At 38.2% G+C, this 57671-nt stretch carries 45 protein-coding genes and 3 tRNA genes (1 of these 48 running past the window's edge); 29 read left to right on the forward strand and 19 right to left on the reverse strand.

The genetic code is table 11. From position 1 onward, the window contains the following. Positions 1-1532: 1532 nt before the first annotated feature. The 16 genes from secE (at position 1533) to tuf (ending at position 21414) form a co-directional block, all read left to right on the forward strand. On the forward strand, positions 1533-1913 hold the full coding sequence (gene secE / locus Q0794_RS12435; protein WP_025565264.1) for a preprotein translocase subunit SecE: 381 nt from the start codon (positions 1533-1535) through the stop codon (positions 1911-1913). Positions 1914-1922: 9 nt separating this feature from the next. Continuing rightward, positions 1923-2471, forward strand: a complete 549-nt coding sequence (gene nusG / locus Q0794_RS12440; RefSeq protein ID WP_025565263.1) for a transcription termination/antitermination protein NusG — start codon at positions 1923-1925, stop codon at positions 2469-2471. A 291-nt stretch (positions 2472-2762) separates the two neighbouring features. Further along, positions 2763-3191: a 50S ribosomal protein L11 gene (rplK, locus tag Q0794_RS12445; RefSeq protein WP_113818378.1), complete on the forward strand. Its 429-nt coding sequence runs from the start codon at positions 2763-2765 to the stop codon at positions 3189-3191. A gap of 4 nt (positions 3192-3195) precedes the next feature. Continuing rightward, positions 3196-3900 (forward strand): 50S ribosomal protein L1, encoded by a 705-nt coding sequence (gene rplA / locus Q0794_RS12450; protein ID WP_025565260.1) that lies wholly within the window; start codon positions 3196-3198, stop codon positions 3898-3900. A gap of 268 nt (positions 3901-4168) precedes the next feature. Then, positions 4169-4672 (forward strand): 50S ribosomal protein L10, encoded by a 504-nt coding sequence (rplJ, locus tag Q0794_RS12455; RefSeq protein ID WP_298942350.1) that lies wholly within the window; start codon positions 4169-4171, stop codon positions 4670-4672. Between the two features lie 43 nt (positions 4673-4715). Next, positions 4716-5081 carry a 50S ribosomal protein L7/L12 gene (rplL, locus tag Q0794_RS12460; RefSeq protein ID WP_025565258.1) on the forward strand — a complete coding sequence of 122 codons (366 nt, stop codon included), beginning with the start codon at positions 4716-4718 and terminating at the stop codon, positions 5079-5081. Positions 5082-5397: 316 nt separating this feature from the next. Further along, positions 5398-9432 (forward strand): DNA-directed RNA polymerase subunit beta, encoded by a 4035-nt coding sequence (gene rpoB, locus Q0794_RS12465; RefSeq protein ID WP_298942353.1) that lies wholly within the window; start codon positions 5398-5400, stop codon positions 9430-9432. A gap of 75 nt (positions 9433-9507) precedes the next feature. After that, complete coding sequence (gene rpoC, locus Q0794_RS12470; RefSeq protein ID WP_298942355.1) at positions 9508-13728, forward strand: DNA-directed RNA polymerase subunit beta'; 4221 nt, start codon at positions 9508-9510, stop codon at positions 13726-13728. Positions 13729-15314: 1586 nt separating this feature from the next. After that, positions 15315-15707, forward strand: a complete 393-nt coding sequence (locus tag Q0794_RS12475) for a RidA family protein (protein ID WP_025565713.1) — start codon at positions 15315-15317, stop codon at positions 15705-15707. 26 nt (positions 15708-15733) lie between these two features. After that, positions 15734-16138, forward strand: coding sequence for a sulfurtransferase complex subunit TusD (gene tusD, locus Q0794_RS12480; protein ID WP_298942359.1), 405 nt, complete (start codon positions 15734-15736; stop codon positions 16136-16138). Between the two features lie 25 nt (positions 16139-16163). Next, the gene (gene tusC / locus Q0794_RS12485) at positions 16164-16523 is read left to right on the forward strand and encodes a sulfurtransferase complex subunit TusC (RefSeq protein ID WP_298942361.1); all 360 of its coding nucleotides are present in this window, start codon (positions 16164-16166) and stop codon (positions 16521-16523) included. Beyond that, the gene (gene tusB / locus Q0794_RS12490) at positions 16524-16814 is read left to right on the forward strand and encodes a sulfurtransferase complex subunit TusB (RefSeq protein ID WP_298942363.1); all 291 of its coding nucleotides are present in this window, start codon (positions 16524-16526) and stop codon (positions 16812-16814) included. It abuts the gene before it with no gap. A 238-nt stretch (positions 16815-17052) separates the two neighbouring features. Continuing rightward, positions 17053-17427, forward strand: a complete 375-nt coding sequence (gene rpsL, locus Q0794_RS12495; protein ID WP_025565709.1) for a 30S ribosomal protein S12 — start codon at positions 17053-17055, stop codon at positions 17425-17427. 84 nt (positions 17428-17511) lie between these two features. Next, the gene (rpsG, locus tag Q0794_RS12500; RefSeq protein WP_160063835.1) at positions 17512-17982 is read left to right on the forward strand and encodes a 30S ribosomal protein S7; all 471 of its coding nucleotides are present in this window, start codon (positions 17512-17514) and stop codon (positions 17980-17982) included. Positions 17983-18059: 77 nt separating this feature from the next. Further along, positions 18060-20156, forward strand: a complete 2097-nt coding sequence (fusA, locus tag Q0794_RS12505; protein ID WP_298942368.1) for an elongation factor G — start codon at positions 18060-18062, stop codon at positions 20154-20156. Between the two features lie 73 nt (positions 20157-20229). Further along, on the forward strand, positions 20230-21414 hold the full coding sequence (gene tuf / locus Q0794_RS12510) for an elongation factor Tu (protein ID WP_298942370.1): 1185 nt from the start codon (positions 20230-20232) through the stop codon (positions 21412-21414). A gap of 1578 nt (positions 21415-22992) precedes the next feature. Here tuf and Q0794_RS12515 read toward each other — a convergent pair. The 9 genes from Q0794_RS12515 to Q0794_RS12555 all read right to left on the reverse strand — a co-directional run bounded on the left by Q0794_RS12515 (position 22993) and on the right by Q0794_RS12555 (position 32860). Continuing rightward, positions 22993-23616 (reverse strand): flagellar protein MotX, encoded by a 624-nt coding sequence (locus Q0794_RS12515; RefSeq protein ID WP_298942372.1) that lies wholly within the window; start codon positions 23614-23616, stop codon positions 22993-22995. A gap of 163 nt (positions 23617-23779) precedes the next feature. Beyond that, positions 23780-24544, reverse strand: coding sequence for a phosphoadenylyl-sulfate reductase (locus Q0794_RS12520; protein WP_298942374.1), 765 nt, complete (start codon positions 24542-24544; stop codon positions 23780-23782). Continuing rightward, positions 24537-26228, reverse strand: coding sequence for an assimilatory sulfite reductase (NADPH) hemoprotein subunit (gene cysI, locus Q0794_RS12525; RefSeq protein WP_298942376.1), 1692 nt, complete (start codon positions 26226-26228; stop codon positions 24537-24539). The genes Q0794_RS12520 and cysI overlap by 8 nt, the downstream gene beginning before the upstream one ends. Next, complete coding sequence (locus Q0794_RS12530) at positions 26228-28024, reverse strand: assimilatory sulfite reductase (NADPH) flavoprotein subunit (protein ID WP_298942378.1); 1797 nt, start codon at positions 28022-28024, stop codon at positions 26228-26230. The genes cysI and Q0794_RS12530 overlap by 1 nt, the downstream gene beginning before the upstream one ends. Before the next feature lie 309 nt (positions 28025-28333). Further along, complete coding sequence (locus Q0794_RS12535) at positions 28334-28960, reverse strand: glutathione S-transferase family protein (protein WP_298942380.1); 627 nt, start codon at positions 28958-28960, stop codon at positions 28334-28336. A 300-nt stretch (positions 28961-29260) separates the two neighbouring features. Further along, positions 29261-29872 (reverse strand): TIGR04219 family outer membrane beta-barrel protein, encoded by a 612-nt coding sequence (locus Q0794_RS12540; protein WP_298942382.1) that lies wholly within the window; start codon positions 29870-29872, stop codon positions 29261-29263. Positions 29873-29902: 30 nt separating this feature from the next. Further along, positions 29903-30358 (reverse strand): copper chaperone PCu(A)C, encoded by a 456-nt coding sequence (locus Q0794_RS12545; protein ID WP_298942384.1) that lies wholly within the window; start codon positions 30356-30358, stop codon positions 29903-29905. A 284-nt stretch (positions 30359-30642) separates the two neighbouring features. Continuing rightward, on the reverse strand, positions 30643-31143 hold the full coding sequence (gene ilvN, locus Q0794_RS12550) for an acetolactate synthase small subunit (RefSeq protein ID WP_298942386.1): 501 nt from the start codon (positions 31141-31143) through the stop codon (positions 30643-30645). Beyond that, positions 31136-32860 (reverse strand): acetolactate synthase 3 large subunit, encoded by a 1725-nt coding sequence (locus Q0794_RS12555; RefSeq protein WP_298942388.1) that lies wholly within the window; start codon positions 32858-32860, stop codon positions 31136-31138. The genes ilvN and Q0794_RS12555 overlap by 8 nt, the downstream gene beginning before the upstream one ends. A 515-nt stretch (positions 32861-33375) precedes the next feature. On the opposite strand from Q0794_RS12555, the gene prfB reads away from it, so the two are divergent. Together prfB and lysS are read left to right on the forward strand one after the other, a co-directional pair. After that, positions 33376-34474 (forward strand): peptide chain release factor 2 gene (gene prfB / locus Q0794_RS12560; RefSeq protein WP_298942390.1). Its coding sequence is split into 2 segments (ribosomal slippage): positions 33376-33450 and positions 33452-34474, totalling 1098 coding nucleotides; the frame shifts between segments, so codons are not numbered across the junction. Positions 34475-34568: 94 nt separating this feature from the next. Then, positions 34569-36086 carry a lysine--tRNA ligase gene (lysS, locus tag Q0794_RS12565; RefSeq protein ID WP_298942392.1) on the forward strand — a complete coding sequence of 506 codons (1518 nt, stop codon included), beginning with the start codon at positions 34569-34571 and terminating at the stop codon, positions 36084-36086. 549 nt (positions 36087-36635) lie between these two features. Here the strand turns inward: lysS and Q0794_RS12570 are convergent. Next, entirely contained in the window at positions 36636-37010 is a 375-nt protein-coding gene (locus Q0794_RS12570; RefSeq protein WP_298942394.1) for a hypothetical protein, read from the reverse strand. An 84-nt stretch (positions 37011-37094) separates the two neighbouring features. Here Q0794_RS12570 and Q0794_RS12575 point away from each other — a divergent pair, with 84 nt between their 5' ends. After that, complete coding sequence (locus Q0794_RS12575; protein WP_298942396.1) at positions 37095-37844, forward strand: hypothetical protein; 750 nt, start codon at positions 37095-37097, stop codon at positions 37842-37844. A 345-nt stretch (positions 37845-38189) separates the two neighbouring features. Here the strand turns inward: Q0794_RS12575 and Q0794_RS12580 are convergent, their stop codons facing one another. After that, positions 38190-38654: a GAF domain-containing protein gene (locus Q0794_RS12580; RefSeq protein WP_298942398.1), complete on the reverse strand. Its 465-nt coding sequence runs from the start codon at positions 38652-38654 to the stop codon at positions 38190-38192. Between the two features lie 215 nt (positions 38655-38869). On the opposite strand from Q0794_RS12580, the gene Q0794_RS12585 reads away from it, so the two are divergent. From Q0794_RS12585 to Q0794_RS12595, 3 genes are all read left to right on the forward strand, one after another. Further along, on the forward strand, positions 38870-39157 hold the full coding sequence (locus Q0794_RS12585) for an EF-hand domain-containing protein (RefSeq protein ID WP_298942400.1): 288 nt from the start codon (positions 38870-38872) through the stop codon (positions 39155-39157). A 633-nt stretch (positions 39158-39790) separates the two neighbouring features. Then, positions 39791-41275 carry an ATP-binding protein gene (locus Q0794_RS12590; RefSeq protein ID WP_298942401.1) on the forward strand — a complete coding sequence of 495 codons (1485 nt, stop codon included), beginning with the start codon at positions 39791-39793 and terminating at the stop codon, positions 41273-41275. Positions 41276-41545: 270 nt separating this feature from the next. Then, positions 41546-42214 carry a response regulator gene (locus Q0794_RS12595; RefSeq protein ID WP_298942405.1) on the forward strand — a complete coding sequence of 223 codons (669 nt, stop codon included), beginning with the start codon at positions 41546-41548 and terminating at the stop codon, positions 42212-42214. A gap of 488 nt (positions 42215-42702) precedes the next feature. On the opposite strand, the gene rplI is transcribed toward Q0794_RS12595, so the two are convergent. Genes rplI through rpsF form a run of 4 tightly spaced genes read right to left on the reverse strand, consistent with a single transcriptional unit; the run spans position 42703 to position 44130 of the window. Beyond that, on the reverse strand, positions 42703-43155 hold the full coding sequence (rplI, locus tag Q0794_RS12600) for a 50S ribosomal protein L9 (protein WP_298942406.1): 453 nt from the start codon (positions 43153-43155) through the stop codon (positions 42703-42705). A 16-nt stretch (positions 43156-43171) separates the two neighbouring features. After that, positions 43172-43399 carry a 30S ribosomal protein S18 gene (rpsR, locus tag Q0794_RS12605; RefSeq protein ID WP_160063801.1) on the reverse strand — a complete coding sequence of 76 codons (228 nt, stop codon included), beginning with the start codon at positions 43397-43399 and terminating at the stop codon, positions 43172-43174. Between the two features lie 9 nt (positions 43400-43408). Then, a complete protein-coding gene (gene priB / locus Q0794_RS12610; RefSeq protein ID WP_025563296.1) occupies positions 43409-43714 on the reverse strand; it encodes a primosomal replication protein N in 306 nt (101 codons plus the stop codon). An 8-nt stretch (positions 43715-43722) separates the two neighbouring features. Beyond that, positions 43723-44130: a 30S ribosomal protein S6 gene (rpsF, locus tag Q0794_RS12615; RefSeq protein WP_025563297.1), complete on the reverse strand. Its 408-nt coding sequence runs from the start codon at positions 44128-44130 to the stop codon at positions 43723-43725. A 553-nt stretch (positions 44131-44683) separates the two neighbouring features. Here rpsF and Q0794_RS12620 point away from each other — a divergent pair. Then, positions 44684-45949, forward strand: a complete 1266-nt coding sequence (locus tag Q0794_RS12620; protein ID WP_298942417.1) for a DUF481 domain-containing protein — start codon at positions 44684-44686, stop codon at positions 45947-45949. A 186-nt stretch (positions 45950-46135) separates the two neighbouring features. Here Q0794_RS12620 and rlmB read toward each other — a convergent pair whose 3' ends face one another. Together rlmB and rnr are read right to left on the reverse strand one after the other, a co-directional pair. After that, positions 46136-46876: a 23S rRNA (guanosine(2251)-2'-O)-methyltransferase RlmB gene (gene rlmB / locus Q0794_RS12625; RefSeq protein ID WP_025563299.1), complete on the reverse strand. Its 741-nt coding sequence runs from the start codon at positions 46874-46876 to the stop codon at positions 46136-46138. A gap of 126 nt (positions 46877-47002) precedes the next feature. Continuing rightward, the gene (gene rnr / locus Q0794_RS12630) at positions 47003-49531 is read right to left on the reverse strand and encodes a ribonuclease R (protein WP_298942421.1); all 2529 of its coding nucleotides are present in this window, start codon (positions 49529-49531) and stop codon (positions 47003-47005) included. 208 nt (positions 49532-49739) lie between these two features. Between rnr and Q0794_RS12635 the strand changes: the two genes are divergently transcribed. The 5 genes from Q0794_RS12635 to Q0794_RS12655 all read left to right on the forward strand — a co-directional run bounded on the left by Q0794_RS12635 (position 49740) and on the right by Q0794_RS12655 (position 55342). After that, positions 49740-49816: transfer RNA gene (locus Q0794_RS12635), tRNA-Arg, on the forward strand. Positions 49817-49886: 70 nt separating this feature from the next. Then, positions 49887-49962, forward strand: a tRNA-His gene (locus Q0794_RS12640). Positions 49963-50010: 48 nt separating this feature from the next. Further along, positions 50011-50087: transfer RNA gene (locus Q0794_RS12645), tRNA-Pro, on the forward strand. 2967 nt (positions 50088-53054) lie between these two features. Continuing rightward, on the forward strand, positions 53055-53987 hold the full coding sequence (locus Q0794_RS12650; RefSeq protein WP_298942424.1) for a porin: 933 nt from the start codon (positions 53055-53057) through the stop codon (positions 53985-53987). Between the two features lie 446 nt (positions 53988-54433). Then, positions 54434-55342, forward strand: coding sequence for an aldo/keto reductase (locus Q0794_RS12655; protein ID WP_298942426.1), 909 nt, complete (start codon positions 54434-54436; stop codon positions 55340-55342). A gap of 271 nt (positions 55343-55613) precedes the next feature. On the opposite strand, the gene Q0794_RS12660 is transcribed toward Q0794_RS12655, so the two are convergent. Continuing rightward, positions 55614-56243, reverse strand: coding sequence for a LysE family transporter (locus Q0794_RS12660; RefSeq protein WP_298942428.1), 630 nt, complete (start codon positions 56241-56243; stop codon positions 55614-55616). A gap of 83 nt (positions 56244-56326) precedes the next feature. Here Q0794_RS12660 and mobB point away from each other — a divergent pair, with 83 nt between their 5' ends. Next, entirely contained in the window at positions 56327-56872 is a 546-nt protein-coding gene (mobB, locus tag Q0794_RS12665; protein WP_298942430.1) for a molybdopterin-guanine dinucleotide biosynthesis protein B, read from the forward strand. A gap of 264 nt (positions 56873-57136) precedes the next feature. Here mobB and Q0794_RS12670 read toward each other — a convergent pair whose 3' ends face one another. Further along, positions 57137-57671, reverse strand: partial view of a tRNA-uridine aminocarboxypropyltransferase gene (locus Q0794_RS12670; RefSeq protein ID WP_298942432.1) — the 3' portion only. 197 nt of this gene lie beyond the right edge of the window; 535 of the gene's 732 nt are visible here — the last part of the coding sequence; the start codon falls outside the window, past its right edge; it ends in the stop codon at positions 57137-57139.

The following is a 57671-nucleotide window of genomic DNA, read 5'->3' on the forward strand; positions in this document are numbered from 1 at the left end:
AAATACCAAAATACCAAAATACCAAAATACCAAAATACCAAAATACCAAAATACCAAAATACCAAAATACCAAAATACCAAAATATCAAAATATCAAAATATCAAATAACCACGAAGCGCTATGCTATACGAAGGATACGAAGTAAAAGCTATAATCCATTACTTATTTTAATCGCTTTTGCGCTAACCTTCTTCACCCTTCGTACCTTCGTGGTAAACCGTTTTTGACTTTGGGGCGCTGGCTTTAGCCTGCAGGATTTTGTGTGTTGATTTTGGTTTGGGTATTAGGGAATGAATAATACGAAGCTTATTAGTAACGTTAAACACAAAAAAGATCTGCAAGCTGAAGCATGCGCCCCGAAGTGTCGAAGTATATAACAAAGGACTCGCAGAGCTCATCCGCTCATAAAACTAGGCTGTCGCCTAATTCGCCATACGCATCTAGCTCAACACTTTATTGTCTTTGTATATTGATAATGTGCTTTTGATTCTGGGGCGGTGGCTTTAGCCTGCAGGGTTTTGTGTGTCGATTTTGGTTTTGATATTAAGGAATGAATAATACGAAGCTTATTAGTAACGTTAAACACAAAAAAGATCTGCAAGCTGAAGCATGCGCCCCGAAGTAACGAAGTATATAACAAAGGACTCGCAGAGCTCATCCGCTCATAATACTAGGCTGTCGCCTAATTCGGCATGCGCCCGAGTTCAAAACCTTCTGACTTTGTATATTGGTAATGTGTCTTTAACTTGGGGCGCTGGCTTTAGCCTGCAGGATTTTGTGTGTCAATTTTGGTTTTGATATTAGGGAATGAATAATACGAAACTTATTGGTAATGTTAAACACAAAAAAGATCTGCAAGCTGAAGCATGCGCCCCGAAGTAACGAAGTATATAACAAAGGACTCGCAGAGCTCATTCGCTCATAACTCTAGGCTATCGCCTAATTCGCCATACGCATCTAGCTCAACACTTTATTGTCTTTGTATATTGATAATGTGCCTTTGACTTTGGGGCGCTGGCTTTAGCCTGCAGGGTTTTGTGTGTCGATTTTGGTTTTGATATTAAGGAATGAATAATACGAAGCTTATTAGTAACGTTAAACACAAAAAGATCTGCAAGCTGAAGCATGCGCCCCGAAGTAACGAAGTATATAACAAAGGACTCTCAGAGCTCTTCTACTCATAATACTAGACGTACTTAATTCGCTATGCGCCTTTAGTATAAAAAATATATAGACTAAAAATTTATTAAAAACCTTACTCTTTTACGTGCTATTTATAGAGTGATAGGGAGGTTGTGATGGCTTTGTTTGTGTTTAATCAATAAGAATCACTCTTTTTGTAGATAATCAGGTTACAAAAGACAGAAAAATCCTTATACTTACGTCCTTTATTTTAGGGTGACGATTTTGCTTAATGTAAAAGAAATCTTTCACCTATTAAACAATCGCTTATAATTAGGGGATTGTTTTACCACTTAGCAACTGATGCTAAGCAAGGTACTATTAATTTTAACAGTGGATACAATGCGTTATGACTACAGTAAATTCTGAAAACAGCAAAAGCTCTTTTGATGGGCTGAAATGGACTATCACCGTTTTATTATTAGCAACAGTGATTGTTGGTAATTATTTATATGGTGAAGAAACACATGTTGTATTACGTGTGGCAATACTTTTAGTTTTAGCTGCTTTAGCAGTTGTTTCTGCTGCATTTACTGAAAAAGGCAAAACATTTATTGGCTTTGCTAAAGATGCACGTCTTGAAGTACGTAAAGTTGTTTGGCCAACTCGCCAAGAAACAGTGCAAACTACACTAATCATCTTAGCAGTATCAACCATTGTTGGTTTAGTGCTATGGGGTCTTGATGGCATATTTGTTCGTGTCGTTTCGTTTATCACTACCTCTATTTAAGGGTTTATTATGACTGAAGAAGTTCAAAAAAAGAGATGGTATGTAGTTCAAGCCTTTTCTGGGTATGAAGGCCGTGTTCAAAAGACATTATTAGAGCACATCCGTTTAAATGAAATGGAAGAGCACTTTGGCGAAATCTTAGTACCTACTGAAGAAGTAGTTGAAATGCGTGCTGGCCAAAAACGTAAGAGTGAACGTAAGTTCTTCCCTGGTTACGTGTTAGTTGAAATGGCTATGAATGATGATAGCTGGCATTTAGTGAAAAGTATTGACCGTGTTATGGGCTTTATTGGTGGCACTAAAGAACGTCCAGCGCCTATCTCTCAAAGAGAAGTAGACAACATTCTTAACCGTTTACAAGAGTCGCATGATACACCGCGTCCTCGTACATTGTTTGAAGCGGGTGAAATGGTTCGTGTTACTGACGGCCCATTTGCAGACTTCTCTGGTACTGTTGAAGAAGTTGACTATGATAAGAGCCGCTTAAAAGTATCGGTTTCTATCTTTGGTCGTGCAACGCCAGTTGAACTTGAATTCTCTCAAGTTGAAAAAGACTAGTTAACTCAAGCGACTTCGCTTGGTTAGACTGATAAAAAAAGCCAATAAGGTCCGCCTTATTGGCTTTTTTGTTTTTAACAGGCGAATAAATTTATATTTGACTAAAAAAACAACAAAAGGTCTTGTGAAGCAGGTGAGGTTACAGTTATAATTCGCGGCCCAATTTATATGTTATTTCATTTTTTAAGTAATATAGACATTTGGCCCTAGTAGGCTGCAATAATGCAGTCACTTACGTATTAACTGGGAAGCTGTTTTTTCAGCGTTATACCCAAATAAAGGTAATATATCATGGCTAAGAAAGTAACCGCATATATCAAGCTGCAAGTTTCAGCTGGTATGGCAAACCCGTCACCACCAGTTGGTCCTGCACTTGGTCAACACGGTGTTAACATCATGGAATTCTGTAAAGCATTCAATGCAAAAACAGAAGCTCAAGAAAAAGGCGCTCCAGTACCTGTAGTAATTACAGTATATGCTGATCGTTCTTTTACGTTCGAAACTAAGACTCCACCTGCATCTTACTTACTTAAGAAAGCTGCTGGTATCAAATCTGGTTCTGCTGTACCTAATAAAGACAAAGTAGGTAAAGTAACAGTTGCTCAACTTGAAGAAATCGCTAAAGCGAAAGAAGTTGATTTAACGGGTGCCGATCTTGAAGCGATGGTACGTTGTATTGCGGGTTCTGCTCGTTCTATGGGTCTGGAAGTAGAGGGTTAATACAATGGCTAAATTATCTAAACGCATGACAGCTATACGCGCTGAAGTTGACGCAACTAAAGAATACGATATCAATGAAGCAGTAGCACTTTTACAAAAGTTCGCAACAGCTAAATTCAGCGAAAGCATTGATGTTGCAGTTAACCTAGGTGTTGATCCTCGTCGTAGTGATCAAAACGTACGTGGCGCAACTGTTTTACCACACGGTACTGGACGTGAAGTTCGTGTTGCTGTATTCACACAAGGCGCTAACGCTGAAGCTGCTCTAGCTGCTGGTGCGGATATCGTTGGTATGGACGATCTTGCTGCTAAAGTTAAAGCTGGCGAAATGGACTTTGACGTTGTAATTGCATCACCAGACGCTATGCGTGTTGTTGGTCAATTAGGTCAAATCTTAGGTCCACGTGGTCTTATGCCTAACCCGAAAGTTGGTACTGTTACACCTAACGTTGCTGAAGCAGTTAAAAATGCTAAAGCGGGTCAGGTTCGTTACCGTAACGACAAGAATGGTATTATCCATTCTACAATCGGTAAAGCGACATTTACTGCTGAACAAATTAAAGAAAACCTAGAAGCTTTGATTATTGCGCTTAAAAAAGCAAAACCATCAGGTGCTAAAGGTCAATTCATCAAGAAAGTTTCTCTATCTACAACTATGGGTGCAGGTCTGAAAGTTGACCAAGCAACTCTAGTAACAGTAGTAGCGTAATTTTTTGTAGTCATTTGATGATTAATCATTAAGTGACTATACAAGGTTGCATATTGTTTGTATAATATGCGACCTTACTTTGGAGGGCCTTAGGTCCCTTCTTAGACCGTAGGTGTTAAATTTTTGATTTAACTTAATTTCCTGCGTAGATGGTACCGGACCCCAGAAAGATTATTCTACTGGATCCGAAACCAAAAAATAGTGCCTCATCATTAGGTGGGGGTGTTTATCTAGGGTAAAACCTAGTGGAATCCAGGAGTAAAACCAAATGGCATTAAGACTCGAAGACAAACAAGCTATTGTTGCTGAAGTCAACGAAGCTGCTAAAGGCGCTCTGTCTGCTGTAACTGCCGATTCACGCGGTGTAACAGTAGGTGCAATGACTGAACTTCGTGCAAAAGCACGTGCAAACGGTGTATTTTTACGAGTTATTCGTAACACACTAGCACGTCGTGCAGTTGAAGGTACTGACTTTGCATGTCTGGCAGATACGTTTACAGGTCCTACTATCCTTGCTTTTTCAAACGAACATCCAGGTGCAGCAGCACGTCTTTTAAAAGACTTTGCTAAAGCTAATGAAGCGTTTGAAATTAAAGGGCTAGCATTTGAGGGTGAATTCATTGAAGCCGCTCAAATCGACCGTTTAGCGACATTACCAACATACGACGAAGCAATTGCGAAACTGATGGCTACTATCAAAGAAGCTGCAGCGGGCAAACTTGTACGTACTCTGGCTGCTATTCGCGACCAGAAAGAAGAATCTGCAGCGTAATTGCTGTAATACCATTTTATAATCTATATATAGGAATTGACTCATGTCTCTTACTAAAGACCAAATCATTGATGCTGTTGCAGAACTATCTGTAATGGAAGTTGTTGAACTAATCGAAGCAATGGAAGAAAAATTCGGCGTATCTGCTGCTGTTGCTGCTGCTGGTCCTGCTGCTGCAGGCGAAGCTGCTGCTGAGCAAACTGAATTTAACCTAGTACTTACTGCTTTCGGTGAGAACAAAGTTAAAGCAATCAAAGCTGTACGTGCTATCACAGGTTTAGGCCTGAAAGAAGCTAAAGAAGCTGTTGAATCTTGTCCTGCTGTTCTTAAAGAAGGCATTTCTAAAGACGAAGCTGAAGCTTTCCAAAAAGAGCTTGCTGAAATCGGTGCAACTGCTGAACTTAAATAAGTTAGTTTTTCTAACTTAATAGCTATGCAAATAGCTTTGGCTGGTGATTTTTTAATCACCGGCCTTTTTGCGCTATAGGATACCGTGATTTTTCATTATTTTTTACGGTCATCGGACGCTTAAGATGATGTTATTGCTATATTGCTTCAAACGATAAAGTCAGCGAAATAAGCTGCGCCTCAAGAGTAGGTTCAAACTGAAGTCATACCGCAATTAAATATCGTTAACACCAAAATAATGTGCCGCCGTTGTCATACATCAGATTCAAACCAAGTAGACAACTATGACCAATTTTATCAGCGAGCAAAGGAACCACATGGGTTACTCTTATACTGAGAAAAAACGTATTCGTAAGGATTTTGGGAAACGTCCACAAGTGATGGAAAAACCATACTTGTTGGAAATTCAACTAGATTCATTCAAACGATTCATTGAAGTCGATTTAACTGGCGAAGTAGGTTTAGAAGCTGCTTTTAACAGTATCTTCCCTATCGCTAGTTATTCAGGTACCTCGGAACTACAATATGTAAGTTACCGTTTAGGCGAACCTGTTTTTGATGTGAAAGAATGCCAAATCCGCGGAGTAACTTACTCTGCATCTTTACGTGTTAAATTACGTCTTGTTATCTATGATCGTGATGCGCCAGCAGGCACGGTTAAAGATATCCGTGAACAAGAAGTTTACATGGGTGAAATGCCACTCATGACAGAAAACGGTACCTTTGTTATCAATGGTACAGAGCGTGTTATTGTTTCTCAATTACATCGTTCTCCTGGTGTTTTCTTTGACCATGATAAAGGTAAGACACACAGTTCGGGTAAAGTGTTATATAACGCACGTGTTATCCCTTACCGTGGTTCTTGGTTAGATTTTGAATTTGACCCTAAAGACAACTTATTTGTACGTATTGACCGTCGTCGTAAATTACCAGCGACTATCATGCTACGTGCTCTTGAGTACACGACTGAACAAATCCTAGACATCTTCTTTGATACAACTGAGTTTGTAGTTAAAGATGGTGTGATCACAATGGCATTGATTGCAGACCGTTTACGCGGTGAACAATTCAACTTTGACATCGTGAGTAAAGGTACAACTTATGTTGAATCTGGCAAGCGTATTACTGCTCGTCATATCCGTCAACTTGAGAAAGATGGCGTTAAGCATCTTGAAGTACCGTTTGAATATTTAGAAGGTAAAGTATCAGCTAAAGATTACATCAGCAGCGAAACTGGTGAAATCATTGTTAATGCAAATGATATCTTTACACTTGAATTATTAGCTGAGCTTGCACAGTCAGGTATTAAAAAATTCGAAGCAATCTACAGCAATGAACTAGATTGTGGTTCATTTATATCAGACACATTACGTGTGGATTCTTCAACTAACCGTTTAGAAGCGTTAGTAGAAATCTACCGTATGATGCGTCCTGGTGAGCCACCAACTAAAGATGCTGCTGAAGGTCTATTCCAAAACCTATTCTTCGCTGAAGAACGTTATGACTTATCTAAAGTAGGTCGTATGAAGTTCAACCGTCGTGTTGGTATCGATGGCGATGAAGGTCCTGGTATTCTATCTAACGAAGATATCTTAAGTGTAATGAAAACACTGATCGATATCCGTAACGGTAATGGCGAAGTTGATGATATCGATCACCTTGGTAACCGTCGTATTCGTTGTGTAGGTGAAATGGCTGAAAACCAATTCCGTGTTGGTTTAGTACGTGTTGAACGTGCTGTTAAAGAGCGTCTATCTTTAGGCGACCTTGATGCAACTATGCCGCAAGATTTGATCAATGCAAAACCTATCTCAGCTGCTGTTAAAGAGTTCTTTGGTTCTTCACAACTGTCTCAGTTCATGGACCAAAATAACCCGTTATCAGAAGTAACGCACAAACGTCGTATCTCTGCATTAGGTCCTGGTGGTCTAACTCGTGAGCGTGCTGGCTTTGAAGTACGTGACGTTCACGCAACTCACTACGGTCGTTTATGTCCAATCGAAACACCTGAGGGACCAAACATCGGTCTTATTAACTCGTTAGCAACGTTCTCACGTACTAACAGTTACGGTTTCTTGGAAACACCTTACCGTAAAGTAATCGATGGTAAACCTTCTGATCAAGTTGAATATTTGTCAGCTATCGAAGAGGGTACATTCGTTATCGCACAGGCATCTGCTAATACTGATGAAAACGGTATGCTTAACGAAGAGATGATTCCTTGTCGTCATAAAGGTGAAACTACCTTTATGGGTGCTGATGATATCGATTACATGGATGTGTCACCACAACAGATCATTTCTGTTGCTGCGTCACTTATCCCGTTCTTAGAACATGATGATGCTAACCGTGCCTTAATGGGTGCGAACATGCAACGTCAAGCGGTTCCTACTTTACGTGCTGATAAGCCATTAGTAGGTACTGGTATTGAACGTCGTCTTGCTATTGACTCTGGTGTTACTATTATCGCGAAACGCGGTGGTGTAATCGATTACGTTGATGCATCTCGTATCGTTGTTAAAGTTGCTGATGATGAGCTACTTGCTGGTGAAGCGGGTATCGATATCTACAACTTAACTAAATACACGCGTTCAAATCAGAATACTTGTATTAACCAAAAACCAACGTGTAAACCTGGCGAGCCAATTGTTCGCGGTGACGTATTAGCCGATGGTCCATCGACTGATATGGGTGACTTAGCACTTGGTCAAAACATGAAGATTGCCTTCATGCCTTGGAATGGTTACAACTTTGAGGATTCAATCCTTATTTCTGAGCGTGTATCTCAAGAAGATCGTTTCACTACGATCCACATCCAAGAGTTCTCATGTATTGCACGTGAAACTAAATTGGGTACTGAAGAGATCACTGCCGATATCCCTAACGTTGGTGAATCTGCGTTAAGCAAACTAGATGAGTCTGGTATTGTTTACGTTGGTGCTGAAGTTAAACCAGGTGATATCTTAGTAGGTAAAGTAACGCCAAAAGGCGAAACACAACTTACGCCAGAAGAAAAACTATTACGCGCTATCTTCGGTGAAAAAGCGTCTGATGTTAAAGACAGCTCTTTACGCGTAGCTAACTCAACTTACGCAACAGTGATTGACGTTCAAGTCTTTACTCGTGACGGCGTTGAGAAAGATAAGCGTGCATTAGAAATCGAAGAAATGCAGTTGAAAGCAGCTAAGAAAGACTTAACTGAAAAGTTCAAAATCTTAGAAGAAGCTATCCATGAAAAAGCGTTGAAACTATTAGTTTCTGCTGGTCAAGAAGAAGCGCGTCTATTACAGATGCCTAAAGCTCAGTGGTTTGACATCGTATTAAATGATGATGAAAAACAAACTTACTTAGACCAAATCAATGCGCAGTACGACGAAGTTAAAGCAGACTACGATAAAGAGTTTGATATTAAACGTCGTAAGATTACACAAGGTGATGATTTAGCACCTGGCGTACAAAAAATTGTTAAGGTTTACCTTGCAGTACGTCGTCGTCTACAGCCTGGTGATAAAATGGCCGGCCGTCATGGTAACAAAGGTGTTATTTCAAACATCGTACCTGTAGAAGATATGCCTCACGATGAGTTTGGTGTTCCAGTTGATATCGTACTTAACCCGCTGGGTGTACCATCACGTATGAACATCGGTCAGATCCTTGAGACACATCTAGGTCTAGCGTGTAAAGGTGTTGGTGAGAAACTAGAGCGTATGATCAAAGATCAACGTGAAGTAGAAATCAGCAAAGTACGTGAATTCGTACAAAAACTTTACTCGTTCGGTGATGCACCTTGTCATGTTGACTTAAATGACTTTGATGACGAAGCTGTATTACGTCTTGCTAAAAACCTTTATAAAGGTTTACCAGTAGCAACACCTGCGTTTGATGGTGCTCACGAAAGTGAAATCCGCGAATTATTACGTTTAGCTGATTTACCAGAATCTGGTCAATTACAGTTAACCGATGGTCGTACTGGTATTGACTTCGAACGTAAGACAACTGTTGGTTACATGTATATGTTAAAACTAAATCACTTAGTTGATGACAAAATGCATGCGCGTTCAACGGGTTCTTACAGCTTGGTTACTCAGCAACCACTTGGTGGTAAAGCTCAGTTCGGTGGCCAGCGTTTTGGTGAGATGGAAGTATGGGCACTAGAAGCTTACGGTGCTGCTTACACGCTTCAAGAAATGCTAACGGTTAAGTCGGATGATGTTAATGGTCGTACTAAGATGTATAAAAACATCGTAGACGGTGACCATAGAATGGAACCAGGCATGCCTGAATCATTCAACGTATTGTTGAAAGAGATCCGTTCATTAAGCATCAATATCGAGCTAGATGAATCGAACTAAAATTCGTTTTAGTTGAAAAATATGTGGCGTCTTGATTGTTGAGACGCCTAGTTTTAACTCCTATGGGAGAGTAGCGTGAAAGACTTACTCAAGTTTTTAAAGCAACAAAATAAAACCAAAGAATTCGATGGTATTAAAATCGGTTTAGCATCACCAGAAATGATCCGTTCATGGTCTTTTGGTGAAGTTAAAAAACCTGAAACCATTAACTACCGTACTTTTAAGCCTGAACGTGAAGGTTTATTCTGTGCACGTATCTTTGGTCCAATCAAAGATTACGAATGTTTATGTGGTAAATACAAACGCCTTAAGCATCGTGGTGTTATTTGTGAAAAATGTGGTGTTGAGGTAACTCAAGCTAAAGTTCGTCGTGACCGTATGGGACACATCGAATTAGCATCACCTGTTGCACACATTTGGTTCCTTAAATCACTTCCGTCACGTATTGGCTTAATGCTAGATATGACGTTACGTGATATCGAACGTATCCTATATTTTGAATCATTCGTGGTTGTAGAACCAGGTATGACTGATCTTGAGCGTGGCCAAATCCTTCTTGAAGAAGAGTACTTGGACAACCTAGAGCAATGGGGCGATGAGTTTGACGCAATGATGGGCGCTGAAGCCGTTTTTGCACTACTTAAGCAACTTGATTTAGAGCACGAAATCAAAGGCATGCGTGAAGAGTTAGAAACAACTAATTCTGAAACTCGCCGTAAAAAATTAACTAAGCGTCTGAAACTTGTGGAATCTTTCCACCAGTCTTCAAACAAACCAGAGTGGATGATCTTAACAGTACTTCCAGTACTTCCACCTGATTTACGTCCACTAGTACCACTAGATGGCGGACGTTTTGCAACCTCTGACCTAAATGACTTATACCGTCGTGTTATTAACCGTAATAACCGTCTAAAACGTCTTTTAGAACTAGCTGCGCCAGATATCATCGTACGTAACGAAAAACGTATGTTACAAGAATCTGTTGATGCGTTATTAGATAATGGTCGTCGTGGCCGAGCTATTACTGGTTCGAACAAACGTCCTCTAAAATCGCTTGCAGATATGATCAAAGGTAAGCAAGGTCGTTTCCGTCAAAACTTACTAGGTAAACGTGTAGATTACTCTGGTCGTTCTGTAATCACAGTAGGTCCAACGTTACGTTTACATCAATGTGGTCTTCCGAAGAAGATGGCATTAGAGCTATTCAAACCATTCGTATACGGTAAGTTAGAAGCATTAGGTCTTGCGACTACTATTAAAGCGGCTAAGAAATTAGTTGACCGTGAAGGTGGTGAAGTTTGGGACATCCTAGAAGGTGTTATCCGTGAACATCCAGTGCTACTTAACCGTGCACCAACACTTCACAGACTAGGTATCCAAGCATTTGAGCCTGTATTAATCGAAGGTAAAGCGATACAGCTTCACCCGTTAGTATGTGCTGCATACAACGCCGATTTCGATGGTGACCAAATGGCGGTACACGTACCGTTAACAATTGAAGCACAGCTTGAAGCTCGTACTTTGATGATGTCTACGAACAATATTCTATCGCCTGCAAATGGTGAGCCGATTATCGTACCGTCTCAAGATGTTGTACTAGGTCTTTATTACATGACTCGTACTCGCATTAATGGTCGTGGCGAAGGCATGTACTTCCAAAGTGCAAAAGAGGCTGAAAAAGCATACCGTGCTGGTGTTGTTGATCTACAAGCGATTGTTAAAGTACGTATGACGCAAGTTCATATTGCTGAAGACAAATCTCGTACCTCTACTACTGGTTTAGTTGAAACAACAATTGGTCGTGCGATTCTGTCTTTAATCATGCCTGAAGGTCTTCCTTTCGAGCATGTTGATTTGAACATGGGCAAAAAAGCTATCTCTAACGTGTTGAATGCTTGTTACCGTTTACTAGGTATTAAAGACACTGTTATTTTTGCTGACCAATTAATGTATACCGGTTTTGAATACGCTACATTGTCAGGTGCCTCTGTTGGTATCGACGATATGGTTATTCCTGATGCTAAGAAAGTATTAGTTGAAGAAGCTGAAGCTGAAGTACTAGAAATCCAAGAGCAATTCCAAGCTGGTCTTGTTACTGCGGGTGAGCGTTACAATAAAGTTATCGATATTTGGGCAAGTGCGAATGAGCAAGTGGCTAAAGCGATGATGGAAAATCTGTCTAAAGAGACAGTCATTAACGCTAAAGGCGAAGAAGAAGTTCAAGATTCGTTTAACAGTGTTTACATGATGGCCGATTCGGGTGCACGTGGTAGTGCCGCTCAGATTCGTCAGCTTGCAGGTATGCGTGGTCTGATGGCTAAACCAGATGGTTCAATCATCGAAACACCTATCGTAGCTAACTTCCGTGAAGGTCTAAACGTACTTCAGTACTTTATCTCGACGCATGGTGCACGTAAAGGTCTAGCCGATACCGCACTTAAAACAGCAAACTCGGGTTACCTAACTCGTCGTCTTGTTGATATCGCTCAAGATTTAGTTATTACTGAAGAAGATTGTGGTAGTACTGAAGGTCTATTAGTTACACCATTGATTCAAGGTGGCGACGTTGTTGAACCACTTCGTGAACGTGTTCTAGGTCGTGTTGTTGCTCGTGACATCATTAAACCAGGTACAGATAACGAAGTCTTAATCGCACGTAACGTATTACTTGATGAAAAATACTGTGACTTAATCGAAGAAGCTTCAGTTGACCAAGTATGGGTTCGCTCTGTTATTACTTGTAATACTGACTTTGGTGCTTGTGCACAATGTTACGGTCGTGATTTGGCTCGTGGACACATGGTTGGTCAAGGCGAAGCAGTTGGTGTTATGGCCGCTCAGTCTATCGGTGAACCTGGTACACAGTTAACGATGCGTACGTTCCACATCGGTGGTGCAGCATCGCGTTCTGCATCTGAAAACAGTATCCAAGTTAAAAATACGGGTAAAGTTAAATTACATAACGCTAAGTTTGTAATTAACTCTGATCAAAAAGTAGTTGTTATCTCTCGTTCAACAGAGTTAACCGTTATCGATGAATTAGGCCGTACGAAAGAGAATCACCGTCTACCTTATGGTGCTGTTCTTGATAAGCAAGATGGCGCGACTATTACAGCCGGCGAAATCATTGCTAACTGGGACCCGCATACACATCCAATCATTACGGAAGTGGAAGGTAAGATAGAGTTCATGGACTTCATTGAAGGCGTGACTATTAACAAGCAAACTGATGAACTAACTGGTTTATCAAGCATTGTTATTATCGACCCTGCACAACGTCCAAGTGCTGGTAAAGAAATGCGTCCGATGGCTAAACTAGTTGATGCTAAAGGTAATGATGTCTTCATTCCTGGTACACAAGTTATTGCGCAATATGCACTTGCTGCAAACGCAATCGTAAGCCTAGAAGATGGTGCTCAAGTACGAGTTGGTGATGCGGTAGCCCGTATTCCACAAGAAAGCTCGAAAACTCGTGATATCACGGGTGGTCTACCTCGCGTAGCCGACTTATTTGAAGCGCGTACACCTAAAGACGCTGCGATCCTTGCAGAAGTGTCAGGTACATTAGCATTCGGTAAAGAGACTAAAGGTAAACGTCGTCTTCTTATTACACAAGCTAATGGCGATGTGCATGAAGAGATGATTCAAAAATGGCGTCACCTAAACATCTTCGAAGGTGAGAAGATTGAAAAAGGTGAGGTTATTTCTGACGGTCCTGAGTCTCCTCATGACATCCTTCGTCTACGTGGTATTAGCCCAGTGGCTAACTACATCACAAACGAAGTACAAGAAGTATACCGTTTACAAGGCGTAAAAATTAATGATAAGCACATCGAAGTTATCGTTAACCAAATGCTACGTAAATGTATCATTACTGATGCCGGCGATACGTCGTTCTTAGTGGGTGAGCAAGCTGAAGTTGTGCGTGTTATTATTGAAAACCGTAAACTTGAAGCTGAAGGCAAAAATGTTGCTAAGTTTGAATACCAGTTATTAGGTATTACTAAAGCATCACTAGCAACTGAATCGTTTATTTCGGCTGCATCTTTCCAAGAAACAACACGTGTTCTTACGGAAGCTGCTGTTGCAGGTAAATGTGACCAATTACATGGCTTGAAAGAGAATGTAATCGTTGGTCGCTTGATTCCAGCTGGTACTGGTTTTGCACATCACCGTACTCGTGCTGCAGCTAAAGCGAAAGAGCTTGAACCTGTTAGTGCTGAGCCAATCATCGACGTAGAAGCAGCTGAGCAAAACTTAGCTGACTTACTAAACGCCGTTGATTTTGGTGAGTAAGTAGTGAATATAAGCAATTAATTTTGCTTTAGAAAAAAAGGTGCTTCGGCACCTTTTTTTATGTCTAAAATTTGAGTTTTTTGGTGTTTTTACTTTGCGATTTGCCACGAAGGTACGAAGGGTGAAAAGGTTAAATTAGAGGCGATTAATAACAGATAGTGAATATAGTGCTTTTAAATTCATTTATTGTCTTTTCTTCGTGTAGCGCAGCGCTTCGTGGTTAATTTATGCTTTCAAATCAAAATCGGTTCACTACGAAGGTAAGGAGGGTGAAGAAGGTTAAGATCAAAGAGGGTTAAATCAAAAGTGATCAATGGCGATAGTGAATATAGTGTTTTTTGATTAATTTATTGTCTTTTCTTCGTGCTCTTCGTGTAGCGCAGCGCTTCGTGGTTATTTTGGTGTTTTGAAGTAAAAGGTCGATAATCTGAACTATGAAGTTAAATTGTGTCGGTTGTCGCTTTTGTTATTCAAGTCCTGTTTTCAGCTTGCAGATCTTTTTTGTGTTTATTTTAGATGGCGTACTCAATTCATAATTCTTCATTAGTGATACAAAGATACAAAAACACAAAGGTACAAAGATATAAGCAATAAACACTTACACCAGAGCCCCAAAATCAAAAGCTATTTACCACGAAGGCACGAAGGCACGAAGGCACGAAGGGTGAAGAAGGTTAGAGTAAAAGCGGTTAATAACAGGTAATGGATTATAGCTTTTCTTCGTGTAGCGGAGCGCTTCGTGGTTATTTGGGTATTTTCAAGTAAAAGGAGAATAATCGGAACTATAAAATTAAATTGTGTTGGTTGTCGCTTTTGTTATCCGGGGCGCATGCTTTAGCTTGCAGATCTTTTTTGTGTTGATTTTTAGGCGGTGTACTTAATTCATCATTATTCATTAGTGATACAAAAACACAAAAACACAAAGGTACAAAGATATAAACAATAAACCCTTACACCAGCGGCCCAAAGTCAAAAGCTATTTACCAGGAAGGTACGAAGGGTGAAAAGGAGAGAGTGAAAGTGCTTAATAAAAAATAGTGAATAAAGGGCTTTTTGATTAGCTTTTGCTCTTTTCTTCGTGCTCTTCGTGTAGCGGAGCGCTTCGTGGTTATTTTGGTATTTTCAAGTAAAAGGAGGATAATCGGAACTATAAAGTTAAATTGTGTCGGTTGTCGCTTTTGTTATTCGGGGCGCATGCTTTAGCTTGCAGAATTTTTTTGTGTTGATTTTTAGGCAGTGTACTTAATTCATCATTATTCATTAGTGATACAAAGATACAAACAATAAACCTTAACACCAAAATCCCTGCAGGCTAAAGCCAGCGCCCCGAGGTCAAAGGCACACTATCAATCTTCAAAGCTAAACTCACAAACAACCCCTGCAGGTTAAAGCCAGCGCCCCGAGGTTAAAGGCACACTATCAATCTTCAAAGCTAAACTCACAAACAGCCCCTGCAGGCTAAAGCCAGGCGCCGAAGTTCAAGAGGCTAGAGTCGATTTCTAAGTTTTTTGTTATTTCACATTGTTTTTATTTTGCTTCTACTTCAATATACAGACTCAAAATTAACTGATTAGGATAAGCCTTAAATGACAACTAAAAAAATTATTAGTACAGAACAATCGCCATCAGCAATTGGTCCATATTCTCAAGCTAATCAATTCGGTGATATGATTTTTACTTCTGGTCAAATTCCATTAAACCCAAAAACAATGGAAATTGTTGAGGGTGGCGTTGCAGAACAAACTGAGCAAGTAATGAAAAATCTATTTGCTGTACTAGAAGCGGCTGGGGCGACGGGTGAAACTGTCGTTAAAACAACTTGTTTCATTAAAGACATGAATGACTTTGTTGCTTTCAATGAAGTGTACGGTAAGTATTTTGCTACTTTAGCACCTGCTCGTTCATGTGTTGAAGTTGCTCGTTTACCAAAAGATGTATTAGTTGAAGTTGAAGCTGTTGCATTTGTAGCGTCTAAATAAGTTTAATTTAGACTATAAGGTTTACAATGTCTGACCATCAAGTAACAAAATTTACTCTGTTAGTGACTGGCAACCCAGCTAGTCACCAAAGTGCCTCTAACGCATACCAATTTTGCTCTGCCGCATTAAAAGCTGGGCATAAAGTGAGTGGCGTGTTTTTTTATCTTGATGGTGTATTAACGGCAAGTAACCTCATTAGCCCTGCAACCGATGAAGTTAATTTACCGGATTTATGGGCTAATTTAGCTAAAGAATATCAATTCCCACTAGAAGTTTGTGTATCTGCTTCTTTACGTCGTGGCATTGTTAATCAACAGGAAGCTGAGCAATTAGCACTTTCCAATTACAATCTTAAATCACCTTTTGTATTAAGTGGGTTAGGGCAGTTAGCTGAACTGTCAGCTAGTTGTGACCGTTTAGTGCAGTTTTAGGCTGGTGATACTTTAGGATATGAATATGGAAAAGAAAATCGGTATTGTTAACAGGCGCGCACCACATGGTACAACTCATGCTCGTGAAGCGTTAGATCTTAGTTTAGCTCTCTCTGCGTTTAATGAGTCTCTAAGTCTTTTTTTCATGGGTGACGGTGTTTATCAATTATTGGCCAAGCATCAAGCTGATGTGATTTTGCAAAAAGATTTTCAACCTATGCTACAAATGCTTGAGCTTTATGATGTTGAACAAATTTATGTTTGCCAGCGTTCACTCTCTGTAAGAAATATTTCAGTAGAACAATTAGTTATTAAAACGACGCTGCTAAGTACTGATGAAATAAATTTACACCTTGCTAAGCAAGACCAATTAATGAGTTTTTAAATGATATTACATACGGTTAATAGCTCGCCATTAAGTACTTTTTCGTTACATGATTGTTTAAAGCAATTAGATGATAACGATATTTTATTGTTAATCAGTGATGGTGTCATTGCTGCAAGTGCGACTATTGAACAACAACCAACGTTATTAAAACTCCATGAAAGCCAACGTTTGTTTGTCCTACGAGATGATTTAGTTGCGCGTGGTTTAGATGTGAAGGTAGGTGAAATTATCGATTACCCTGCTTTTGTGGATTTAACAATTCAATGTAAAAGCCAATTAGCCTGGTAATATTTACTTATTAGTGACCATAAAAATTATTTTTAATTTAATCCCCTTTATTTGTATTACCCTCGCTGACTTTACCGTTTCAATATAACTAATTAAATATCTGCTTTTTGGACTTCTCATTTTGTGACTAAAAACACAATTGCCTATTTATTGACTCGCCTTTCTATTAAGCGTAAACTCTTGCGACCCTAATCTTTAGGGCTTGATTTTTCACACACACATTAGGAGCTATTTAACAATGGCAACAATTTCACAATTGGTACGCAAACCGCGTAAGGACAAAGTTCAAAAAACTAACGTTCCTGCGCTAGAAGCGTGTCCTCAAAAACGTGGTGTATGTACTCGTGTATATACTACTACACCAAAAAAACCTAACTCGGCAATGCGTAAAGTTGCTCGTGTACGTCTAACTAACGGTTTCGAAGTAACTTCGTACATCGGTGGTGAAGGCCATAACTTGCAAGAGCATAGTGTAATCTTGATCCGCGGCGGTCGTGTAAAAGATTTACCGGGTGTTCGTTACCATACAATTCGTGGTGCACTTGATACTTCAGGTGTTGCAGCACGTCGTAACGGTCGTTCTAAGTACGGTGCTAAAAAGCCTAAATCTTAATACTTTCCGTAAGTAAGGCCAAACAAACACTATTTAATTTTAATATGTTTTGGGTAAAATCCTGAAGCGCACGGAGATAATAAGATGCCAAGAAGACGCGTCGTAGCTACTCGTAAAGTACTACCAGATCCTAAGTTCGGATCAGAAGTTCTAACAAAATTCGTTAACGTAGTAATGGTTGACGGAAAAAAATCTATCGCAGAAAAAATAGTTTATGGTGCATTAGCATCAGCAGCTGAAAAAAGCGGTAAAGACCCAATGGAACTTTTTGAAGTTTCATTAGAAAACATCCGCCCAAGCGTCGAAGTTAAATCTCGCCGTGTTGGTGGTTCAACATACCAAGTTCCTGTAGAAGTTCGCCCTTCTCGTCGTAATGCTCTTGCAATGCGTTGGTTAGTTGAAGCTTCTCGTAAGCGTGGTGAAAAATCAATGGCATTACGTCTAGCTGGTGAGCTAGTTGATGCAGCAGATAACAAAGGTTCAGCGGTTAAGAAACGTGAAGACGTTCACCGTATGGCTGATGCAAACAAAGCGTTTGCTCACTACCGTTGGTAGAAAAATATTAGCACAGGCTTTCGCCTGTGCTTTTTCGTTTCTATTTGCACAAAGCTTTATTTAAGAAGGACATTGCATTGTCACGTACAACTCCTATTGAGCGCTACCGTAATATCGGTATTGTAGCTCATGTCGATGCAGGTAAAACTACTACTACAGAGCGTGTGTTGTTCTACACTGGCGTATCTCACCGAATTGGTGAAGTACATGATGGTGCAGCAACAATGGACTGGATGGAGCAGGAGCAGGAACGTGGTATTACTATCACATCCGCCGCGACTACTACTTTCTGGCAGGGCATGCAAAACCAGTATGAGCAACACCGCATTAATATCATCGATACGCCTGGACATGTAGACTTCACTATTGAAGTTGAACGTTCTTTACGTGTGTTAGATGGTGCTGTAGTTGTATTTTGTGGCTCGTCAGGTGTAGAACCTCAATCAGAAACTGTATGGCGTCAAGCTAACAAATACCACGTTCCGCGTATTGTGTTTGTTAACAAGATGGACCGTACTGGTGCTGACTTTGAATCTGTACTTGAGCAAATTCGAACTCGCTTAGGCGCGACTTGTGTTCCTATTCATCTGAATATTGGAACAGAAGAGCACTTTCGCGGAGTTATCGACCTCATTAAAATGAAAGCGATTGATTGGAACGATGCAGATCAAGGAATGACATTTCAATATGATGACATTCCCGCTGAGCTATTAGAACACGCGCAAGTTTTGCACGAAGAACTAGTAGAAGCAGCTGCAGAAGCAAATGATGAACTGATGGATAAGTACCTTGAAGAAGGTGAGCTTTCAGAAGAAGAAATCAAAGCAGGTTTACGTATTCGTACGTTAAATAATGAAATCGTACTAGCAACTTGTGGCAGCGCCTTTAAAAATAAAGGTGTGCAAGCAGTGTTAGATGCGGTCATTGACTATCTACCTTCTCCTGTAGAAGTTGAGGCTATTAAAGCTATCAACGGACACAACGATCAAGAAATAGAATGTCCTGCGACTGATGATGCACCATTTGCTGCACTTGCATTTAAAGTGGCAACCGACCCATTCGTGGGAACGTTAACCTTTATGCGAGTTTACTCAGGCGTAGTTAAGTCTGGTGAGCAAGTTTATATTCCTATTAAAGGTAAAAAAGAGCGTTTAGGACGCATCGTACAGATGCATGCTAACGAACGTAAGGAAGTCAAAGAAGTTCGCGCCGGTGATATTGCCGCTGTGATCGGTCTTAAAGACGTCACTACGGGGGATACGCTTTGTGTTGCTGGACAGAATATTATTCTTGAGCGTATGGATTTCCCTGAACCGGTTATTCAAATTGCGGTTGAGCCAAAAACTAAGGCCGACCAAGTTAAATTAACGCTAGCACTAGAAAAACTATCTGCTGAAGACCCTTCTTTTCGTGTTGAAACAAATGAAGAGTCTGGACAAATACTGATCTCTGGTATGGGTGAACTTCACCTAGACATTATAGTCGATCGTATGCGTCGTGAGTTTTCTGTTAACTGTAACGTGGGTAACCCACAAGTTGCATACCGTGAGACCATCCGTAAAACGGTTGAGATCGAAGGTAAATTTATTCGTCAGGGTGAAGGACCTAGCCATTATGGCCATGTCCAGCTAAGATTAGAACCGTTGGAAAGTGGTTCTGGTTTTGAATTTGTGAATGAAATGGCTGCGAATGTTTTCCCTAAAGAATACATTCCAGCGGTGAGCAAAGGCTGTGAAGAACAAATGAACCAAGGTGTGTTGGCTGGTTATCCAATGCTTGACGTACGAGTCACTTTATTAAATGGTTCTTACCATGAGGTTGACTCTAGCGAAATGGCATTTAAAATTGCTGGTATGATGGGTTTTAGAGATGGGGCATTAAAAGCTGATGCAACAATTCTTGAGCCTGTGATGAAAGTGGAAGTAACTACTCCTGAAGATTGGATGGGGACTGTTGTTGGCGATCTTAATAGTCGTCGTGGTATTATAGATGGAATGGACGATGGCCCTGGTGGCGTTAAGATCGTACATGCTAAAGTACCGCTGTCTGAAATGTTCGGTTATGCAACCGCAGTTCGTTCGGCAACGCAAGGTCGAGCATCTTATTCTATGGAGTTTTTAGAATATGCCGATGCGCCTAAAAAAATTGCTAACGCAATTATTGAAGCGAAATAAAAAATAAATTAAACTACACCTTTCCATGTGATGGCATGTGGAGAGGTATTTACTGATAAAGAAGGTACACACTGTGTCTAAAGAAAAATTTGAACGTAATAAACCACATGTAAACGTAGGTACAATTGGCCACGTTGACCATGGTAAAACTACTTTAACAGCTGCAATCTCTGCTGTATTAACTAAGAAATTCGGCGGCGACGTTCGTGATTTCTCTGCAATCGATAATGCTCCAGAAGAGCGTGAACGTGGTATTACAATCAATACTTCTCACATCGAATACGATACAGAAACTCGTCACTACGCACACGTAGACTGTCCTGGACATGCCGATTATGTTAAAAACATGATCACTGGTGCTGCTCAAATGGATGGTGGTATCTTAGTTGTTGCTGCAACAGATGGTCCTATGCCACAAACTCGTGAGCATATCCTACTTTCTCGTCAAGTTGGTGTTCCACACTTAGTTGTTTTCTTAAACAAATGTGACATGGTTGATGATGAAGAGCTACTAGAATTAGTAGAAATGGAAGTTCGTGAACTTCTTTCTGAATATGATTTCCCAGGTGATGACCTACCAGTTATCCTTGGTTCAGCGCTTAAAGCACTTGAAGGCGAAGCTGAATGGGAAGATAAAATCCTTGAACTTGCTGATGCACTAGATACTTATATCCCTCTTCCAGAGCGTGACATCGACAAACCATTCATCCTACCAATTGAAGATGTATTCTCAATTGCTGGTCGTGGTACTGTTGTTACTGGTCGTGTTGAGCGCGGTATCATCAAAGTTGGTGAGTCTGTTGAAATCGTTGGTCTTAAAGATACTGTTACTACTACATGTACTGGTGTTGAGATGTTCCGTAAACTTCTTGACGAAGGTCGTGCTGGTGAGAACGTTGGTGTTCTTTTACGTGGTACTAAACGTGAAGACGTTGAACGTGGTCAAGTTCTAGCTAAGCCTGGTTCAATCAAGCCGCATACTAAGTTCGAATCTGAAGTATACGTACTAAGTAAAGATGAAGGTGGTCGTCATACTCCATTCTTCAAAGGTTACCGTCCACAGTTCTACTTCCGTACAACTGACATCACTGGTGCTGTTGAGCTTCCAGAAGGTGTTGAAATGGTAATGCCTGGTGATAACCTTAAGTTCGTTGTTGAACTAATTGGTCCAATCGCTATGGATGAAGGTCTACGTTTCGCAATCCGCGAAGGTGGCCGTACTGTTGGTGCTGGTGTTGTTTCTACTATCATCGCGTAATTTATAATTACACGTTTTTAGTTAAACAATATTCAAAAAAGAGAGCCTAGGCTCTCTTTTTTTATGTCTGCAGAAAAGTAATGTAAAGCTATGGGTGAAGGTCTCCATTTCGCAATCCGTGAAAGTAGCGCTATACCAAGTGCATGTAGGTACTGGTGTTGTTTCTACTATCATCGCGACCTTGTCGAAACATAGAATGACACGTTTTTAGTTAAACAATATTCAAAAAAGAGAGCCTTGGTTCTCTTTTTTATGTCTGCAGAAAAGTAATGTAAAGCTATGGATGAAGGGCACCATTTTGTAATCCGTGAAGGTGGCGCTATACCAAGAGCATGTAGGTACTGGTGTTGTTTTTTTGTTTTTGACTTTGGGGCGCATGCTTTAGCCTGCAGGGGGTATGTGTTGCTTTTGACTTAGAAATTACGAAAGGTAATATCAAAATACTTAGAGCCCAACACAAAAAAGCTCTGCAAGCTGAAAACTGGGCTCGCAGAGCTACTCCGCTCATAAAACTAGGCTGACGTCTAATCCGCCATGCGCCCGAAAGTCAACACGATTTAGCTTCTTAGCTTCTATTATCAGCTTTTGACTTGAAAGCACCAAAATAACCACGAAGCGCTACGCTACAGGAAGGACACGAAAGAAAAGCTATAATCCTTACTTGTTTTAATTGCTTTTACTCTTACCTTCTTCACCCTTCGTACCTTCGTGGTAAACCCCTTGTGACCTTGGACGCTGGCTTTAGCCTGCAGGGATTCTGGTGTTAAGGTTTATTTTTTGCTCTTTGTAACACGAATGATTAATTGAATAATCCATCCAACAATCAACACAAAAAAGATCTGCAAGCTGAAGCATGCGCCCCGAAAGTTAAAATGCTGCAAGCTGAAAACATGACTCGCAGAGCTACTCCGCTCATAAAACTAGGCTGACGCCTAATTCGCCATGCACCCTAAAATCAACACGATTTAGCTTCCTAGCTTCTATTATCAGCTTTTGACTTTGGGGCGCATGCTTTAGCCTGCAGGGATTCTGGTGTTAGGGTTTATTGTTTGATCCTTGTAACACGAATGATTAATTGAATAATCCATTCAACAATCAACACAAAAAAGATCTGCAAGCTGAAGCATGCGCCCCGAAAGTTAAAATACTGCAAGCTGAAAACATGACTCGCAGAGCTACTCAGCTCATAAAACTAGGCTGACGCCTAATTCGCTATGCGCCCCAATAAAAAAAGCGACAACCAATACATAAAATGCAGGCTACAAGCATCAGTCCAGGGGAGGGGATTCGTTAGTGGCGTTATAAATGATAGAGTTTTAATGTTAAAAATAATAGAGAAAGCTACTCTTGTAGGTTTTGTGTGTGAAGATGGTTAAGTTATTGGGTAGTGTCTTGCTTTTGTATTAGAGAGGCTTTTAGGGGCTCTAGATTTGACATTAAAACATTAAAACATTAAATGAATGAAAATGATGATAACGAGTTAAAGATATTGATTATTTACAGGGGCATTTTGTTTATTTATGTTGCTATCTTTTTAACTTCTTCTGGTAATAAGATACGATTTTATAAAGTAATAAGCTAATCATTATAATTTTTCCGTGCGTTAGTAATCGCATACTCTGGCATTTTTTTTGCTAATCTGGCTAATAGTCTTTCTGCTTCTCTTTTTGTTTTTGGATCGACAATAACACTGCTATTTAACGCTCGGTATGCATCTTCATAATCAAGTGGGCTACCATAGCCTTGATCTAGTAATTTGATGTAGCTGATTTTAGCGGGTAAGAACCCTTGTAGTGCAGCTTCCCTAAAATATTTTGTCGCTTTCTCTTTGTCTTTAATGACCAAAGTACCATTATTGTAATAACGCCCTAGCTGTTCTATTGCTGCCAATAAGCCTTGTTTAGCGGCTTGATCAATATAATACATGCCTAATGTTGCATTGCGCTCTACACAAACACCCCAAGCCAGCATATCTCCCCATAAGAACACATAAGAGGGCTCTTGTATTTTGAGTGCATGTGCTTCAATATCTTGTACTAATTGGCAATCGTCTGCTTTTACCCTTTGTAAATGCTTATTCTTTTTAATCAGCGAGTTGAGTTCATCCTGGGTATATACCTGTATTACTGGATAATCTTCAGCAATCGTCGCCATACTGCTTAATAAACTGAATATCAGTAATGATTGTATTATTATTTTCATATAAACCCTTGGCTTTGATACCTTATCAAAATATTCATTATAGTCATTGATAGTAACTTATCGGCACGCGGTCTTTTTTCTTAAGTAAAAAACAAGCAAAAAAAAGCCTCTAATTTTATTAGAGGCTTTCTATAGCGGTATTATTTAATTAGATTAAAAGTGATTAAATACCACTGCCTTGTTCTTCAATAGGGTCTTCGTGTAATCCACACTCACGTTTTAAGCCAAAGAAGCGTGTTTCTTCTTCACTCATGCCTAATTCAAGTGGGCGTGATGTTTGAACATCGCCTACTGAAACATAACCTTGCTCCCATAATGGGTGATAACTTAAACCGTTCTCTTCTAGGTAATAATGTACTTCTTTATTACTCCAATCGATAATCGGTAAAAATTTAAAGCAGTTATTTTGAATACTTAAAACTGGTAAGTCTTCACGACTTGATGATTGTGAACGACGTAAACCAGAGAACCATGTTTTAGCATTTAATTCTTTCAATGCGCGTTTCATTGGCTCAACTTTATTGATTAAATTGTACTTAGTTAAACCATCTACGCCTTGATCCCATAATTTACCATAGCGTGCTTCTTGCCATGCTGGGCCGTGCTCTGCACTGTAAATTTTTAGGTTTAAGTTAAGTTGTTTTGTTAAATCATCAATAAATTGATAGGTCTCAGGGAATAAATATCCTGTATCCGTCAAAATAATCGGAGTATCTGCTTTGACCGCTGTGATCATGTGCAAACATACCGCTGCTTGTATTCCAAAGCTTGATGATAAAACAAATTCACTTTCTAGATTGTCGACGGCCCATTGGACACGTTGTGACGCTGTCATCTTTTCTAATAACGTATTTACTTCAGCAAGCGCAGTAGTCTGCTCTGCTTTAGAAAGTGTTAATAGATGGTCTAGAACTAAGGTGTTAGGCATAGAAGTCCCTAGCCGCAATAACTACTTCAGAAATAATACCGGCGCGGATAACAAAGTCTCCAAAATCTTCATCTTGATTACATTCTGTTGCCCAACGACCAATTAATTCGTCTAAAGTATCTACTATTGCTTGCTCATCAATATTTTCAGCATACATCTTAGGAATACGCGTACCGATACGATTCCCCCCTAAATGTAGATTATAGCGACCAGGTGCTTTACCCACTAAACCAACTTCCGCTAACATCGCACGACCACAGCCATTTGGACAGCCTGTAATACGCAGGATGATATGCTCTTTTGCAATACCGTGTTTCGCTAGTAAGCCTTCAACATCATCGGTTAAGCCTGGTAAATAACGTTCGGCTTCTGCCATTGCTAGGGGACAAGTTGGTAAAGATACACATGCCATTGAATCAAGGCGTTGGCCACTCGTACCGTCATCAATTAATCCACACTCACGTGCTAATTTTTCAATGTTGTCTTTTTCAGACTCTGGCACACTTGCTATTACTAGATTTTGGTTCGCTGTCATGCGGAAAGTACCTTGGTGTACTTTTGCAATTTTTACTAAGCCTGATTTTAATGGTTTACCATCAAAGTCCAGAATACGACCATTCTCAATGAATACCGTTAGGTGCCATTTGTTATCAATACCTTTAACCCAACCGATACGGTCGCCACGTTCTGTGAACTCGTAAGCACCGGGCGCAGCAAAAGTAATACCAGCACGTTTCTCAACTTCTTTCTTGAACGTCTCAATACCGTGTGTTTCAAGCGTGTATTTAGTACGAGCATGAGAACGACTAACACGACCACCAAGGTCACGTTGTGTTGTTACTACTGCTTCAGCTACTTCCATTACTTTATCGACAGTAATAAAACCAAAGTCATCACCTAAACGCGGGAAGGTTGTTTTATCACCGTGTGTCATGCCTAAACCGGCACCAACAACGACGTTATAACCGGTGATGTTGTTATCTTCGATAATCGCAATGAAGTTAAGGTCATTAGCATGAATATCAACATCATTGTATGGTGGTAATGCCACAGCAATTTTAAATTTACGTGGTAAGAAAATATTATTGTAGATAGGCTCTTCTTCTACCGTATCTAATACTTTTTCGCCATCTAACCAAATCTCTGCATAAGCATTTGATTTTGGTAAGAAGTGTTCGCTTAACTTTTTAGAAAGCTCATACACTTCTGTGTGCAACTCAGACTGCTCTGGGTTAGAAGTACAGATAGTATTACGGTTAACATCACCCGCAGTAAAAATAGAATCGATATTCGCTTTGAATTTCAATTCTTGGAATACTGATTTTAAGTTACGTTTAAAGATACCGTGGTATTGGAACGTTTGACGTGTAGTAATACGGATACTACCGGCATCAGTTAGTTCTTCAGCGATACGATCGATCTCTAACCATTGCTCAGGTGTTACAACACCGCCCGGTAAACGAGCACGTAACAAGAACGAATATAACGGTTCTAGTTTTTGTTGCTTACGTTCAGCACGTAGATCACGGTGATCTTGTTGGTATAAACCGTGGAATTTAACAAGTTGCACTTCATCAGGGTGGAATGAACCTGTTGTTGTATCGTTAATTCCTTCTACTAAGTTACCGCGAAGATAATTACTTTCAATTTTAATGCGTTCGTTGTCGTGTAATTTCTGGCTCATTAGTAAACATCCCTTTGGTAGCGTTTTGCTTGGCGTAATTCTGTTAAGTATTCTTCTGCATCTTCAAGGCTTAATTTACCTTGCTTGCTGATTATTTCGATAAGTGTTGTTTGTACGTCTTTAGCCATACGGTTTGCATCACCACATACGTAGAAATGAGCACCATCTTGTAACCACTTAAATACTTCAGCAGCGTTTTCTTTTAGACGGTCTTGTACATATATTTTTTCAGCTTGGTCACGAGAGAATGCAAGGTCTAGTCTAGTTAATAGACCTGATTTCAAATGTGTTTGCCATTCAACTTGATATAGGAAATCTTCGTTAAATGTTTGGTCACCAAATAATAACCAGTTTTTACCTGTTGCTTCAGTTGCTTCACGTTCTTGCATGAAGGCACGGAAAGGCGCGATGCCAGTACCTGGACCAACCATTATCACTGGTGTTTCCGGGTTAGCTGGAAGACGGAAGTTGTGGTTATCTTCAATAAAGACTTTAACTTCTTGACCTTCTTCTAAACGGTGAGATAAGAAAGTTGAAGCACTGCCGCCACGTTGTTGGCCAGATTCATTCTCAAAGACAACTGCGCCGACTGTTAAGTGAACTTCTTCTTCCACTTCTGTTTGGCTTGATGCAATTGAATATAGGCGAGGGCTACTACGGCGCAACAACGCAACGAAGTTTTCTTCTGTTACCTTGTCATTACCTGTTGCAGTCACAACATCCACTACTTGGTTATTATTAGCGAAATCACGACACGCGTTTTTATCTTCAGCTAGTTTTAGTAATGCTTCATTTTCTGTTAATGCGGCATAACCTTCAATAAACCCAGGGTGTGTGCCGGTTAATTCATATTCTTCAATCAATGCTTCTTTTAGTGCAATTTTGTTATCACCGACAGTGACTTCTTTCGTTGCATCTAAGCCTAATTTTTCAATTAGTTCATCAACCATGTTTTGGTCGTTCTTAAACCAAATACCTAATGCATCACCGGCTGTGTAATGTAAGTCTGAACCTTCTAAGTCAATCTCAATGTGTCGAACGTCTTTTGCAGAACGATCGCCAGTGATTTTTTGACTTGTTAATAAACTTGCACTGAAAGGATTTTGTTTATTATATTTATTTTCCGTTACGATAGTGCCAGTTGCGACGGCTGCAGTTGTTGATGTCCCTGCTTTTTCTAGCGTTGCTTCAACTGCTGTTAATGCTTTATCGAACCAAGCTTGTGTTACTTCTTGGTAATCAACATCGGCATCTAAACGCTCGGTGATTATTTCGCCACCTAATGTTTGTAAACGTTGTTCAAAATCTTTACCTGTTTGGCAGAAGAATTCATAGCTCGAGTCACCTAACCCTAATACAGCAAATTTTAAATCAGCTAGTTTAGGTGCTTTTTTAGAGGCTAAAAATGCATGCAAGTCGATAGCATCATCAGGTGCTTCACCTTCACCATTAGTACTGGCAACAACAATGACATGGCTCTCATCTTTAATCGCTTTAACTTTGTAATCAGCCATTGAAATTAATTGGTTAGGGATGCCTTTAGCTGTCGCTTGCTCAGCTAACTCTTGTGCAACGCCTTTTGCGTTACCCGTTTGTGAACCAACTAAAATCGTTAGGCTTTGTCCTGCGCTTTGCGTAGGAGCCGCTGCTGTTACTGGGCCTTGGCTTACGCCTGCTAGGTAACCGCTAACCCATGCAGTTTGTACTGCATCTAGGCCAGCTGTTGCTTGTTGCAACTGAGCCAATTGTGACTCTGATAAAGGCGATGTTAAAGCCGATAAATTGTTAAGTGCCATGAAGTAATTTCCACTATTACATTAAGATGATTGGAGTTTACGCGAGCTTATAACGAACACAAAAGAATAAAAGTTACTCTTTTATAACTAAATGCTATTTAAAAAGTGTGGTTAATAATCATTCGTATTTGGGTGGTTTTTTAGAGGAGGAAATTGAAGACTGGTTATGTTTAATGTTGGCCACATTATAAATCTATTTAAAATGTGGCCATGTCATTTTTTATTAGTATATAGGGGGTAAAAGAATATACAGGGGTAAAAGTTAAGACTACAAGCTTAGTGTTAGCAACCCATTAATATTTTCAAAAACTATATCGTTGTTTCTGCATCTAATTCAATTTCATTTGATCGAGTAAAAGCGGGATGCGTTGATAGTTGCTCTAAGTAAGCTGCTATATTTTTGTATTTATCTAATTCGCCATTGTTTTGAACTAATTCTGCAATGAATGACATCATGATATCTGCACCCGTTAATTGGTCTGAGACTAAATAACGTTTACCTTGTAATGATTGATCGAAGAAGTTAATCACTTTTTTAGTTTCTATATCTGCATATTGAGCTAAAAAGTTAGTTTCACAGCCATCTTTTGCAACAAACATTTTTAATAACAAAGGTAAAATAGCAGAGCTTTCCGCAAAGTGTAACCATTGGGAGTATTCTACATACTCTTTTGTACCCCGTGTGGGTGCTAGTTTACCATCTGCGTATTTATCGATAAGGTATTCAGTAATAGCGCCTGACTCTGCGATAACTAAATCGCCATCTTCAATCACCGGTGATTTACCTAACGGGTGAACTGACTTAAGCTCTGGTGGAGCAAGAAAACTGACGCTATCACGTTGGTACGGAACAATCTCATAGCTAATATTAAGTTCTTCTAATAACCAAATAATGCGCTTAGAACGTGATTTATTTAAATGATGCAATTTAATCATGATATTCCTAATTTTTATAATGGTTGATAATGTACGAGCAAGTTTATCAAAGCTCTTTTACTTTACATTCCATTGCCATCTATCACTTTAACCTCATCATAAGGTTATGCAAGTTATTCAGGAGTCTACAAGAAGGTTTTGTTTACAGAAAATCAGCTTAATTTTAAATGCGTAACTTGTTGCCTTCACTTAAGTAAATTGTCTTCACCTAAGTAAAAATTTGTCTTCATTTAAGTAAAAAGGCCACAAACAGATAACTATTTGTGGCCTTTAAATTTAATGAACTATTGTTAGTGAGGTTTAGAAATGAACTTCTACACCAGCAAATAAGCCATCAATTTCTTGTTTGTTAGACGTATGGTTTAAATCTAATTCTTGTACACGGTAACCTGTACGAACAGCAATGTTTAATAAGCTTGAATCAGGATTAAACGTATAAGCTAAGCCAATTTCACCGCTTAATACATCATCACTTGTTACTGAACCGGCAATAACCTCTGCAAAAGCATGCATACTTACACCTGGTACGTGTACTTTAGCTGCACCATAAGCTTGTACAAGGTTAGCACTTTCATTATAACCTTCTGCCTCGGTATACACCGCGCCTAAATCAAGCTCAACTAGATCATTATCAAGAATTTCATAGTATAAAATACCATTCTTTGTTGAACTTTCATCTTCATCGAAATGATGATTGGTTAGATTGTTGTATTTAAGTTTTACGTTTGGAATGAGAGGAATAAAATGTTCAAACGCAATATAGCCAGAAATGTTGTTTGATTTGTCTGATGAATTACCCAATGTTGTGTCATTAGTGCTGTAATCAAGCCCAGCATAAACACCTAAAAAATCAGCCATTGCTGGCATGCTCATTGTTGCTGCGATAGCAGCGGCTAAAACCTGTTTTTTCATAATACGATATCCCTTTATGAGCTTAATTATTTAATGATGTTTTTTATCTGAAATTTTATGATTTGTAGTGATTTTTTGTACTGGTGTACTCACTTTCATTTGTTCGCCATTATCAAAATAAAGAGTGAGTTCGACGCTTTGTCCCTCGGTCAAATCATTTTTTAAACCTAAAAACATAACATGATAGCCACCCGGTTGTAATGATGTACTGCTATTAGCTTCAATCATTATAGACTCTACTTGACGCATTTTCATCATGCCATCTTCATTAATATTAGTATGTATTTGAACTTTTTCTGCAATGTCACTACTCACAGCGATTAAATTGATACTTTTATCTGCATTATTTGTCATAGTGAAAAAAGCTGCACTGTTTTTTGCATGCGGGGGTGTAGCACGTATAAGTTGTTTACTAATATCTATCTCACTTGCAAAACTACTTATTGAAAAGAGTAGCGTAAAGGCTAATAGTGTTATTTTTTTCATGACTTGTCCTTGTTATATTGAAAGAAATAATAATAAATTAAATAGGCCGCTAAGATCCAAATGCCAAATTTTAAAATAAAGGAGAGGGCACCAATAAAAATAAAGCAAGCGATCATTATGAAGGCAATAACACCAAGACTAAGTATTGATATACCAAACATAAAAAGTACAAATGCGGACATCAATAGTGCAAGCAATTCGAACATTTTATTCTCCTATAAGCAAAAAATGCAAAGTACAGGAACTGCACTTTGCATATCAAAGGTTAACAATTACATTGCAGTTTACGCTCGCAATGCTTTATCACCACGAGCAATACCACAAACGCCGGATCTTACGACTTCAACAATTTCACTTGCATCATCCATCGTTGCAATAAAGGCATCTAGTTTCGCACCCGCACCAGTTAATTGAATGGTATACAAGTTCTGAGTGATATCGACAATTTGACCACGATAGATATCACAAGTGCGTTTGACTTCTTCACGCGCTTCACTACCGACAGTACGTACTTTAACCAATAATAATTCACGTTCTACATGTGCACTTTGCGTTAATTCAGTAACACGTAACACATCAACTAATTTGTGTAGTTGTTTCATCATTTGCTCAAGCTCAGCATGATTAACAACATCTGTTGTGATGGTCATACGAGATAACGTTTTATCGTTAGTCGGTGATACGGTCAAAGATTCAATGTTATAAGCGCGTTGTGAAAAAAGACCAACAACACGAGACAATGCACCTGATTCGTTTTCTAGTAAAACAGCTATAATTCTACGCATCAGTTTTCTCCGTTTTGCTTAGGTACATATCTTCCATACTGCCTGATTTTATTTGCATTGGATAAACGTGTTCTTCAGGGTCAATTGCGACGTCAACAAATACAACACGATCTTTCAATTCAAATGCACGTGTTAATGCAGGCTCAAGTTCTTCAATTTTATCGACCTTAATGCCGATATGATTATATGCTTCAGATAATTTAACAAAATCAGGCACACTATCCATATAAGAATGAGATTGACGACCACCATAGAACATTTTTTGCCACTGTTTTACCATACCCAAAGAGCGATTGTTCAATAGTAGGATAACTAGCGGAATGTTGTATTGCATACAAGTAGATAACTCTTGAATATTCATTTGAATAGAGCCATCACCCGTTACACATACAACAGGGCGATCTGGGAATGCTATTTTACAACCCATTGCTGCCGGTAAGCCGAAGCCCATCGTGCCTGCACCGCCAGAGTTAATCCATTGGCGAGGTTCTTTAAATGGGTAATATTGCGCTGCCACCATTTGGTGCTGACCAACGTCAGATGTCACGATTGCATCGCCTTTAGTTACTTTGTATAAACATTGGATCACTTGTTGCGGTTTGATATGTGTTTCTGATGTTTTGTAAGCAAGACAATCTTTAGCGCGCCATTCATTAATTTGATCCCACCAAGCATTAATACTTTCACTGTCATTAGTGGCTTGTGTTTCGTCAATAAGATCCAACATTTGCTGTAATACTACTTCCACGCTACCAACGATTGGTAAATCTGCATGGATGTTTTTTGAAATAGAGGTTGGGTCAATATCAATGTGCATGATTTTTGCGTGTGGACAGAATTTCTCTACATTGTTTGTTACGCGGTCATCAAAACGCGCACCACAAGAAAAAATTAAATCTGCATTATGCATTGATTTATTTGCTTCATAATTACCATGCATGCCTAACATACCGATAAACTGTTTGTGCTCACCTGGGAATGCACCCAACCCCATTAAGGTATTGGTTACCGGCAAGTTTAACTTTTCAGCAAGTTCTAATACTTGTTTTGATGCATTAGCAATAATAGCGCCACCACCAACATATAAAACAGGTTTTCTAGCACTTAATAATGCTGCAACAGCACGTTTTATTTGCCCTTTATGACCGCTTAATGTCGGATTATATGAGCGTAAGCTGACACTTTCAGGATATTCATAAGGAAATTTGTTCAGTGGGTTTTGCACATCTTTTGGCAATTCGATAACCACTGGACCCGGTCGACCTGTTGAAGCAATATAAAATGCTTTTTTGATCGCCATTGGAATTTCTTCAGCAGTGCGGCATGAAAAGCTGTGTTTTACGACGGGACGAGAAACACCGATCATATCGGTTTCTTGGAATGCATCGTCGCCAATCCAGAAAGTAGGTACTTGACCTGATAAGACAACTAATGGAATTGAATCCATGTAAGCTGTTGCAATACCGGTAATACAGTTTGTAGCACCTGGCCCAGCTGTTACTAATACACAACCGACTTTACCCGTTGAACGTGAATAAGCATCAGCCATGTGTACAGCAGCTTGCTCATGACGAACTAGATAATGTTCAATTTTGTCTGATTGGAAGATGGCGTCGTAAATATCTAATACTGAACCGCCGGGGTAGCCAAAGATATGTTCTATACCTTCGTCCTGTAGAGAGCGCACAACCATTTCTGCGCCTGAGAGCATTTCCATAATTTGTATCCTTATACAATCGGTTAATTGCGTCGTTTTCTACCTGTATCGGGTAGAAGCAACCTTGTTTAAATGAGCTTTTAACTTTACGTTAATGAAAATAAAATGCATCTAAAAAATCGATTTTTATGATGTTTTTTTACACTTATTTGTTGTGTTGCAGATTTTAAGCCTTAACTCTATTAATTGTGACTGACTATTTATAAATATTCTTTTGTGGATAGTTTGTTAGCCGTCATCATGAGTTCTATTACTTAATCCGTTAAGTGATTTTATTATTTTTAACCTTATTACGTGAATCTCGGGGTTGATACTTTTTATGTATTAACGATAATCCAAATCAGCTTAAGAAACGTATCTGAAATAGGTAACTTACAGATTGCTTATATATAAGCCTGACTTTGCTTAATAAAAGCTGGACTAACTGGCTATTAATTTTGATTGTTCTCTATTTATTTCATAGATAATTGGTTAAAATTCGCCTCTTTTTACGAATATATTAATAGTGAGCCTCAATGTTTGAAGTAAATCCTATTCTTAATCAACTTAAAGACCTAACTGAGCGTGCTGAAATGCTTAGGGGGTACCTTTGACTACGACGCCAAAGTAGAGCGACTTGAAGAAGTTAGCCGTGAACTTGAATCGTCTGAAGTTTGGAACGATCCTGAGCATGCACAAGCATTAGGAAAAGAACGCAGTAGCCTTGAATTAATAGTGAAAACCATTGATGCATTAACAGAAGGTACTGACGAAATTGAGATGCTAGTCGAAATGGCTGTCGAAGAAAGTGATCAAGATAGTTTTGATGAAGCTATTAAAGAAGCCAATGATCTTGAAAAGCAACTTGAAGTGCTAGAGTTTCGTCGTATGTTTTCAGGTAAACAAGATGCGTGTTCTTGTTATCTTGATATTCAATCAGGCTCTGGTGGTACTGAAGCACAGGATTGGGCGAATATGCTGCTACGTATGTATTTACGTTGGGGCGAAGCAAACGGATATAAAACAGAATTAATGGAAGCAACACCGGGCGATGTCGCTGGTATTAAAGGTGCGACTATTCGCTTTAGCGGGGAATATGCTTATGGTTGGTTACGTACAGAAACAGGCGTACATCGTTTAGTCCGTAAATCGCCATTCGATTCATCGGGTAAACGTCATACCTCTTTTGCCTCTGCGTTTATTTACCCTGAAATTGATGACAACATCGATATTCAAATTAACCCAGCGGATTTACGCATTGACGTTTATCGTGCATCGGGGGCGGGTGGTCAGCATGTTAATACAACCGAATCTGCGGTTCGTATTACGCATGTACCCACTAATATAGTGGTGCAGTGTCAGAATGACCGTTCGCAACATAAAAATAAAGACCAAGCGATGAAGCAACTTCGTGCAAAACTTTATGAGCATGAAGTACAATTGCAAAATGTAGAAAAACAAATTAATGAAGATGGTAAGTCGGATATTGGCTGGGGTAGTCAGATTCGTTCATACGTATTAGATGACTCGCGTATTAAAGATTTGCGTACGGGTGTTGAAAATCGTAATACTCAAGTTGTATTAGATGGCGATTTAAATAAATTTATTGAAGCAAGCCTGAAATCTGGGTTGTAAATAAAGCAAATAGTAGAAGCTTTACACTAACGTATTTTGTGTAAGGCTCATTTAGAAACAAATTATGTAAGACACTAAACCGATAGGAACTATCATGTCAGAGCAAAACCAAGCAGAAGCACCACAAGAAGAGTTGAACGATATTTTAGCTGCACGTCTAGAAAAATTAGATGCTATGCGTGAAAAGGGACAAGCATTCCCGAATGATTTCCGTCGTAAAAATATCTCAGATGAACTGCATAAGCTTTATGACGAAAAGAGTAAAGAAGAGCTAGAAGAGTTAGCCATTGAAGTGAGCATTGCTGGTCGTATGATGACACGTCGTATTATGGGTAAAGCAAGTTTTGCGACTATTCAAGATATGGGCGGTCAAGTTCAAGTTTACGTTGCACGTGATAACTTAGCTGAAGGTTTTTACAATACTGAATTCAAAAAATGGGATTTAGGCGATATTGTGGGCGCTACAGGTGTTTTATTTAAAACTAAAACAGACGAGCTAAGTATTAAAGTATCAGAAATCCGTATTCTGACTAAAGCACTACGTCCATTGCCAGACAAGTTCCACGGTTTATCTGATACTGAAGCTTGTTATCGTCAACGTTACCTTGACTTAATTGCCAATGAATCATCACGTAAAACATTTATTTTACGTAACAAAATCGTAACGGCTATTCGTACTTACTTAAATGAACGTAATTTCATGGAAGTAGAAACGCCAATGTTACAAGCCATTCCTGGTGGCGCAACTGCACGTCCATTTGAAACATTTCATAATGCATTAGATTTACCAATGTATTTGCGTATTGCACCAGAATTAAATCTTAAGCGTTTAGTGGTTGGTGGTTTTGAGCGTGTATTCGAAATTAACCGTAGTTTCCGTAACGAAGGTGTTTCAACGCGTCATAACCCTGAATTTACCATGATTGAGTTTTACCAAGCCTACGCTGATTACATTGATCTAATGAACTTAACAGAAGACATGTTACGTACTATTACAGAAAATGTATTAGGTTCAAGCATTGTTAAATACGGTGAAGAAACGTTTGATTTTGGTAAGCCTTTCATTCGCTTAACAATGAAAGAGTCAATCCTTGAATACAATGAAGGTATTGAAGCATCTGAGCTAGATAGCATGGAAGGCTTACAAGCACTTGCTAAGCGTTTAGAAATTCATTTAAAAGATAGCTGGGGCGAAGGTAAAGTCTTAACTGAGATCTTTGAAGAGACTGCTGAGCACAAACTAATGCAACCAACGTTCATTACTGCTTACCCTGCAGAAGTATCACCATTAGCACGTCGTAATGACGATAACCCAGACGTAACAGATCGTTTTGAGTTCTTCGTGGGTGGTCGTGAGTTAGCCAATGGTTTCTCTGAGTTAAACGACTCACAAGATCAAGCACAACGTTTCATGGACCAAGTTGCACAGAAAGAATCGGGTGATGACGAAGCAATGTTCTACGATGCAGATTACATCACTGCACTAGAGCACGGTTTACCGCCAACAGCGGGTGAAGGTATTGGTATCGATCGTTTAGTGATGTTGTTTACTGACAGCCATACGATTCGTGACGTATTACTATTCCCACACATGCGCCCACAATCTAAATAATAAGTGCACTTTATTATTTAATATTTAGTACTTATTACTTTTATTATTTAGTGCTTATTATTTAAGAGAACTAAGCCTCGATTTTCGAGGCTTTTTTTTGCCTGTTATTTATGCAGAGAATGATTGCCGATATTTCATTTAATGGTTATTTTCTTTCATAAAAGAACCACATTCTCATTTAAAAAAATTAATACCATTAATTATTTCTGTTATGTCTGATTGGCTATTTCATCATTTTAATGAATATTAAAATGAAAGCATTCATGTCTAAGTTTCATCTTCTTTAAATGCTTTACTTTTAAATAATTGATTTTTAATGCGTTAAGGAATAAATACTCAGTTTCTTGTCATATCCTTTATATATTAAGTACTTATTTTTTTTATAAACAATATCAAAAGCACTTAACAAACTTATCTTTATTCATGTTTTTCTTGAAATTTTCATGAAATGGCCTGGGTCTTTTAAAGCGACAGTAACTTACATTCAATTAATAACGAGTTGTTGTTTACAGCTTTTTTACTCATAACTTGTTTTTAAAACATAACGTATTAACCCAACATATTAAGGTCAATTACCATGAAAAAAATATTAAAAAATAAACCTGCTATCATCGCTGCTAGTCTTGTCACTGCTGCTTTAACTATTAATCCTGCATATGCTGGATGCGGTGCTTCTTGTGATGCTTTCTGTTCGCCTTGTTCTGCTAACGTGACTAAAGTGGTTAACCCATGTGCCGTTAAGAACCCATGTGCAATTAAAAGCAACCCTTGCGCAGCAAAGAATCCTTGTGCGGCTAAAAATCCATGTGCAGCAAAGAACCCTTGCGCGGCTAAAAACCCTTGTGCAGCTAAATAATGCCAATCATAATGATTTAACTTAATTGGTATAAGTACTTCATTAGTTAATTGATTGTCGGAAAACAACGCATCCTAATAAACGTTTTGCTATAACATTTTACTAGAATGCGTTGTTTTATTTTTTTCACTTTTAATATTGAGTTTTATATTATGAATAAAATATCCTGGTCTGCTTGTGAAAAAAATATTCCTCTAGAAGCACCTTTGTTAGGTTCAATTGAATATATTGATAGCCTATTAGTCGCTGCAAAAAAAGTAAAAGAATGTCATCGCCTTTTAGATAAAGGTGGGATTAATATTGTTAGTGAATTACTTAAAGGGCAGGGGACATTTTATCAGCTAAACCATTATCCTGAAGAAGATGTGTATGACAATGAAACGCATAGCCAATATTATTATCATAACCACCGAGGTATAGAGGCTGAACATGGTCATTTCCATACTTTTTTACGTTCGCCATCCATTCCCGAATCAATTAAGCCGATGGAAGGGTTTATGCGCTCAGAGCCATGGCCATTAGACGATAAAGCATTAGCGCATTTTGTTTGCATCTCAATGGATGATGAAGGTTTGCCTATTGGTTTCTTTGCCGTCAACAGATGGGTCTCTGCACAAACATGGTATTCAGCTAAAGATACTATTGCCTTATTGGATCGCTTTTGTATCGATCATGCTTACCCTAACTTAGTCGTAAACCAATGGTTATCAGCGATGTTTATTTTGTTTAGGCCGCATATTGTTGCTTTATTAGAGCATAGAGACAAAGTGATAGAGTTTATGCATAAAAAAAATCCGCAGGTTGATGTGTTGGAAGATCGTGAATTAGATATGACAGGTTCATTTTCAATTACAGTGGATGAGTGGATACAACAATTAACAGAGAAAGCTGACACTGCCTAATATTAACCACATTAATTAGCAGGGCTATTTTTTGTTATATATTTTCTTGTTATAAATGTCGCAAAGGGATAATCATCAAAGCATTAATATCTTTTGGTTAATTCCCCTGACAGACGAATATTGAAGTTCCTATTTCAACGCCCTCAATTTCCGCTTTAAACGAAGTTATTTTTCCGTGAAAAATGTAGCTCTCTTATTTAATAGTGTTGATATGACGCTATCTAAATCATTTTTATTATCGAAGATGGTATTAATATGATGTACTAAAGTGAAATGATTTTTTTGTCGAAGAGAGGGTAAGTAAGCTAGGTAATAATATGCTACCTAGCTCTGTTTTTATAACGACTAAGAAAAACTAAGCTTGTCTTGTAGTTGTTCAATAAAGTGATTTAAGCCCGCTTCATCTATTTCATTAAAACGTTCTGTTACAGGACTATCAATATCTAATACTGCTATCGTTTTACCATTATAATTAATAGGAACAACAATTTCTGATTGGCTTGCTGCATCACAAGCAATATGACCTGGAAATTCATGCACGTCAGCGATACGTTGAGTTGTATTAGTGCTAAATGCTTTACCACAAACGCCTTTATCTAAGTCGATACGCACGCAAGCAACATTACCTTGGAATGGACCCAATACAAGTTGGTCTCCTTTTAATAAATAAAAACCTACCCAATTTATGTTGGATAAATTCATATTAAGCAATGCACTGATATTAGACAGGTTTGCTATTAAGTCATTCTCATCTTCTATAAGTGCAATGGCTTGTTTGGTGAGTAATTGGTAGTCGGCTAATGTTTTCATTTTTACCTGCTTCTTAATTAATTATATAGAGAGAATAAATATTTTTATCATTAACGCAAGAGAGAATTAAGTCTGATTAGGAGGGATTAATGAGAAATAAAAAAATTTTTTAATAAAATGGAACTTTTTATTAAAAATTCTTTTTTTATGCACATTTTTTACACATTCATTGTTTATTCTATCGTTCTTGGTTTTAGTCTTATAGGATTTTCTAAATGAAACAATGTTCAAAAGTTTTACTTGCTTTCGCTCTTTCTGTTGGTTTTATAGGGCAAAGTTATGCTGCCGATTCTGATCAAGGAAGTCGTCCTCAGGGTGGTCCTCCTGCTTTCTCATCGATCGATAGTGATGGTGACGGCGAAATTAGTTTTAGTGAGTTTTCATCTAAAGAAATCCCACAAGGTGATCATCAAACTATCTTTGATGAAATCGATTCAAATGGCGATGGCGTTATTACTGAAAGTGAATTTAGTAGTCACAAGCCACCTCGTCCACAGAATTAATAATTTAGACAGCTATTGCGAACAGTCATTTTGATTGAGCTAGGTTGTCTGCATATTATTAATACTTTTTACAGTTACATTATGTCACTGTAAAAATAAAAATAAGTACTTTCCATCTAGATCTTAAAGGAAAGACACATGACTAAATAAGTATGGAAGGAGGCGTAAGATCTCCTCCGTATTTATCTTCATCATATCGTACAACGTAAATTACTTTTTAATGTAAATTAACTTTGTGCTTTATGATGGGAAATTGGTATCGATCAGGGTGATTCGACTATCAATACTGCTACATAATTTTGTAATAGTATATTTTATAGGTAAACCCGTTAGTCTTTAAAAATACTAACGGGTTTATTTTTATAATGTGCTTGCAGAACCTACTAAGTAAACTTCAATAGTTATTCTTCTCTATATCGACTTACCATTCAGGTACGAAACTCTCCAAACGATGATGTGAATAGATTCTAGGTAGAAAGAGGAAGTGTTAACAGGTATATATTATTTTAAAACCTACTTATTCAGTATGTTGAATGATTAACTACTTGTTAATTTCTTGTGAAATCGCAAGATGGGTTAATATCGTTTCCTTAATTTAAAAAAACACCGTATTACAAGCATGAGATGACTTATATGAAAATCCATAATAAATTATTTTTAGTCTTTTTTAGCTTTAGCTTTTTATTAGTAGGCGCTCTAGTACTGTTAATACAATGGAGCATTGGCAAAGGAGTCATTGATTATGTTAATAGTAAAGATATTGAAGCCTTAAAGCCTCTCGTTACCCAGCTTGAAAAAGAATATAAAAAACAAGATAGCTGGCAATATTTAAGAGGTCACCATAAACGGTTTGGAGATATACTTTTTTTACATCTACAAGGTGAATTTAGTGTATCAAAACTTCCAGGGCGAGCTGACCGTCCCCCAAGAGAATTGTTGGATCGTGATTTCCCACCTGGTGGTATGGAAAGAGATGGCCACTTTATGGAAAGGAATGGACGTCCTGTAGAAAATAATCGACCACCAGAAGGCCAGGAAAGTTTCGCTTTATTTGATCGTCATAAAAATCTTATCGCCGGTTATCATGATGAAAATACTGAATACAATATACTTCCCATTAATGCCAATGATGTGGATGTTGGTTGGCTAATGGTGCCCAAACAAAAGCAAATAACAGATGGTTATGAACTAGACCTTATTGATCAATTACAAAGTTATTTATGGGTAATTGCATTCATTACTTTAATGTTAGTCACTTTGATTACTTTTCCGTTAGCTCGTCATATAGCCGATCCTATTAAGAAAATTATTTTAGGCATGCATAAATTAACACAAGGTGACTATCAGCAAAGTATCGCTATTAATAGAAAAGATGAGTTGGGAGAGTTGAGTCGAGACTTCAATGAGTTAGCATTAACGTTACATGAAAATGAAGATGCACGTAAACGTTGGTTTGCCAATATATCTCATGAGTTACGAACGCCTGTTGCGATCTTACGTGGTGAATTAGAAGCGATGTTAGATGGCGTCAGGCCCATTAATGAGAAATACATTGACTCAGCAAATGACGAAGTGAAGCATCTGCAGAATCTTATTGATGACTTAGACCAGTTAACGAGTGCCGATATAGGCGGTATGCACTACCGAAAACAAACAGTCAATATCAGTACATGGTTTGAGTCAGAAGTTGATAAATATACAGGTTATTTGGCGGCGGCTAATATCGCTTTAGTTATTGATAATAATAAATCAGATGCCAACATATTTGCCGATACCACAAGGTTATGTCAACTATTTGATAACTTAGTTAATAACAGTATTAAATATTCGGCGGCTAGCATTGTTAAAATCTCAGTCGAGATAGACTCTGTCATAACGGGGAGTATCGTACGTATTAAAGTTGAAGATAATGGCGTGGGTGTAGAAGAACAGCACTTACATCATCTTTTTGAATACTTATATCGTGTTGAAAACTCAAGAAATCGTAAAATGGGTGGGGCGGGTCTTGGATTATCCATTTGTGCACATATCGTTACGGCACATCAGGGTAGTATTAAAGCGATAGCATCCGACTTAGGAGGGTTGGGGATTATTATTGAGCTACCACTGCAGAAATAATATTTTTCTATCAATCAGCATTATTTGTCCACTTATTGAAACTACATTAAAGTAGAATGAGAGAAGCTTAATAATTAACAGAACTAATCTCTAATTAAAGTGACTTATTACAGAATTGTAAATTTGGTAAATGGAATAGCCATTGTAGAATTAAACATATTTAATTCAATGATAAAGGATTAAATTACTTTTGAAATTACGCTATTTTTCTGTATAAAATTCAGACCATAACCTTAGCTAGATTACTATTAATATAATGGGGAACAATCAGTGTCAAATTCCATACTTATTGTAGAGGATGAAATTAAGCTTGCTAATTTATTAGCAGACTATTTTAAATTAACAGAATATGTTCCCCATATAATAGATAACGGTGATGATGTTATTGCTTGGGTTAAAAGCAACAAACCAAGTGTTATTTTATTGGACATCATGTTACCCGGTAAAGATGGCATCACCTTGTGCCAAGAGATACGTCAGTTTTCAAATGTCCCTATTTTAATGGTTTCAGCAAAAGTAGATGAATTAGACCGATTGTTAGGGTTAGATTTAGGTGCTGATGATTATATCTGTAAGCCTTTTAGCCCTAGAGAAGTGGTCGCTAGAGTAAAAGCAGTGTTAAGAAGAACGCACTCAGTGAATATACTGAGTCCTGACTTTTTATTAGATGAAAACCATTTAACGGTAAGTTTTAAACGTAATACTGTTGTATTAACATCCGTTGAGTTCCAATTGCTTAAACCTTTAGCGAATAAGCCTAGCCGGATTTTTACACGCGAGCAGTTGATGCAAAATATGTATTCAGATGACCGTATTGTTAACAATCGCACTATCGATAGCCATATTAAAAAATTAAGAAAAAAGTTAATTATAATTAGTGAAGGTGAAGATTTAATTCAGTCAGTATACGGCGCCGGTTATCGTCTAGTCTTAGCTTAAAAATAATTCGTTTTTATGAGGGTAAGATTGCTATTAGATTGGTAAAGCAAGCCTATTTTAATCCAAGCCCTTATGAATAGCCCATCACTGCATAATACATAGTCTTGTATTTCAAATACCGATTACATTAAATAATGGTTTTATTTTGTGGAAGAAAAATAACTTAACTTAAGGCGTAAATTGAGGACTTTCGACGATATAACTTCGTTAATAGCCTGTCGAGAATCAACCAAAAGGTATTAATAATTTAATGGTTGCTTCCTTTGTGAAACTTACAACGAAGAAACAATTATTGTGACAAGTTAAATAGATCAGTTAATTAGTATGATCGGTATGATTGCTATCACAAGGCTTCCATAACAAATCTGAATAAACATCTTTATTGACTAACCTCGCATTAAATAATTCGATATGCTTTTCTTAAATTTTAGGCAAAAAAATACCCACTCGAAAGCAGGTATTTTTTAACATTAAGATATTGTCACTGATTACTCAGCTTCAACAACCTCAAGGTTTACAACTGAAGTTACATCAGAGTGTACTGTAACAGTAATCTCGTAAGAACCAGTTAAACGTAAAGCGCCTTCAGGAAGACGAACTTCACTTTTAGCTACAGCTACACCAGCAGCAGTGATTGCATCAGCAATATCACGCGTACCGATTGAACCGAATAGTTTACCAGCATCACCAGCTTTAGAAGTGATAACAACCGCTTCTAATGCAGAGATAGCTTCACCACGTGCTTGAGCAGCAGCTAGGTTAGCAGCTTGCTTAGCTTCTAATTCAGCACGACGTGCTTCAAAAGCTTCTAAGTTTGCTTTGTTTGCTGGTACAGCTTTTTGCTGTGGGAAAAGAAAGTTACGTGCGTAACCTGCTTTAACATTAACTTTATCGCCAAGTTTACCAAGGTTAGCAACTGTATCTTGTAGAATAATTTCCATAATATATAGCTCCTATTTACTTGTGTAAATCTGTGTAAGGTAAAAGCGACAAGTAACGTGCACGTTTGATAGCGCGCGCTAGTTGGCGTTGGTATTTTGCACATGTGCCAGTAATACGGCTAGGTACGATTTTACCACTTTCAGTGATGTAGTTCTTTAATGTAACAACGTCTTTGTAATCAATCTCAACAACATTTTCTGCTGTGAATCGACAGAATTTACGACGGCGAAAATAACGAGCCATGGTAGTTCCTTAAATTTGTTCTATGTACTGAGCATGTAACACCAATTTACCAAGATTACTCTTGCTTTGGTGGTAAGTGATAAAACCACTTACTTTAATTTGCATGCCTTTCGATAATTTATTTTTCAACTGACTTGCTAATGGTCCACTTGTTGCAATTGGCATATAACAATATGTATTGCGTGGCAATCCAGCTTCTTCTTGCACTGAACGATGTTCTATCGTCAGGTTACAGTGTTCAATACCACTAGGGCTTGTTTTATGTATCGGCTTTTCAGTTACGATACCTGTAAGTTGCAAAAAGTTATCAGTCACTCAGTTTCTTATGCTTCAGCTTCTGTTGCAGCAGGCGCAGCTGGTGCAGCATCAAAATCTGGACGTGGAGCACGAGGAGCACGTTCAACACGTTCTTCTTTTGCTTTAGCCACTACAGATGCTTCAGTTACAGCAGATTTAGTACGCATGATCATGTTGCGGATCACAGCATCGTTGAAACGGAAAGCAGTTTCCAAATCATCGATTACTTTTTGCTCAGCTTCAATATTCATAAGAACATAGTGTGCTTTGTGTAGTTTGTTGATTGGGTAAGCCAGTTGACGACGGCCCCAGTCTTCTAGACGATGAACAGTACCACCTGCTTCTGTGATAGAAGTAGTGTAACGCTCGATCATACCATTAACTTGTTCACTCTGATCTGGGTGAACCATAAATACGATTTCATAATGACGCATATAAAAATCGCTCCTTACGGGTTAGTAGCTTCTTAATTTGGCTCAGCCGTACCAAGTAGAAGCAAGGAACAAAAAGGGTGGCTGATTTAAGGCGGCAGATTGTACAATTTAGAGTCAACTTACGCAAGCAACAAAAGCAATATAGCGAATAAAAAATAATATGAGTTTAATAATACCAATCACACTCATTAACAGAACCATTTTACTTGTTAAACTAACGTAGTTCATCGTTGTAAATTTCGTAAAGGGAACAACCATTAGGGAATTAATATTTTTTAGTTAATTCTCCGACAGACGATTAACGATGTTAATTTTCGAAAGGCCTTAATTTACGCTTTAAACTAAGTCATTTTCCCTGCGCAAAATTTAGAGCACCTATTTTACGTAATTGATATATTATTGGGAACTTTTATTGATCGTTTGCATCTATAGCTTAACAACATAAAATACCCTTTTCTTAAATGACATAAATGAGCTGATTTTATTGAATTCCCCATTCTTTTACATCTTAATTATTAACCTTGTCGTTTTTAGTGCTAATGCTTGGTTTTTTATGGATCCTGAAGAACCTATTGCAATAGAAAATCCTGCTTTAATAGAGGATGAAAACATTCATGAAGACGTTACTGCTAATAAAAAGGTTGAAGAAGCGAAGCCGATCACCATGGATGATATTTTATTAAATTTAACCGCTGCAGAAACCCTCGCTGTTATAAATTATCAAACAGAAGCACAACAAAAAATAGAAGAATTACAAAAACAGTTACAAATTGAATTAAAAAAATCTAATCAAAAGCAGCAAAATCAGACGTTATTAGAGACTAAACTTGCTTCTTTAACTGAATATAATCAACAGCTGGAAGATAAAGTCTCTAGCTTAGATAACCAAGTTAATATCCAAGAGTCACATTTAGCCGAAAGCCTTAAACGTGGGAAACAACTTAATGATGCACTGCAAAAAGAGCTTTTAAAACATGCAAGTTTACTCAGTAAGCCTGTTGACCAAATTAAAACGTCGATTGATCAAAAGCCTGATTTGTTAAAAACCAAGAAAACAGCACAAGGTGAAAGTGCTATTTCTGATGCTGAGTTTATTGATGTCGCGGTTCAAACAAATAACATCAAGACAGATATCGTCGACAGTAATGAAGAGGCGACCCTAAAAGTGAATAACTTAACGGGTGCGGTAGAGTTTGGCTTTGATTATGAAGACGATGATGACCTGACAAAAACGGCGGAAGGTCGCTTAATTTTAGATTACAACGTTGTTGATCAATATAATATCAATAGTGATATTAAGTTTGAGTTTGAAGATGAAGAAGACGATGAGACTGAAAACGATTGGCGTTGGCAGTTGCAAGGTAATTATAATTTAGATCCCGTTAACTCGATCTTTGTTCGTAGTGATATTCAGCGCAGTCAATCTGATTCATATGAAAAAGAAGATACCTACACAACAGGTTACGGTCATATTTTCTTTAATGAAAATAATCATAAATTTAATACTGAAATTGGACCTGGTTATAAACTAGCTGAGCCTAATGACGGTGAAGATGTGGTTTCTTATAATGAATTTATTGTGCGAACAAAATTGAATTATGAAAGGATCGTAACTGACAGTTTACAGGTCACGCTAGGTACGGTATTTGAGTTTGGGCATAAAAACAGTGTTTATGAAGCTGAATTTAAAGCGCAAAACAGAATACGTCAACGATTATATTTAATCTTTGATATCAATTATAAATACAATCAAAATGTATCGGACGAAACAGAAAACGATGAGCTGTCCACTGGTTTGAATCTTCAATATGCATTTTAGTATAAGGATGTAGCCTCAGAGGACGAAATTGAAGGTATTATTTATTAAGTGATTTTTGACAAGTTATTTTGTTGATTAGACTAACTATAAGTGATCTATTTCTAAGTATTTGAAAATGTTAATAACCAGAAAGGGTGCGGTTTACTTTCTGGTTATTTATTAATAGGTTGTTTAGATTGACCTATTTTATCGGCGTTGACGTACTACTTCGAACAAACAAATGCCTGTTGCAACAGACACATTCAAACTTGAAACAGCACCTGCCATTGGCAATTTAATTAGTTCATCACAATGCTCACGCGTTAAACGACGTAAACCCTTGCCCTCGGCGCCCATTGCGAGTGCCATACCGCTTTCTAATTTGCAGTCATAAAGGCTTTGTTCAGCTTCACCAGCAGTCCCATAAATCCAGATACCTTTATCTTGTAAACTGCGCATTGCACGCGCTAGGTTCGTCACATGGATTAATGGAATCGATTCTGCTGCACCACAAGCCACTTTACGCACAACAGGCGTTAAACTTGCTGAATTATCTTTAGGGATAATGACTGCATGTACACCAGCCGCTTCTGCACTTCGTAAACAAGCACCTAAGTTGTGTGGGTCTGTCACGCCATCTAAAATTAATAGGAATGGTGGAACATCTAATGCTGCTAAAATAGGCTCTAAATCATTGTCAGTTAATACTTTCAATGTTTTTACGCGAGCCATAATACCTTGGTGCTGCTCACCATCAGACTTTTCATCTAATGCTTTACGTTGCATGAACTGTACTGATACACCCCATTCTTTCGCTTTGTTAAGCACGTCATTTAAACGTTCATCATCACGCCCCTTTAAGGCATAAATCTCAATAACACGTTCTGGTTGTTTTTCTAATAGGGCATCAACGGCGTGCATACCGTAAATAATTTCACTTTTACTCATGTTACTTATCTCTTTATAAAAAAGGTGAAGCAAAGAGCTTCACCTGTCATCACTATTCTATTGTTATGTCAGTCTATGCCTTAATCTTACGGTTAAGTACTGTACATCACCTTTATGAATAAGGGCTTATGCTTTAGTGTTACTCGCTTTTGCTTTAGAGCGAGCTGCACGACCTGGACGTTTTGTTTTAGACGTCGTTTTCTTCTTTTTAGAAGAAGCGGTATTCTTTTCACCTTGAGCGACTTTGCGTTGAGGCTTTTTCTTTTGCTTGTTAGCCGCTTTTCGTTTCGCTAATAACTCTTCTTCTGTTAATTTTTCAGTTGGCTTAGCATCACGCTTGTCACTTGTTTTATTGTTTACTTTAGCGTTGGCTTGGATTTTTTCTTTATTACGTGAACGTCTGTCGATAGGGCGATCTGAACCTTTACCTTCTGGTTTACGAGCACGTTTACGTTGCCCAGCTACCGCTTCATCTGCTAGTTCAAAGTCAATTTTCTTATCGTCTAAATTAACTGATAATACTTTCACTTCTAATACATCACCAATGCGATAAATACGGCCTGTGCGTTCACCTTTCAGCGTTTGCTTGCCAGCATCAAAGATATAGTAATCAGAAATCAAGCCAGTAACATGTACTAAACCATCAATATGAATGTCATTCAGACGCACAAAGAAACCAAAGTTAGTGACTGCCGCAATGGTGCCGACCATCGTATCGCCAATATGATCCTGCATGTATTCACATTTAAGCGCATCAGCGACATCACGAGTCGCATCATCAGCACGACGTTCGGTCATTGAGCAATGTTCACCTAATTGACTAACTTCTTCACTTTGGTAGTTATAACCACCCGTTTCAGTCCATTTCGCTTTTAATTGATTGTTAGCTTGATGGGCGACTAAGTACTTAATAGCTCGATGTAAAATCAAATCAGGGTAACGACGAATTGGCGATGTAAAGTGAGCGTATTCTTCTAACGCTAAACCAAAGTGGCCTAGGTTTTCGTCTTGATAAACCGCTTGCTTCATTGAGCGCAATAGCATGGTTTGTAATAGTTCTTTATCATCACGTTCTGCAAAGGTTTCAGCTAAATCAGCGTAATCACGCGGTGCAGGTTTTTCACCACCGTTAAGGCTCAAGCCTAATTCACCTAAGAAAGAACGGAAGTTAGCTAGTTTTTCTTCACTTGGTGTTTCATGAACGCGGAATAATGCAGAAGCGCCGGCAGACTCGATGAAACGTGCTGAAGCGACATTCGCTTGGATCATACATTCTTCAATGATCTTATGCGCATCGTTACGTACCAGTGGCACAATCGCATCAATTTTACGTGCTTCATTAAATAAGAAACGGACTTCTAACGTTTCAAATTCCATTCCACCACGGATTTTACGCGCTTTTTTGAAGGCTTTATAAAGGTTCTCTAACTCTTCTAAATGCGGTACTAATGGTGAGTATTGTTCACGTAATGCTTCATCACCTTTTAAAATAGAGGCTACTTTTGTGTAAGTGAAACGCGCATGAGAGTTCATTACCGCTTCGTAGAATTTATAATCTTTTAAGTGACCATCTTGTCCAATCACCATTTCGCTAACCATACAGAGACGGTCAACTTGTGGGTTTAAAGAACATAAGCCGTTTGATAACACCTCAGGTAACATTGGGATAACTTGATCTGGGAAATAAACAGAGTTACCACGATTAACCGCTTCTTTATCTAGGATAGTGCCCGTGCGAACGTAAGAGCTTACATCTGCAATCGCTACCCATAAACGCCAACCGCCACCAGGTTCTTTTTGACAGAAAACAGCATCATCAAAGTCACGCGCATCTTCGCCATCAATGGTCACTAATGGTAAGTCACGTAGATCAACACGACCTTTTTTAGCTTCTTCAGGTACAAATTCACCAAACGGTTCAAGTTCTTTGTCTAAACCTTCTGGCCATTCGTGTGGAATATCATGTGTACGAAGGGCGATTTCAACTTCCATACCCGGTTCCATATCTTGACCGAGTACTTCTGTGATTTTACCGGTTGCAGTAAAACGGGCTTTAGGACGTTGTATAATTTCAACAACGACTATTTGTCCATGACGAGCGCCGCCATTGTTTTCTTTACTAATAGTAATTTCTTGATTAATACGAGAATCATCAGGTACAACGGATGAAACACCATCTTCTACAAAGTAACGACCAACAATCGTTTCTTTGCGTGCTTCTACTAAACGCACAAAACGTGCTTCAGTTCGACCACGTGAATCAACCTTAACAGGTTGCGCTAATATAGTGTCTCCGTGAAATAGGAAACGCATTTGGTGATTAGGTAAGAAAAGGTCTTTACTATCATCTTCTGTTTTTAAGAAACCAAAACCATCTTTATGGCCGATCACTTTACCCGTTGCAAGGTCAAGTTTATCGGGTATCTGATACGTTGCATTGCGGCACCAAATTAATTGGCCATCACGTTCCATCGCTTTTAAACGGCGACGTAGGCCTTCAGCTTCTTCTTCGCTGCTAAGTGAGAATGCTTTAAACATCGCATCACGTGTGATTGGTTTACCGTGCTTCTCAATGAAAGCTAAAATAAATTCGCGATCAGGTACAGGGTGTTCATAAGTTTTGGGTTCTTGATCTACAGTAGGATCTAGGGTCATATTTGGAACTCTTTATAAGGCAATTAGTTAAAGTATATCTGAAAATCATTCAAAGCTTTGGATTAATCAATAAAAGGCGGTTTTTTTTATTTTTTAGCCAAATTGGTTATCGATTAAGCAAGCAGAACCATTTTAGCAAAAAAAATGCAAAAAAGACTAGACAGCTTTTACTGTGTTCAGTATTATCCGCGCCACGCTAAAGACGTGAGCACCCGTAGCTCAGCTGGATAGAGCGTTGCCCTCCGGAGGCAAAGGCCACAGGTTCGAATCCTGTCTGGTGCACCATTACTCTGAGAAGCAATTGTTTTAAAAAGTAATATTACGGATGTATAGAAGTTCTTTAGTTGTTATAGTGGCGGATGTAGCTCAGTTGGTAGAGCCCCGGATTGTGATTCCGGTTGTCGCGGGTTCAAACCCCGTCATTCGCCCCATCTTTTCTCGATGTAAAATTGAAACAGAAACAAACTGTAAATACGTCTCGGTGATTAGCGCAGCTTGGTAGCGCATCTGGTTTGGGACCAGAGGGTCAGAGGTTCGAATCCTCTATCACCGACCACATTTAAGAATCCGCTTAGCTCTTTGAGTTAAGCGGATTTTTTCGTTTATGGTCTTTAAGGTTTTCTTTCAATGGTTTGACCTTACAAGATTGCTCAGACACCAAGCTGTCGCTTGTTCGCTCCGTCTATCACCGACCACATATAGAAAACCCTTCTTTTAATGGTTTGATCTTAAAGAACTGCTCATACACAAAGCTGCCGCTTTATCGCTCCATCTATCACCGACCACATTTAAGAATCCGCTTAGCTCTAACGAGTTAAGCGGATTTTTTTCGTTTATGGCCTTTAAGATTTTCTTTCATGGTTTGACCTTACAGGATTGCTCAGACACCAAGCTGTCGCTTGTTCGCTCCATCTATCACCGACCACATTTAAGAATCCGCTTAGCTCTTTGAGTTAAGCGGATTTTTTCGTTTCTGACCTTTAAGGTTTTCTTTCAATGGTTTGACCTTACAAGATTGCTCAGACACCAAGCTGTCGCTTGTTCGCTCCGTCTATCACCGACCACATATAGAAAACCCTTCTTTCAATGGTTTGACCTTACAAGATTGCTCAGACACCAAGCTGTCGCTTGTTCGCTCCATCTATCACCGACCACATTTAAGAATCCGCTTAGCTCTTTGAGTTAAGCGGATTTTTTCGTTTCTGACCTTTAAGGTTTTCTTTCAGTGGTTTGACCTTACAGGATTACTCAGACACCAAGCTGTCGCTTGTTCGCTCCATCTATCACCGACTACATTAAGAAGGCCGTAACATTGCAAAATGTTGCGGCCTTTTACATTTTTCACTTCTGAAAAGCCTTCTTTCAATGGTTTGACCTTAAAGAACTGCTCATACACAAAGCTGCCGCTTTTTCGCTCCATCTATCACCGACCACATTTAAGAATCCGCTTAGCTCTTTGAGTTAAGCGGATTTTTTCGTTTCTGACCTTTAAGATTTTCTTTCAATGGTTTGACCTTACAGGATTGCTCAGACACCAAGCTGTCGCTTGTTCGCTCCGTCTATCACCGACCACATATAGAAACCCCGTTACATTGCAAAATGTTACGGCCTTTTGCATTTTTAACTTCTGAAAAACCTTCTTTTAATGGTTTGATCTTAAAGAACTGCTCATACACAAAGCTGCCGCTTTATCGCTGCTCCATCTATCAACGACCACACATAGAAAAGCCTGCAACATTTGAATCTAAGTTGCAAAATGTTGCGGGCTTTTTGCATTGATGAATCTCTAATAAAGAATCTAGGGTATTTACTGGTTTGGCATTTTTCATTACGAACTACATTAAAGAAACTACAACGTCTTAAAACATTAAGGTATCTGTATATATTTGAAATTTTAATTTATGTGAAATATGGAGAGGGTTTAAAGACTGTAAGTTTTACAGTTATATGGCGCAGTGGTAGGTATCGTTTTGTAATCTATAAGTTGATGTATGCGGTTAAGTTGAAAGTTAACCCATTAATTTTTGTAAGTTAAAAACAGAATTCGTAAAGTTCTTCCACCATGACATTAGGCTGTTACCTAATTCGCCATGCGCCAAGGTCAGCCCCAACCTCTGTAAACTAAAACCTGAATATTAAAACAAAAGTCGAAGTAGGTTTCTGCTTATAACAAACGACTGTATTCGTCACTCCGTACTTTAATGCAGCATGAAGGTGCATTAAGAACTCTATAATCATGATGGTAATAATCACGATAGTAATAAGAGTAAAAATTTTTATTTTTCTATTATCTTTATGGATATGATGGATGGTTCGCATGTTTTAGTTTCAGGTGTAAGGCTAATTAGAGGATTAGAGGATTAATGTCATAAGTTTGTATATTCAGACTTTATACAGGGTTTCATTCATTTACAGCTAGATGCGCTACTACAAGATAATTACTTTAATACTATTTAACGTCAATTCTGGTTAACGGAAGCGAAAGGTTATTTGAAATCATATAGTTATAATAATTTATTATACAATACTGCTAGTTGTGCGTAGTTCAAGGCAAATTGTTGAAGCAATAACTGGTTATTGGGAAATAATTTAACGAAGAAATTCGCTCAAATAGTGGTGTTGTATCGCTTTCTTATCCGGAACTGAGGTTATTTATATCTAAGGTTAATCTGGCGTTGAGTATTGTATTTATCAATGAAAGTACCTCTACAATAAACAACAATATGAAACGAGTCTCTATTACCCTAACAACTGCTTTACTTTTATAGCGAATTATTGAATTACATTCTCTATATAAACCATTAATGCTTTATATGCTTGATGATACTTCTAAAGCTAACTGCGCTATATAGTTTGAACTTTGATCTATTGTTGTAAAAATAAATATAAGAGGGAGTTCATATCATCAGTATTTTCATCATCGAGCATTTTTTACTTGTTTCGTTTTAGCGAATTATTTTTCGTTGTGTTGTCTATATTCATCTGGTTATTAAAAATGAAGTAAAATGGGCAGGTTTGATAAAAGCGTCTAGAATGTATTTATGATAATTAAAAAGGATTTCTATTCACATGATTGAATAATTAAATTTATTAAATAGTAGATAAATTAAAATAATTTATAGGCTGCATCGATACAATATTAACGTTATGGAAGTGATCTATTGATTATGTTTATGCGTATGTTCCCATTTAAGTTATTTTTTGTTAGTCCGTACGGTTATTAGTAATACTAATAAAGTTCAATATTTAGTCTGTTTTTTCTTTTAAAAGGAAAAAAATGCAACATTGACCGCTTTATCCTCCTTTTAATTTCACTCTTTTTTGAGATCTATGTCACATTGCCTTTCTTTAATCCCAATTTTTTTGTGATGTTTCGTCATATAACTATGTTTCCTATTTCAGCCATCAGTTTTGTGTGGTAATTTTATTTTGCGCTTAAAACACTGTGACGCGTTGTTAACGCTAAAGTATTTAAGTATTTAAGGACTCAATTATTATATCAATAGCCACAAGGTGATGGAAAATGAAAAAAACAATATTAGCAACAATGCTTACTTCTTTATTCGCAGTATCTGCACACAGTGCAACTGTATATGATGCTGATGGTATGACATTAGACGTGTACGGTGACGTTGAAGTTCAAGCAGGTAAAGGCACTGCTGACGGTTCAGCTAAAATGATTAAACTTGATGATGCAGACTTTGGTCTTCAAGTTGGCTATAAAGTGGGTGAAGACTTAACGGCTATTGGTGTTGTTTCGATTACTGGTGAAGATGAAGATGATGGCGTTGCTCAAGTTAATTTAGATGATGCTTACGTAGGTCTTAGCTCTGCACAATGGGGTACGCTTACTATGGGTAAGCAAGTAACTATCTCTGATGATATCGGTATCGGTAATGATTTCGAGCTAGGTATTGAGAGTGGCTATGGTACTGCGGATGATGATTATTATGGCGGTCGTCAAGTTGTTAAATACACTGTTGATAAAGGCAACTACTACGGTGGTATTTCATACCTATTAAATACAGGTGAGCTTTCTGATAATGTTGAATCTATCGATGCTAAATTAGGTGTACGTCTTGACGCACTTGATTTAACTGCTTACCTAGGTAAAACAACTGTTGGTAGCGAAGATTCTACAAGTGTAATTCTAGAAGCGCGTTATGCAATTGACGCTCTATCTTTAGAAGCAACTGCTGGTACTACAAATGGTTTAACAGATGCTGACGATTTAACTAACTTTGGTTTAGCTGCTGTTTACTCAATGGATAAAGCATTTGTATCTGGTGGTTGGTCAATCACAGATACAGACGGTCCTGATGATCAATTTAATACTTACTTTGCAAACGTTGGTTACGCATTCAACAGCAATGTAACAACTTATGTTGAAGTTGGTAGCAACGACAAAGATGATTCTGAAGTAGGTTACTACGCTGGTATGGCTGTAAGCTTCTAAGATAGCTTTATTAATAAAAGGATATTAGATTATTGTTTAGCTAGGTTGTTTATAGCAAAAACTTAAATTAATACTCAATTATATTAATAAAATAAAAAAACTGTTTATTCGTTTCAATACGGATAAGCAGTTTTTTGTTTATAGCGCTTTATTTGATCTTATCTTTCATTAGTCATTAGTCATTAATCTAAATTTTTGAACGTCTTACCTCATACTTCATATTTCATAAAGTTTCATTACCTAAGCCTCTTATTTTTAACTTCCTAGTTAGCCTGGCACTATTTCATCTTATTGTTAAGGCACTGTTGCTCAACTTTTTTAATTGTTAGCTGTACCTCATTATGTGTATTTTTTCTTATGGAAACTCATATAGTCACTTACAGGATTATATAAAATTGATATTGTTATGACTCTGCGATATTAGTTTTTATTTAAGGTGATTATTTATGAGTTTTGTTGAAAAAGTGGTAATGGCATCTGAAGGGCCTTCTTTTTCTAAATTAATACAAGGCTATTGGCGTCTAGGAAGTTGGGGGATGTCACCTCAAGCACGTTTAACTTTTTTGAAGCAACATGTTGAGCTAGGTATAAGTACTATTGATAATGCGGCTATCTATGACAATAGTGAAGTGTTATTCGGTGAAGCCTTAAAGTTAGACCCGAGTATGCGCGATAAAATTGAAATTATTTCTAAGTTTGGCATTAACGGTATTGCTTCTTCACCTAGAGAAAAGCATGTTTCACATTATGATAGTAGTAAATCTGCCATTATTACTTCTACAGAGAATTCCTTACGTCGATTAGGGGTTGAAAAACTAGATGCATTATTAGTTCATAGGCCAGATTTCTTGATGCATGCAGACCAAGTTGCTGCCGCTTTTTGGGAGTTAAAACAATCTGGTAAAGTTGAACATTTTGGTGTTTCAAATTTTACACCTTCTCAATTCTCTCTTTTACAATCTCGTTTAGATAAGCCTCTAATCACTAACCAAGTTGAAATAAATCAAATTAATACGCATAACATTGAAAATGGTGTCTTAGACCAATTACAGGAATATCGTGTACGGCCGATGGCATGGTCATGTTTAGCTGGTGGAGCTATTTTTAATGAGCAAAGCCCACAAATTTCACGGTTATGTCGTTGTTTAAATGAAGTTGCTAAGGAAATAGGGGCTACCGCTATCACACAAGTTATGTTTGCTTGGATACTTAAACACCCATCAAAACCAGTTGCATTGATTGGTTCAGGGAAAATTACACGTGTGCATAATGCAGTTGCAGCATTAACACTGAAGATGAGCAATGAACAATGGTATCGAATTTGGGTTGCATCTAAAGGCTCTCCTGTTCCGTAGGTTCATGCTATAGAAGAACGTTGTCATCACTGGGTACATCTAAAGGTTATTCTATATGGTGGTGAAATTTAAATTAGAATTAGGCAGATATAAAGATCTGTAGGCTTATCAAAATGAGTGATGTTGTCATATTAGCTAGTCTAGCTCTAAATAAACTTGGCTCAGGGGAAGCATTCTAGGGCTATCAACATAGGATCATAGATACAAACGCGCCTTATCTTCAACTACTTCAAAAGTAAAGACGCTGATTTTTTAGTGAGTTAATAAAAATTTAAATGAGTTCAATCACTAATTTAACTGCAAATACCAATAGAACCAACCCCATCACACGGTCAAACCAGTGACCGTGATTTAAGAATTTCTTTCTAACCGATTGCTGTGAAAATAGAAAAGACACTAAACAGAACCAAGCCGCTGTAGTCACGATGATCCATAGTCCGTAAAGAGACTGTACAGCAATTGGTGTGCTGGCACTGACGACCGTTGTGAAAATAGCTAAGAAAAACAGTGTTGCTTTTGGGTTTAATACATTGGTCATAAAGCCAACCATAAACGCTTTCTTTTGATGCTTTTTGTTATTATCAAGTGCGATCGATGACGATTGATCTGGCTTCGCTTTGCTACGTAATAAGTTAAAGGCTAAATAAGTGATATAAGCTGCGCCTAATATTTTAGCGGCAATCATTAATGAATCTGATTGTGAAATCAAAATACCCACACCTAGAAGGGTATATAACACATGTACCGATATTCCAGCTCCTATTCCTAAACTGGTTATTATTGCTGTTTTACGACCAAAACTAATACTTTGTCTAAGCACAATCGCAAAGTCCGGTCCTGGGCTCATAACAGCGAGGAAGTGGATGATGGTTAACATAATAAACTCATGAAAATAAGGCATATTTTACTCTTGAATCGGGTTGATGATGAGACGTTGAGGCAATTATGATAACGTGTCTTTAATTATTTTCATAAGGTTAAATTATGACTTCTGTAACACAATTTCCTGTACCTTTGTTGGGTTTTGCCGCTTTTAGCGGTACGGGTAAAACAACGCTTATAGAGCAACTCATCCCTTTGTTAATTGAACAGGGTTTACGTATTGCGTTGGTGAAACATAGCCACCATGACATTGAAATGGATAAACCCGGGAAAGACAGTTACCGCTTGCGTAAAGCGGGTGCTTCGCAAGTTGTCTTGGCTGGAACACATCGTTCGATTTGCTTTCATGAGCATCAACAAGCACATGATAGCCAGTTAAGTGAACAACTCGCATTATTAAATACAGACTGTTTAGATTTAGTGCTGGTGGAAGGTTATCGTGATCAAGCTTTCCCTAAAATAGAATTACATCGTAGCGTGTTAGACAAGCCATTTCTGTATCCAAACGATCCCGATATTATTGCCTTAGTTTGTGACCAGTATGTTGATGTAGCTGATCTGCCACTATTTGATTTTACGCAATTAAAATCGATGGTGAGCTTTATTTTGCAAGAGGTGATCGCTGTGCATAAAAGCGAGTCGATTTAAAATAAGTGATTTGGACTTTCTCTCTTTTTCATATACCTCATCGAATGTTGCATTGATGGGTTGAATCTACCCTAAAGAAAATGAGTCGAGTTAATTTTAACTGAATAAATTTGAGTTAAATAAAGCTGATACAAATAAAGCAGCCATAAATATAGTTGAGCCACTTATTCTTAAGTGGCTCATTTGGAAAAAACCATTCTAAAGAGGGCTGTTTTGATAAGCTTGTCTTGAGAAGCTTATCTCGAGAATAAGGTGCCCAAAAGATTATCGCTGGGCAAAAGCTGATATTAAGCGTTGTTGGCAGCTATCTTCTGGTAATTGCTGACGTGACTTACCAATAAGATAGTTTTCTTTAAAAGTTGAAAATAATAACGTTAATAGATGCGCATTATCGACTTCACCTAAGCTGTCTAATACTAAACTCGCGACTTCAGCGGTCGCTAATTGGTTGTCTTTAGTCGCTTTGCGCATGATGTATTGCGATAGCTTTTCTGGTGAAAAGGACAGTACTGGGAATGCATCTAAGTATGGACTTTTACGGAACATCTTCTTAGCTTGTGCCCACGTCCCATCTAATAAAATAAACAAAGGACGTTTACCTTCATTTAAATGAGAAGTGATAGGTGATGGCATTAAGGTTCTTTCTGTTGTGGCATACTCATCAGGAAATACCACGATAGGTTGCCAAGTTGTCTCGTTTAATAAAGCTAACATAGCGGGATTAGGTTCAGTACGAGACCAAATATAAGCCTGCGTATCGGGAATAAGATCCGCAATTAAACGCCCTGTATTACTTGGC

This window comes from uncultured Psychromonas sp. (assembly GCF_947489755.1).
GTDB lineage: Bacteria > Pseudomonadota > Gammaproteobacteria > Enterobacterales > Psychromonadaceae > Psychromonas.

What these genes read in the sequence shown, in the direction of transcription:
- secE (WP_025565264.1), top strand. Translation starts at nt 1,533, where the DNA reads ATGACTACAGTAAATTCTGAAAACAGCAAAAGCTCTTTTGATGGGCTG.
- nusG (WP_025565263.1), top strand. Translation starts at nt 1,923, where the DNA reads ATGACTGAAGAAGTTCAAAAAAAGAGATGGTATGTAGTTCAAGCCTTT.
- rplK (WP_113818378.1), top strand. Translation starts at nt 2,763, where the DNA reads ATGGCTAAGAAAGTAACCGCATATATCAAGCTGCAAGTTTCAGCTGGT.
- rplA (WP_025565260.1), top strand. Translation starts at nt 3,196, where the DNA reads ATGGCTAAATTATCTAAACGCATGACAGCTATACGCGCTGAAGTTGAC.
- rplJ (WP_298942350.1), top strand. Translation starts at nt 4,169, where the DNA reads ATGGCATTAAGACTCGAAGACAAACAAGCTATTGTTGCTGAAGTCAAC.
- rplL (WP_025565258.1), top strand. Translation starts at nt 4,716, where the DNA reads ATGTCTCTTACTAAAGACCAAATCATTGATGCTGTTGCAGAACTATCT.
- rpoB (WP_298942353.1), top strand. Translation starts at nt 5,398, where the DNA reads ATGGGTTACTCTTATACTGAGAAAAAACGTATTCGTAAGGATTTTGGG.
- Q0794_RS12475 (WP_025565713.1), top strand. Translation starts at nt 15,315, where the DNA reads ATGACAACTAAAAAAATTATTAGTACAGAACAATCGCCATCAGCAATT.
- tusD (WP_298942359.1), top strand. Translation starts at nt 15,734, where the DNA reads ATGTCTGACCATCAAGTAACAAAATTTACTCTGTTAGTGACTGGCAAC.
- tusC (WP_298942361.1), top strand. Translation starts at nt 16,164, where the DNA reads ATGGAAAAGAAAATCGGTATTGTTAACAGGCGCGCACCACATGGTACA.
- tusB (WP_298942363.1), top strand. Translation starts at nt 16,524, where the DNA reads ATGATATTACATACGGTTAATAGCTCGCCATTAAGTACTTTTTCGTTA.
- rpsL (WP_025565709.1), top strand. Translation starts at nt 17,053, where the DNA reads ATGGCAACAATTTCACAATTGGTACGCAAACCGCGTAAGGACAAAGTT.
- rpsG (WP_160063835.1), top strand. Translation starts at nt 17,512, where the DNA reads ATGCCAAGAAGACGCGTCGTAGCTACTCGTAAAGTACTACCAGATCCT.
- Q0794_RS12515 (WP_298942372.1), bottom strand. Translation starts at nt 23,616, where the DNA reads ATGAAAATAATAATACAATCATTACTGATATTCAGTTTATTAAGCAGT.
- Q0794_RS12520 (WP_298942374.1), bottom strand. Translation starts at nt 24,544, where the DNA reads ATGCCTAACACCTTAGTTCTAGACCATCTATTAACACTTTCTAAAGCA.
- cysI (WP_298942376.1), bottom strand. Translation starts at nt 26,228, where the DNA reads ATGAGCCAGAAATTACACGACAACGAACGCATTAAAATTGAAAGTAAT.
- Q0794_RS12530 (WP_298942378.1), bottom strand. Translation starts at nt 28,024, where the DNA reads ATGGCACTTAACAATTTATCGGCTTTAACATCGCCTTTATCAGAGTCA.
- Q0794_RS12535 (WP_298942380.1), bottom strand. Translation starts at nt 28,960, where the DNA reads ATGATTAAATTGCATCATTTAAATAAATCACGTTCTAAGCGCATTATT.
- Q0794_RS12540 (WP_298942382.1), bottom strand. Translation starts at nt 29,872, where the DNA reads ATGAAAAAACAGGTTTTAGCCGCTGCTATCGCAGCAACAATGAGCATG.
- Q0794_RS12545 (WP_298942384.1), bottom strand. Translation starts at nt 30,358, where the DNA reads ATGAAAAAAATAACACTATTAGCCTTTACGCTACTCTTTTCAATAAGT.
- ilvN (WP_298942386.1), bottom strand. Translation starts at nt 31,143, where the DNA reads ATGCGTAGAATTATAGCTGTTTTACTAGAAAACGAATCAGGTGCATTG.
- Q0794_RS12555 (WP_298942388.1), bottom strand. Translation starts at nt 32,860, where the DNA reads ATGGAAATGCTCTCAGGCGCAGAAATGGTTGTGCGCTCTCTACAGGAC.
- lysS (WP_298942392.1), top strand. Translation starts at nt 34,569, where the DNA reads ATGTCAGAGCAAAACCAAGCAGAAGCACCACAAGAAGAGTTGAACGAT.
- Q0794_RS12575 (WP_298942396.1), top strand. Translation starts at nt 37,095, where the DNA reads ATGAATAAAATATCCTGGTCTGCTTGTGAAAAAAATATTCCTCTAGAA.
- Q0794_RS12580 (WP_298942398.1), bottom strand. Translation starts at nt 38,654, where the DNA reads ATGAAAACATTAGCCGACTACCAATTACTCACCAAACAAGCCATTGCA.
- Q0794_RS12585 (WP_298942400.1), top strand. Translation starts at nt 38,870, where the DNA reads ATGAAACAATGTTCAAAAGTTTTACTTGCTTTCGCTCTTTCTGTTGGT.
- Q0794_RS12590 (WP_298942401.1), top strand. Translation starts at nt 39,791, where the DNA reads ATGAAAATCCATAATAAATTATTTTTAGTCTTTTTTAGCTTTAGCTTT.
- rplI (WP_298942406.1), bottom strand. Translation starts at nt 43,155, where the DNA reads ATGGAAATTATTCTACAAGATACAGTTGCTAACCTTGGTAAACTTGGC.
- rpsR (WP_160063801.1), bottom strand. Translation starts at nt 43,399, where the DNA reads ATGGCTCGTTATTTTCGCCGTCGTAAATTCTGTCGATTCACAGCAGAA.
- rpsF (WP_025563297.1), bottom strand. Translation starts at nt 44,130, where the DNA reads ATGCGTCATTATGAAATCGTATTTATGGTTCACCCAGATCAGAGTGAA.
- Q0794_RS12620 (WP_298942417.1), top strand. Translation starts at nt 44,684, where the DNA reads ATGGATCCTGAAGAACCTATTGCAATAGAAAATCCTGCTTTAATAGAG.
- rlmB (WP_025563299.1), bottom strand. Translation starts at nt 46,876, where the DNA reads ATGAGTAAAAGTGAAATTATTTACGGTATGCACGCCGTTGATGCCCTA.
- rnr (WP_298942421.1), bottom strand. Translation starts at nt 49,531, where the DNA reads ATGACCCTAGATCCTACTGTAGATCAAGAACCCAAAACTTATGAACAC.
- Q0794_RS12650 (WP_298942424.1), top strand. Translation starts at nt 53,055, where the DNA reads ATGAAAAAAACAATATTAGCAACAATGCTTACTTCTTTATTCGCAGTA.
- Q0794_RS12655 (WP_298942426.1), top strand. Translation starts at nt 54,434, where the DNA reads ATGAGTTTTGTTGAAAAAGTGGTAATGGCATCTGAAGGGCCTTCTTTT.
- Q0794_RS12660 (WP_298942428.1), bottom strand. Translation starts at nt 56,243, where the DNA reads ATGCCTTATTTTCATGAGTTTATTATGTTAACCATCATCCACTTCCTC.
- mobB (WP_298942430.1), top strand. Translation starts at nt 56,327, where the DNA reads ATGACTTCTGTAACACAATTTCCTGTACCTTTGTTGGGTTTTGCCGCT.